The organism is Salinimonas profundi, assembly GCF_014750655.1.
In the GTDB taxonomy this organism is placed as follows: domain Bacteria; phylum Pseudomonadota; class Gammaproteobacteria; order Enterobacterales; family Alteromonadaceae; genus Alteromonas; species Alteromonas profundi_A.
Genome location: NZ_JABBXD010000009.1, coordinates 57,672 through 115,342 on the forward strand (window position 1 = coordinate 57,672; position 57,671 = coordinate 115,342).

At 49.0% G+C, this 57,671-nt stretch carries 53 protein-coding genes (2 of these 53 cut by a window edge); 24 read left to right on the plus strand and 29 right to left on the minus strand.

All coding sequences use genetic code 11. The annotated features are described in order from the left end of the window. The 3 genes in view from araA to HHX48_RS14365 are tightly spaced (at most 30 nt apart) and all read right to left on the minus strand, a layout consistent with a single transcriptional unit that may run on beyond the window. A protein-coding gene (araA, locus tag HHX48_RS14355; protein WP_191026123.1) for an L-arabinose isomerase crosses the window boundary here: on the minus strand, nucleotides 1-593 show its beginning. 907 nt of this gene lie to the left of the window's left edge; only the first 593 of its 1,500 coding nucleotides appear in the window; it begins with the start codon at nucleotides 591-593; its stop codon lies beyond the left edge, outside the window. Nucleotides 594-623: 30 nt separating this feature from the next. Beyond that, entirely contained in the window at nucleotides 624-1,316 is a 693-nt protein-coding gene (locus HHX48_RS14360; protein WP_191026124.1) for an L-ribulose-5-phosphate 4-epimerase, read from the minus strand. Further along, nucleotides 1,313-2,971: a ribulokinase gene (locus HHX48_RS14365; protein ID WP_191026125.1), complete on the minus strand. Its 1,659-nt coding sequence runs from the start codon at nucleotides 2,969-2,971 to the stop codon at nucleotides 1,313-1,315. Before HHX48_RS14365 ends, HHX48_RS14360 begins: the two co-directional genes overlap by 4 nt. 217 nt (nucleotides 2,972-3,188) lie before the next feature. Between HHX48_RS14365 and tal the strand changes: the two genes are divergently transcribed. After that, on the plus strand, nucleotides 3,189-4,139 hold the full coding sequence (gene tal / locus HHX48_RS14370) for a transaldolase (RefSeq protein WP_191026126.1): 951 nt from the start codon (nucleotides 3,189-3,191) through the stop codon (nucleotides 4,137-4,139). A 71-nt stretch (nucleotides 4,140-4,210) separates the two neighbouring features. Here tal and tkt read toward each other — a convergent pair whose 3' ends face one another. Then, complete coding sequence (tkt, locus tag HHX48_RS14375; RefSeq protein ID WP_191026127.1) at nucleotides 4,211-6,202, minus strand: transketolase; 1,992 nt, start codon at nucleotides 6,200-6,202, stop codon at nucleotides 4,211-4,213. 396 nt (nucleotides 6,203-6,598) lie between these two features. Between tkt and HHX48_RS14380 the strand changes: the two genes are divergently transcribed. The 8 genes from HHX48_RS14380 (at nucleotide 6,599) to HHX48_RS14415 (ending at nucleotide 15,463) form a co-directional block, all read left to right on the plus strand. Further along, nucleotides 6,599-7,129 (plus strand): hypothetical protein, encoded by a 531-nt coding sequence (locus tag HHX48_RS14380; protein WP_191026128.1) that lies wholly within the window; start codon nucleotides 6,599-6,601, stop codon nucleotides 7,127-7,129. A 21-nt stretch (nucleotides 7,130-7,150) separates the two neighbouring features. Then, entirely contained in the window at nucleotides 7,151-8,434 is a 1,284-nt protein-coding gene (locus HHX48_RS14385; RefSeq protein WP_317983510.1) for a hypothetical protein, read from the plus strand. A 15-nt stretch (nucleotides 8,435-8,449) separates the two neighbouring features. Then, nucleotides 8,450-9,886 carry a tetratricopeptide repeat protein gene (locus HHX48_RS14390; protein ID WP_191026129.1) on the plus strand — a complete coding sequence of 479 codons (1,437 nt, stop codon included), beginning with the start codon at nucleotides 8,450-8,452 and terminating at the stop codon, nucleotides 9,884-9,886. Next, nucleotides 9,873-11,909 (plus strand): PEGA domain-containing protein, encoded by a 2,037-nt coding sequence (locus HHX48_RS14395; RefSeq protein ID WP_223858416.1) that lies wholly within the window; start codon nucleotides 9,873-9,875, stop codon nucleotides 11,907-11,909. Before HHX48_RS14390 ends, HHX48_RS14395 begins: the two co-directional genes overlap by 14 nt. A gap of 139 nt (nucleotides 11,910-12,048) precedes the next feature. Then, entirely contained in the window at nucleotides 12,049-12,819 is a 771-nt protein-coding gene (locus HHX48_RS14400) for a MotA/TolQ/ExbB proton channel family protein (protein WP_191026130.1), read from the plus strand. A 6-nt stretch (nucleotides 12,820-12,825) separates the two neighbouring features. After that, nucleotides 12,826-13,884, plus strand: coding sequence for a vWA domain-containing protein (locus tag HHX48_RS14405; protein WP_191026131.1), 1,059 nt, complete (start codon nucleotides 12,826-12,828; stop codon nucleotides 13,882-13,884). Next, nucleotides 13,884-14,837: a VWA domain-containing protein gene (locus HHX48_RS14410; protein WP_191026132.1), complete on the plus strand. Its 954-nt coding sequence runs from the start codon at nucleotides 13,884-13,886 to the stop codon at nucleotides 14,835-14,837. The genes HHX48_RS14405 and HHX48_RS14410 overlap by 1 nt, the downstream gene beginning before the upstream one ends. Before the next feature lie 119 nt (nucleotides 14,838-14,956). Further along, complete coding sequence (locus HHX48_RS14415; protein ID WP_191026133.1) at nucleotides 14,957-15,463, plus strand: hypothetical protein; 507 nt, start codon at nucleotides 14,957-14,959, stop codon at nucleotides 15,461-15,463. A 46-nt stretch (nucleotides 15,464-15,509) separates the two neighbouring features. Here the strand turns inward: HHX48_RS14415 and fghA are convergent, their stop codons facing one another. Both fghA and HHX48_RS14425 read right to left on the minus strand, forming a co-directional pair. Continuing rightward, a complete protein-coding gene (gene fghA, locus HHX48_RS14420; protein WP_191026134.1) occupies nucleotides 15,510-16,352 on the minus strand; it encodes an S-formylglutathione hydrolase in 843 nt (280 codons plus the stop codon). Continuing rightward, complete coding sequence (locus HHX48_RS14425; RefSeq protein WP_223858418.1) at nucleotides 16,352-17,494, minus strand: S-(hydroxymethyl)glutathione dehydrogenase/class III alcohol dehydrogenase; 1,143 nt, start codon at nucleotides 17,492-17,494, stop codon at nucleotides 16,352-16,354. Before HHX48_RS14425 ends, fghA begins: the two co-directional genes overlap by 1 nt. Nucleotides 17,495-17,598: 104 nt before the next feature. Between HHX48_RS14425 and HHX48_RS14430 the strand changes: the two genes are divergently transcribed. From HHX48_RS14430 to HHX48_RS14440, 3 genes are read left to right on the plus strand one after another with little or no spacing between them, the layout of a single operon-like run. Beyond that, nucleotides 17,599-18,498, plus strand: a complete 900-nt coding sequence (locus tag HHX48_RS14430) for an acyltransferase (protein WP_191026135.1) — start codon at nucleotides 17,599-17,601, stop codon at nucleotides 18,496-18,498. Nucleotides 18,499-18,504: 6 nt separating this feature from the next. Continuing rightward, nucleotides 18,505-19,398, plus strand: coding sequence for an acyltransferase (locus tag HHX48_RS14435; protein ID WP_191026136.1), 894 nt, complete (start codon nucleotides 18,505-18,507; stop codon nucleotides 19,396-19,398). Between the two features lies 1 nt (nucleotide 19,399). Then, on the plus strand, nucleotides 19,400-20,728 hold the full coding sequence (locus tag HHX48_RS14440; RefSeq protein ID WP_191026137.1) for a mechanosensitive ion channel family protein: 1,329 nt from the start codon (nucleotides 19,400-19,402) through the stop codon (nucleotides 20,726-20,728). A gap of 18 nt (nucleotides 20,729-20,746) precedes the next feature. On the opposite strand, the gene HHX48_RS14445 is transcribed toward HHX48_RS14440, so the two are convergent. Beyond that, nucleotides 20,747-20,938 (minus strand): hypothetical protein, encoded by a 192-nt coding sequence (locus HHX48_RS14445; protein ID WP_191026138.1) that lies wholly within the window; start codon nucleotides 20,936-20,938, stop codon nucleotides 20,747-20,749. Between the two features lie 334 nt (nucleotides 20,939-21,272). Here HHX48_RS14445 and HHX48_RS14450 point away from each other — a divergent pair, with 334 nt between their 5' ends. After that, nucleotides 21,273-22,064, plus strand: coding sequence for a DUF2884 family protein (locus HHX48_RS14450; protein WP_191026139.1), 792 nt, complete (start codon nucleotides 21,273-21,275; stop codon nucleotides 22,062-22,064). A 48-nt stretch (nucleotides 22,065-22,112) separates the two neighbouring features. Continuing rightward, nucleotides 22,113-22,922, plus strand: coding sequence for an NAD-dependent epimerase/dehydratase family protein (locus tag HHX48_RS14455; protein WP_191026140.1), 810 nt, complete (start codon nucleotides 22,113-22,115; stop codon nucleotides 22,920-22,922). Here the strand turns inward: HHX48_RS14455 and HHX48_RS14460 are convergent, their stop codons facing one another. The 3 genes from HHX48_RS14460 to HHX48_RS14470 form a co-directional block, all read right to left on the minus strand. Next, nucleotides 22,923-24,362, minus strand: coding sequence for a sodium-dependent transporter (locus HHX48_RS14460; RefSeq protein WP_191026141.1), 1,440 nt, complete (start codon nucleotides 24,360-24,362; stop codon nucleotides 22,923-22,925). A 189-nt stretch (nucleotides 24,363-24,551) separates the two neighbouring features. After that, nucleotides 24,552-25,286, minus strand: a complete 735-nt coding sequence (locus HHX48_RS14465; protein ID WP_191026142.1) for an SDR family NAD(P)-dependent oxidoreductase — start codon at nucleotides 25,284-25,286, stop codon at nucleotides 24,552-24,554. After that, nucleotides 25,279-25,662, minus strand: a complete 384-nt coding sequence (locus tag HHX48_RS14470) for a thiol-disulfide oxidoreductase DCC family protein (protein WP_191026143.1) — start codon at nucleotides 25,660-25,662, stop codon at nucleotides 25,279-25,281. The genes HHX48_RS14465 and HHX48_RS14470 overlap by 8 nt, the downstream gene beginning before the upstream one ends. Before the next feature lie 119 nt (nucleotides 25,663-25,781). Between HHX48_RS14470 and msrA the strand changes: the two genes are divergently transcribed. After that, nucleotides 25,782-26,321, plus strand: coding sequence for a peptide-methionine (S)-S-oxide reductase MsrA (msrA, locus tag HHX48_RS14475; RefSeq protein ID WP_191026144.1), 540 nt, complete (start codon nucleotides 25,782-25,784; stop codon nucleotides 26,319-26,321). Between the two features lie 4 nt (nucleotides 26,322-26,325). On the opposite strand, the gene HHX48_RS14480 is transcribed toward msrA, so the two are convergent. Then, a complete protein-coding gene (locus HHX48_RS14480; RefSeq protein ID WP_191026145.1) occupies nucleotides 26,326-27,480 on the minus strand; it encodes a hypothetical protein in 1,155 nt (384 codons plus the stop codon). A 240-nt stretch (nucleotides 27,481-27,720) separates the two neighbouring features. On the opposite strand from HHX48_RS14480, the gene HHX48_RS14485 reads away from it, so the two are divergent. The 5 genes from HHX48_RS14485 (at nucleotide 27,721) to HHX48_RS14505 (ending at nucleotide 32,655) form a co-directional block, all read left to right on the plus strand. After that, nucleotides 27,721-29,580, plus strand: a complete 1,860-nt coding sequence (locus tag HHX48_RS14485) for a DUF7800 domain-containing protein (RefSeq protein WP_450098944.1) — start codon at nucleotides 27,721-27,723, stop codon at nucleotides 29,578-29,580. A gap of 18 nt (nucleotides 29,581-29,598) precedes the next feature. Further along, nucleotides 29,599-30,138 carry a flavodoxin FldB gene (fldB, locus tag HHX48_RS14490; RefSeq protein ID WP_191026147.1) on the plus strand — a complete coding sequence of 180 codons (540 nt, stop codon included), beginning with the start codon at nucleotides 29,599-29,601 and terminating at the stop codon, nucleotides 30,136-30,138. Continuing rightward, nucleotides 30,138-30,926, plus strand: coding sequence for a CLCA_X family protein (locus tag HHX48_RS14495; protein ID WP_191026148.1), 789 nt, complete (start codon nucleotides 30,138-30,140; stop codon nucleotides 30,924-30,926). The genes fldB and HHX48_RS14495 overlap by 1 nt, the downstream gene beginning before the upstream one ends. Before the next feature lie 139 nt (nucleotides 30,927-31,065). Then, nucleotides 31,066-31,473 (plus strand): ExbD/TolR family protein, encoded by a 408-nt coding sequence (locus tag HHX48_RS14500; RefSeq protein ID WP_191026149.1) that lies wholly within the window; start codon nucleotides 31,066-31,068, stop codon nucleotides 31,471-31,473. A gap of 171 nt (nucleotides 31,474-31,644) precedes the next feature. Continuing rightward, nucleotides 31,645-32,655: a choice-of-anchor A family protein gene (locus HHX48_RS14505; protein ID WP_191026150.1), complete on the plus strand. Its 1,011-nt coding sequence runs from the start codon at nucleotides 31,645-31,647 to the stop codon at nucleotides 32,653-32,655. A gap of 7 nt (nucleotides 32,656-32,662) precedes the next feature. Here HHX48_RS14505 and HHX48_RS14510 read toward each other — a convergent pair whose 3' ends face one another. The 8 genes from HHX48_RS14510 to HHX48_RS14545 all read right to left on the minus strand — a co-directional run bounded on the left by HHX48_RS14510 (nucleotide 32,663) and on the right by HHX48_RS14545 (nucleotide 43,007). Next, nucleotides 32,663-35,011, minus strand: coding sequence for a cellulose synthase subunit BcsC-related outer membrane protein (locus HHX48_RS14510; protein WP_191026151.1), 2,349 nt, complete (start codon nucleotides 35,009-35,011; stop codon nucleotides 32,663-32,665). Further along, nucleotides 35,011-36,036, minus strand: a complete 1,026-nt coding sequence (locus HHX48_RS14515) for a glycosyl hydrolase family 8 (RefSeq protein ID WP_191026152.1) — start codon at nucleotides 36,034-36,036, stop codon at nucleotides 35,011-35,013. The genes HHX48_RS14510 and HHX48_RS14515 overlap by 1 nt, the downstream gene beginning before the upstream one ends. Beyond that, entirely contained in the window at nucleotides 36,036-38,303 is a 2,268-nt protein-coding gene (locus tag HHX48_RS14520; protein WP_191026153.1) for a cellulose biosynthesis cyclic di-GMP-binding regulatory protein BcsB, read from the minus strand. Before HHX48_RS14520 ends, HHX48_RS14515 begins: the two co-directional genes overlap by 1 nt. A gap of 2 nt (nucleotides 38,304-38,305) precedes the next feature. Then, the gene (gene bcsA, locus HHX48_RS14525) at nucleotides 38,306-40,510 is read right to left on the minus strand and encodes a UDP-forming cellulose synthase catalytic subunit (protein WP_223858420.1); all 2,205 of its coding nucleotides are present in this window, start codon (nucleotides 40,508-40,510) and stop codon (nucleotides 38,306-38,308) included. Nucleotide 40,511: 1 nt separating this feature from the next. After that, nucleotides 40,512-40,997, minus strand: coding sequence for a hypothetical protein (locus tag HHX48_RS14530; protein ID WP_191026154.1), 486 nt, complete (start codon nucleotides 40,995-40,997; stop codon nucleotides 40,512-40,514). A gap of 118 nt (nucleotides 40,998-41,115) precedes the next feature. Beyond that, the gene (locus HHX48_RS14535; protein WP_191026155.1) at nucleotides 41,116-41,622 is read right to left on the minus strand and encodes a YgjV family protein; all 507 of its coding nucleotides are present in this window, start codon (nucleotides 41,620-41,622) and stop codon (nucleotides 41,116-41,118) included. 27 nt (nucleotides 41,623-41,649) lie between these two features. Further along, a complete protein-coding gene (locus HHX48_RS14540; protein ID WP_191026156.1) occupies nucleotides 41,650-42,375 on the minus strand; it encodes a tRNA1(Val) (adenine(37)-N6)-methyltransferase in 726 nt (241 codons plus the stop codon). Continuing rightward, nucleotides 42,375-43,007: an NAD(P)H-binding protein gene (locus tag HHX48_RS14545; RefSeq protein ID WP_191026157.1), complete on the minus strand. Its 633-nt coding sequence runs from the start codon at nucleotides 43,005-43,007 to the stop codon at nucleotides 42,375-42,377. Before HHX48_RS14545 ends, HHX48_RS14540 begins: the two co-directional genes overlap by 1 nt. A gap of 57 nt (nucleotides 43,008-43,064) precedes the next feature. Here HHX48_RS14545 and HHX48_RS14550 point away from each other — a divergent pair, with 57 nt between their 5' ends. Together HHX48_RS14550 and HHX48_RS14555 are read left to right on the plus strand one after the other, a co-directional pair. Then, nucleotides 43,065-45,272, plus strand: a complete 2,208-nt coding sequence (locus tag HHX48_RS14550) for a S9 family peptidase (protein ID WP_191026158.1) — start codon at nucleotides 43,065-43,067, stop codon at nucleotides 45,270-45,272. A gap of 230 nt (nucleotides 45,273-45,502) precedes the next feature. Beyond that, nucleotides 45,503-47,353: a S8 family serine peptidase gene (locus HHX48_RS14555; RefSeq protein ID WP_191026159.1), complete on the plus strand. Its 1,851-nt coding sequence runs from the start codon at nucleotides 45,503-45,505 to the stop codon at nucleotides 47,351-47,353. Between the two features lie 46 nt (nucleotides 47,354-47,399). Here HHX48_RS14555 and HHX48_RS14560 read toward each other — a convergent pair whose 3' ends face one another. Beyond that, complete coding sequence (locus HHX48_RS14560; RefSeq protein ID WP_191026160.1) at nucleotides 47,400-47,774, minus strand: PH domain-containing protein; 375 nt, start codon at nucleotides 47,772-47,774, stop codon at nucleotides 47,400-47,402. 202 nt (nucleotides 47,775-47,976) lie between these two features. Here HHX48_RS14560 and HHX48_RS14565 point away from each other — a divergent pair, with 202 nt between their 5' ends. Both HHX48_RS14565 and HHX48_RS14570 read left to right on the plus strand, forming a co-directional pair. Next, on the plus strand, nucleotides 47,977-49,002 hold the full coding sequence (locus HHX48_RS14565; RefSeq protein ID WP_191026161.1) for a serine/threonine dehydratase: 1,026 nt from the start codon (nucleotides 47,977-47,979) through the stop codon (nucleotides 49,000-49,002). Continuing rightward, complete coding sequence (locus tag HHX48_RS14570) at nucleotides 48,986-50,635, plus strand: amidohydrolase (RefSeq protein WP_191026162.1); 1,650 nt, start codon at nucleotides 48,986-48,988, stop codon at nucleotides 50,633-50,635. Before HHX48_RS14565 ends, HHX48_RS14570 begins: the two co-directional genes overlap by 17 nt. Nucleotides 50,636-50,638: 3 nt before the next feature. On the opposite strand, the gene HHX48_RS14575 is transcribed toward HHX48_RS14570, so the two are convergent. The 9 genes from HHX48_RS14575 to nqrE all read right to left on the minus strand — a co-directional run. Next, nucleotides 50,639-51,757, minus strand: coding sequence for an MBL fold metallo-hydrolase (locus tag HHX48_RS14575; RefSeq protein WP_191026163.1), 1,119 nt, complete (start codon nucleotides 51,755-51,757; stop codon nucleotides 50,639-50,641). A 36-nt stretch (nucleotides 51,758-51,793) separates the two neighbouring features. After that, complete coding sequence (locus HHX48_RS14580) at nucleotides 51,794-52,651, minus strand: MBL fold metallo-hydrolase (protein WP_191026164.1); 858 nt, start codon at nucleotides 52,649-52,651, stop codon at nucleotides 51,794-51,796. A 250-nt stretch (nucleotides 52,652-52,901) separates the two neighbouring features. Next, a complete protein-coding gene (locus tag HHX48_RS14585; RefSeq protein ID WP_191026165.1) occupies nucleotides 52,902-53,132 on the minus strand; it encodes a DUF1653 domain-containing protein in 231 nt (76 codons plus the stop codon). Further along, a complete protein-coding gene (gene dinB, locus HHX48_RS14590) occupies nucleotides 53,133-54,209 on the minus strand; it encodes a DNA polymerase IV (protein WP_191026166.1) in 1,077 nt (358 codons plus the stop codon). Between the two features lie 131 nt (nucleotides 54,210-54,340). Further along, nucleotides 54,341-54,844, minus strand: a complete 504-nt coding sequence (locus HHX48_RS14595) for a GAF domain-containing protein (protein WP_223858421.1) — start codon at nucleotides 54,842-54,844, stop codon at nucleotides 54,341-54,343. Nucleotides 54,845-55,069: 225 nt separating this feature from the next. After that, complete coding sequence (gene nqrM, locus HHX48_RS14600) at nucleotides 55,070-55,303, minus strand: (Na+)-NQR maturation NqrM (RefSeq protein WP_139755218.1); 234 nt, start codon at nucleotides 55,301-55,303, stop codon at nucleotides 55,070-55,072. A 21-nt stretch (nucleotides 55,304-55,324) separates the two neighbouring features. After that, nucleotides 55,325-56,323, minus strand: a complete 999-nt coding sequence (locus HHX48_RS14605) for an FAD:protein FMN transferase (protein ID WP_191026217.1) — start codon at nucleotides 56,321-56,323, stop codon at nucleotides 55,325-55,327. Between the two features lie 85 nt (nucleotides 56,324-56,408). Next, nucleotides 56,409-57,638, minus strand: a complete 1,230-nt coding sequence (gene nqrF, locus HHX48_RS14610) for an NADH:ubiquinone reductase (Na(+)-transporting) subunit F (RefSeq protein ID WP_191026167.1) — start codon at nucleotides 57,636-57,638, stop codon at nucleotides 56,409-56,411. A 19-nt stretch (nucleotides 57,639-57,657) separates the two neighbouring features. Then, nucleotides 57,658-57,671, minus strand: the end of a protein-coding gene (gene nqrE / locus HHX48_RS14615; RefSeq protein ID WP_191026168.1) for an NADH:ubiquinone reductase (Na(+)-transporting) subunit E. It continues 595 nt past the right edge of the window; only the last 14 of its 609 coding nucleotides appear in the window; the start codon falls outside the window, past its right edge; its stop codon occupies nucleotides 57,658-57,660.

A 57,671-nucleotide genomic window follows, 5' to 3' on the forward strand; every position in this document is an offset into this window, starting at 1 on the left:
TGCGCTGCCACCTTATCGCCTTCGGTTACCGCTACCTGACGCATGTTATCGCCAAAGCGCGCTACTTTCAGAGTCTGGCTCTCATGCCAGCCAATTGCCGCCCGGCACCAGTCATCAATCTGGGCCAGCACATCTGAACGCTCCCAATGCCCGACAACCACTTTACGCTCTTTACGCATGCGGGTGCCGATAAAGCCAAACTCACGGTCGCCGTGAGCGCTTTGGTGCGTGTTCATGTAATTCATGTTGATAGAATCCCATGGCAGCGCAGCATTAAATTGCGTGTGCAGGTGCATCCACGGCTTATTAAGTTCGTTAAGCCCTGCAATCCACATTTTGGCTGGCGAGAATGTGTGCATCCACAAAATCAGGCCCACACAGTTCTTATCAGCATTTGCCTGCTGACAGACTGCATAAATTTCATCAGGCGATTTAACAATGGGTTTAAAGACAATGTTGACCGGCAGTTTGCTAGTGCCATTCAGGCCTTTGACAATGCCTTCACTGTCGCTGGCTACATTTTCCAATACTTTCGGGCCGTACAGGTGCTGTGAGCCTGTGACAAACCAAACTTCTTTCGTCATCGTCGTCATAAGTAAATCCTCTTCAATTCTGCACGGTGCTTAGCTTTGCCCGTAATAGGCGTCTTTACCGTGTTTACGTAAATAATGTTTGTCCATCACAGCTTGCTTGAGCACAGCTGCGTGCGGATCCAACGTTCTTGTCAGGTACGCCATCCGGGCAATTTCTTCCAGTAATGCTGCGTGGTAAACCGATTGCGCAGCATCGTTACCCCATGTGAAAGGTGCATGGCCGGCTACGATGACCATGGGAGCGGCTTTTGGATCACGCTCTGCATAGGCATCGGTTATCTGCACCCCGGTTTCTTCTTCGTAATCCCCGTTTACCTGTTCATCCGTTAAATCGCGCGTGCAGGTGATTTCGCCGTGAACATAATCGGCGTGGGTAGTCCCCAAACAGGGAATGCTCTGACGTGCCTGCGCCCATGCTGTGGCATAGGTGCTGTGGGTGTGGGTAACACCGCCGATACTGTCAAAGGCTCGATATAAGTGCGTATGCGTTTTAGTATCAGAAGACGGGCGCATCTTGCCTTCCACCACCGTGTTTTCCAGATCGACGATCACGATGTCTTCCGGCTTCATGTCTTCGTAGGCAACGCCACTTGGCTTTATTGCCACCACGCCCTTGTCGCGGTCTATCTGCGACACATTGCCAAAGGTATAGATCACCAGGTTTCTGCGCTGAAGCTCCATATTGGCTTCAAATACTTCACGCTTTAATTCTTTGTAACTCATGGATTACCTCCATCGACAAATTGCCCCAGTTGCGTGTACTTGTGATAAAGCACATCATAAACAGCCGCTCGCTTCGCATCTGGCGTATATTGTTTGGCCACAGGCGATGCCATTACCTGTTGAGCCGCTTCCACCGTATCGAACTCCCCGGCCGCAACTGCAGCCATAATTGCAGCGCCCAAAGCACAACTTTGCTCGCTTTCAAGCACATCAATGGGGCAATTCCAGACATCCGCACAGGTTTGCATGACATAGTCTGACTTTTTGGAAATACCACCAATGGTTACCACTGAGCTAATCGGCACGCCCTGTTGCTCAAACCGTTCGGTAATCGCGCGGGCACCAAATGCGGTAGCTTCGACCAGCGCCTTAAACAGCTGAGGTGCGTCGGCGCCCATCTTTATTCCGGCCATTGCCATAGCAACACTTTGATCAGCATCAGGTGTGCGACGTCCATTGACCCAGTCAAGCGCAACGATGTCGCTTTCTTTAACCGGCAACAAGGATGCTGCATCAGACAAACGGACCAGGGCAGACTCTTCAATTTTTTCCACCAGCTCACGCTGACCTGATTCAGTCAGTTCGCTCATTAATTGGCGGGTGGGCCATAGCACCACATCTTTAAACCAGGCATAAAGATCCCCAAAGGCAGACTGCCCGGCTTCAAGTCCAATCATGTCTGGCACCACTGAACCATCTACCTGACCACAGATGCCTTTAACACAGGTATCGCCTAGCTGAGACTTGGAGGTCACGGTGATATCACAGGTCGAGGTGCCCATCACTTTGGTCAACACGCCTTGTCTGACATTGGCTGCTACCGCGCCCATATGGCAATCAAAAGCACCATATCCAATCGCAATGCCTTCAGGTAACCCAAGTTTTTCCGCCCATTCAGCGGTCAGTTCGCCGGCTTTTTCGTGGCTGGATTTCGTTTCAGCGTTGATGTGGTCCACCATGCCGTCCAGCAGCGGATCGATACCAGTGAAAAAATCATTAGGCGGGAAGCCGCCCCACTGCTCATTCCACATCATTTTGTGACCACTGGCACAGCGGCCGAAAGTCATTTGTGAAGGATGGGTTTTTCCACACATCAGTGCAGTCATCCAGTCACAATGTTCAACCCACGCATAGGTGGCCGCTTTAACGTCAGCATCGTTTCTGAAAATATGCAGCGCTTTGGCCCAATACCACTCAGAGGAATAAATGCCACCCATGTAAGCCAGATAGTTGATATCGTTACTGTTGGCCGCTTCGGTGATTTCTTTAGCTTCTTTGAGCGCGGTATGATCTTTCCACAACACAAACATGGCGTTCGGGTTTTCAGCAAACGCGTCCGTCAGCGCAAGAGGCGTACCGCTGTCATTTATCGCAACGGGCGTGGAACCTGTAGTGTCGAAACTCATGCCAATAACATTATCGGCCGTACCGGCTGGCACTTTTTCCCAGAGTCCACGAACAACAGCAATAAGACTGTCGATATAATCCTGCGGATGCTGACGATACTGATCTTCTGCAGGTACACAGTAGCGCCCCTGCGACCAGCGCGGATAGTTTATTTGATGACTGGCTAGTTCGGCGCCGGTGCTCACGTCCACCAGAAGTGCACGTACTGAGTCCGAACCATAATCCAATCCCAGCGAATAGCGAGACATAGAGACCCTTTTCGATGAACTGTTAACAAAATTAGTCACAACATTTATTTGTATGATAATATCAACAATACCGAATTGTAAAGGTAATATAAAAAGATTATTAACAGGATGCGCTGGCTTTTGCTCCGTATCCGGCAAGCCTGCCTGCAGTTCGTCGTTTTGGGGCACTTAAGTAAGTAGCCTGTCATTTAACCCTGACACGTTTTATGGAATGCGTATGCCAACACAGTTAGAACAGTTAAAAACCATGACTACCGTAGTTGCAGATACCGGTGATTTTAATGCGATTGAGCATTATCAGCCGCAAGACGCTACGACGAATCCTTCTTTACTATTAAAAGCGATGCAGTCAGAGGCTTTCCGGCCGCTGGGTGTAGAAGCGATGGACTGGGCGCGTCAGCAAAACCCTGCCGATGAGGTGGTCGCGCTGGCAGCAGATAAACTGGCGGTGATGATTGGATGTAAATTACTGGAGCAGGTACCAGGCCTGGTCTCAACGGAAGTCGATGCACGCTTGTCATTTGATACCATGGCGACGGTTGAAAAAGCCCTCACGCTCATTGCATTGTATGAAGAGGCTGGCGTGGATACCTCCCGGGTTCTGATTAAAATTGCTGCAACATGGGAAGGCATTCAGGCTGCGCACATTCTCGAATCCAAAGGTATACGCTGCAACGTCACACTGGTGTTTTCCTTTGCCCAGGCCCGCGCCAGTGCTGAGGCGGGTGCCTACCTCATCTCACCTTTTGTAGGTCGTATCCTGGACTGGTATAAAGCCAATGTGCCGGATCAGGACTACAACGGTGCCAATGACCCGGGTGTGGTTTCAGTAAAAACCATCTATAACTACTTTAAAGAACATGATTTCCAGACGATTGTGATGGGTGCCAGTTTCAGAAATACCAGCGAAATACAGGAACTGGCCGGGTGCGACCGCCTGACCATCGGTCCGGCTCTGCTAGAAGAACTGGCGCAGTCTGAAGCGGCACTTGAACAGAAATTGTTTGCAGCCAAACAGGTTTCACCACGCGACCCGGTACTCAGTGAACAGACTTTCCGCTGGCAGATGAATCAGGACAAAATGGCCAGTGACAAACTGGGTGAAGGGATCCGTCAGTTTGCCGTTGATCAGGAAAAACTGGAAGATTTACTCAACGCACTTGGTTAACTGCGCTTCTCAACAAATACAAAAAACCCGGCATGCGCCGGGTTTTTTATTCATCAAAAATCGTTGCAACGCTACTTAAGTAACGCTTTGGCTTTTGTTACCACATTCTCAGTCGTAAACCCAAAGTGCTCCATCAGTACTGCACCGGGTGCGGACTCTCCAAAGGTTGTCATCCCGACGATGTCGCCGTTGCTACCAACATACTTGTACCAGAAGTCGCTGTGCGCAGCCTCAATAGCAAGCTTAGGAATATCGGCTGGCAGTACACTGTCGCGGTACGCTTTGTCCTGCTGGTCAAAATAAGAAGTTGAAGGCATAGACACCACCCGCACGGCAATCCCCTCTTCTTCCAACTGCTGTGCCGCATTCATCGCCAAATTCACTTCCGAACCGGTTGCGATAAGAATCAGTTTTGCGTCATCCGTCTCTTTCAGGATGTAGCCACCTTTGGCGATATTCTCGACCTGAGACGCATCACGCGCTATTGACTGTGTACCCTGACGAGTGAAGACCAGCGCGCTGGGTCCACTTTTTATCAACGCCTGACGCCACGCCTGCGCAGTTTCCGTTGCATCGCAAGGACGCCATGTTGATAAGTTAGGGGTCATGCGCAGATTAGCTAATTGCTCAACAGGCTGGTGCGTCGGACCATCTTCACCCTGGCCGATAGAATCATGGGTATACACAAAAATATCTTTGGCTTTCATCAGAGATGCCATTCGCACCGCATTTCGTGCGTATTCCATGAACATCAGGAAGGTGGCACCAAACGGTACAAAACCACCATGCAGCGCAATACCATTCATGATCGCGCTCATACCGAATTCGCGGACGCCATAGTAAATATAGTTACCGGCGGGATCGTCCTGTAATCCTTTTACTTCAGGCCACAGCGTCAGATTTGATCCAGCCAGATCTGCTGAACCACCCAGCAATTCAGGCAACTGCGAAGCAAAATAGCCAATCGCATTTTGTGAGGCTTTGCGTGTGGCCATGTCTGACATCTCCTGCTGACAAGCCTGCACATATTCAGCTGATGTTTGCGCAAAGTTTTCCGGTAACGCCCGATCAATGACCCGACGCTTAAATTCTCTGGCTTCTTCCGGATAAGCATTCTCATAGTCAGAAAACAGCACGTTCCAGTCTTTCTCGCGTTGTGCACCCGCCTCTTTTGCATCCCACTGCGCATAGACATCATCAGGAATGCTGAATGCTTCGTCCTTCCAATTTAGAAATTCACGCATCAGAGTGACTTCATCAGCACCTAATGGCGCGCCATGGCTTGAGTGACTGCCGCCTTTGTTCGGTGAGCCAAAACCAATGACCGTTTTACAGCTGATCAGGGTCGGTTTATCAGACTGACTTTTTGCCTTTTCGATGGCGGCGGCAATAGCGTCACTGTCATGACCATCTACATCAGCGATAACCTGCCAGCCATATGATTCAAACCGTTTAGCGGTATCGTCGGTAAACCATCCCTCAACTTCACCATCAATAGAAATACCATTATCGTCATAAAAGGCGATAAGTTTGCCCAGACCCAGGGTACCCGCCAAAGAACAGGACTCATGGGAAATCCCCTCCATCAGGCAGCCATCACCTAAAAAGCAGTAGGTGAAATGGTCCACCAGCGCATAATCGGGTTTGTTGAACTGAGCGGCCAGTGTTTTTTCTGCTATCGCCATGCCCACTGCATTAGCAATACCCGCGCCCAGCGGGCCCGTGGTAGTTTCTACTCCGGGGGTATAGCCGTATTCGGGATGCCCCGGTGTTTTTGAGTGTAGCTGACGAAAGTTACTCAACTCTTCGATAGGCAGGTCGTAACCGGACAGATGTAGCAAGGCATATTGCAGCATCGAGCCGTGACCGTTGGATAACACAAATCGGTCCCGGTTTGGCCATTCCGGGTTGGACGGATTATGGCTCAGATGTTGCTGCCACAGTACTGTGGCGATATCAGCCATTCCCATTGGTGCGCCAGGATGCCCTGACTTTGCTTTTTCCACCGCATCAGCGGCTAACACGCGAATCGCGGCAGCGGACTTAGAACCGGTATATTTCATGAAACCTCACAAACGTAGTATTGTATTATAATTAATTGAGCCAGAATTCCCCGCTCTATTCAAGTACCCTGTGCGTAAAATGTAAGAAAAGTGTGAACGATTGTCTTTATCTTACAGTCAAAAAATCATCGTCGCAGATGAAGAAGCCCGTTGATTTATAACTTTTATTCTATTGATAGCTCGTGTATAAATTACGCAGTTACGGGAACGTAAAAACACATAATTAATACCCGTACCGCTTTATGGATGAAGCCTTTGTATACACTTGTTCAGGTTTGGTTAAGCCGTTTGAAGGCACGCTATTCACAAATCGCCCGTTGGCCAGTTAACCAACCGGTATTGTTTTTAATGTTTTCGCCCCTACCGGTGGCGGAATCTGACAGAAACAGGAAAAAAATGATGCAAGTGTTTTCCCGACATCTCGCTTTACTTCTTACTCTGGGTGCAGCCATCGCATCCCTCCCCGCGTTTTCAACCGATGCTGAGCCTATTTATTACAGCGATTGTGCCTATATCGAGTTTGAGGATATTGATAACGCTCAAATGACCCGGGAAGAACAGTTAGCCGCGATGGACGCCGATTTCGAAGAAAGCCTGAACGCCAGTGAGGAATGTATGTCAGAGGCACTGGATAGCGGCGCACAGAAACTTGCGGATGCGGGTGCTGGTTCAGAGACCGGTGATCAGCAGAGCGAGTCTGCTGATAATAGTGTTGCTGCACAGGCCTCTGCAGCCACTGAATACCAGACAACGCAATCGCAACAACAGCATACCACCACCGACCAAACCCGCTCTCACGCCGGCGGCCAGGGGCAGCAAGGCAGTTCTGCGGTCTGTGATGCAGTCAAACAAGGCCTGGAAGCAGCAACCACAGACAGTGAAAAAGCTCACTTTCAGTCATTAATGAACGAATACGGATGTAGTTAACAGTTTATGGGAGATACTCACGTGACGCTGAATAAAAAACTCAAAGGAATGACACGTAAACTTGGTGTGGCGCTGGCCACCGCAACCATTGCTCTGGCTGGTTGCCAGAGCACACAAACCAATGTCACCAGCGTTGGCCCGACACTGGGCGGTCCGCAATCAGGTGGTGAGCTGGGCAATGCAAAGCGAAAATACAATTATTCATCCAATATTTTCCTGGATGTTGCCATTCCCGTTTTTGATCCGGGTATTCCGACCGACAAATATGGCAATATCGATGATGAAGAAGTGGTTGAGCAGGATATCTGGCCGCAGGTCCGGCGCTTAGAGGCAAATCGCTTTGCCATCAATACCAAAAAAGCCCTGCAGGAGACTAACGCTTTCGGCTCAATCAATGTAACACCTGATGCCAATGCCAGCGCCGATATCTATGTGCTGGGCAAAATCAATTACTCTGATACCGAGACCGTTGAAATTGGTATTCGCATCATGGATGCGGCCAACCGGGTATGGGATGAAGAAGAATTTGAATACCGGGTCAGTGAAGGCTTCTACCGCGATGCATTTCGTAAAGGCGGCAACCCTTACGAACCCATATTTAATCAAATCGCGGCCCATATCTATGACGTGCTAATGAAAAAGTCAGAAAGCGACAAACGTGAGATTGAGCAAATTGCAGACTTACGTTATGCCGCGATGTACTCGCCAGAAGCATTCAGCCCGTATCTGGAAAAAGAGAAAAGCTGGGGCTCCTCTCAGGCGCATTTTGAGTTAAAAGGTGCGCCATCAGCCCAGGACCCAATGTATCAGCGCATTCAGCGAATCCAGGCAAAAGATAACCAGTTTGTTGATTCCCTGCAGGATAGCTACGAAACGTTCTATGCCGAAACGCATGATGTGTATCGTACTTATCAAAAAGAAACCCTGCCTATTGCAGCGGATATCCGCCGTAAAAAAGAAGAACGGACGCAGGCGCAGGCGATAGCCGGAATTGGCCTGGTAGCGGCAGTACTGCTGGGCAAAAATTCAGGCTCAACAGCCGGTCAGGTAGGGGCAGCTGTGGCTGGTGTTGCAGCAGCGGTCTCGCTGGCTGATGCGGTCAAAACTAATAAGGAAATTCAGGGCGTCCGGGATATTCTTGAAGAGAAAGGTGAAAACCTGGATATCAAAGTTACTCCGCAAGTGGTTGAATTTAAAGACCAGAGTATTGAGTTAACCGGGACGGCAGCAGAGCAGCATACCCAGCTTCGTCAGCGCCTGTACGAAATCTATCAGCTTGAAGCAACGCCTGATCAGCAGTTGTAACGACAGGTAAATAACGTGAGCAGTATAGACAAGGATATCGATCAGGATAAAAAGCATCACAAATCTACGCTGATAAAGCTTGTAGCGGTGACCATTGCAACAGCAGTGATTGCCGTAGCACTTTACCTGCTCGTGCCGCTATTGTCAGACAAGCCTGATGCTTCCGCTTCCACCGACAGTGACATGACCACGGATGGTCAACCGACACAGCAAGCTGAAGGGTTGAGTGATGAGGAAAAACGCGCACTACAGGAGCGTTTGAGTCTGACAAAAGCACAGCTTTCAGCCATAAGTGACGCTAAACGTAACTGGCAGCCTGAGACGGTTGAATCTCTGAGCAACAATTTGCAGGATGTTTACGCTCAGTATGGGCAAAGCCGCTTTAGCGCAGCGTCAGACGCACTTGATAAGATTGATGCGTCGCTGCTGCAGTTTAATACTGCGTATGAACAAGCTTTCGATTCTGCCCTGGAAACAGCCCGCCTTGCCTACAAGAACGGCCATATCCATGATGCGCGCTCAGCCGTGACTACGGCGCTTGAAGTAAAACCCGAAGACGATAAGGCGCTGGCATTAAAAGCCCGCATTGATGTTTTTGATAAGGTCCAGGCGCTTTATGAACAGGCCAGGGTTGGCAAAGTAGAAAACAATCTGCAAAAACAGTATCGGGCGCTACAGGAGATTGTCTCGCTGGACCCTGAACAGTTGAATGCCAAACAGGCACTTGCACAGGTTGAACGCCAGATGGGTGAGGCCGCGTTCAGTACGCTTTTGGCTCAGGCCTTAAAAGCGGTGGAAGCAAAAGATTATGACCGGGCCAGACAGCTGTTAACCCAGGCGTCGAAACGCAAACCAGACAATGCGCAGATAGCGACCTTAACCGCCAGAATCGAACAGGAGCAGCATGCGGCTGGGCAGGCTGACGCTGAAGCGCAGATTCGGATATTTGCGCAGGCCGATGAGTGGAAGACGGTAAGCATTCTCGCTGAAAAAAGCATACAGTCCTATCCGCAAAGTCAGGTATTGCAACTAGCCAGAACGAACGCTGACAAGGTGCTGGCGGCGCGTCAGAGCATAGCGCAATATTTAGCGCGTCCTGAACGTTTGGCGGATCCGCGGATCCGCGAAAATGCACAGCGCACTATCGAACAGGCCACAGAGATATCTGTATTAAGCCCGTCGTTAAAAACATCCGTCGGTGAGCTGGAATCTGCGCTGTCAGCTTTTAACGCGCCGCTACCGGTGACGGTGTATTCAGACAACAAAACCTACATAAAAGTCATGGGCGTTGGGGTGGTGGGCCAGGTGGATGAAAAGCAAATTTCACTAAAGCCCGGCACCTATCGCTTTGAAGGTAGTCGTGAGGGCTTTCGTTCAAAGATCATTTCGGTAACCGTCAGTGCGAGCACGTCTCCTCTGTCAGTTCGCCTGGTTTGTGATGAGAAAATCTGATGATGAATGTATATTCGGACAAGAAGGAAGTATGCCGGTGAGTCGTATAGATGCATCCATTAAATCCGACCGGAATAAAAACCGGGTTGTGGTTCTGACCAGTGTTTGCCTGTTGGTCGCAGCATTGGGGAGCTATCTGATATGGCTGTTTTTGATAAAAGGCTACACGTTTACCGTGACGCCAGAGCGTGCAGCGCAAAGCCCACAGTTTCAGGTACATAGCGGCAGCGGCTTTTTTATAGAAAATAAGCTGTATGTACTTGGGTTGCCCGCGTCGGTGACTGTCAGCGCGCCCAAGTTTGCAGCGAAAACCGTAAACATTGATGACGACTCCCCTTCTACTATCAACGTCGAATTATCACCACTGCCAGCCACGGTGACCCTTTCGACCAATACCAACAACAACGACATTCAGTGGTTTGTTAATCAAAAGCCGCACGCGACGGCCAAACAGCTTACTCTGACTGTGCCTGCCGGAACCTACACAGTCACTGCCAGGCATCCGGCTTATGAAAGCGCCTCAGTAGATATCAAGGCAGATATTGCCGAAACCATCGAAAAAACCCTCTCTCTGACACCTGTTTCAGGTTCCGTGGATATCAACTCACAACCCTCAGGGGCCAGTGTGCAGATAGATGGTGAAACAGTGGGGAAAACGCCTTTAACCCTGCCTCAGTCCGGTGGCAGTCATAAGATCACCGTCTCGCTAAGCGGTTACGAACCAATAACCGATGAAATCATGATTACCGCGGATGCCAACGCGGTGAGCCGGGACTACCGTTTAATTCCTGAACAGGCGATATTAAACGTACAAACATCCCCCTCACAGGGCTTACTGACCATTGACGGCAATCCGGTTTCCGGCCGCGAAGTGAGCGTAGAGGCAAATACAGAACACACTGTCAGCTACAGCGCCCCCGGTTTTGCGGCCCAAAAGCAATCGGTTAATCTTCCCCCCGGCCAAACCTCCTCTCTACGTTTCAATCTGTCTCCGGTCAATGGCGAGGTGGTTATTAAAGCCAATTTACCCGCTGAGGTATTTATTGATGGTAAGAAGGCGGGCAGCACACCATTAACGACACAACTGCAGACGCTTACCCACACCATTGAGATTAGAAAGCCCGGCTATCGTACAGTCAGCAAATCAGTCACACCCTCAGCCAATAAACTCACATCCGTCAATGCCGAGCTGCTGACCGAATTTGATGCACGACGCCGTGAGGGACAGCCGCTGTTTGCACAAACCATCGGCATCGAGTTTGAAACGCTTAAGCCAGATACATTTGTCATGGGCTCGGCACCGAATGAAGCTGGACGCCAGCGAAATGAACATCAGTATCCGGTGACGTTTACCCGCGCTTTCTGGCTGTCCAAACACGAGATTACCGAAGCCCAGTACGCTCGCTTTAAAGGGAGTAATGACAGCTCAAAAAAACCGGTATCCGATGTGAGCTGGCTGGACGCGGCCAGATTTACCAACTGGCTGAGTGAACAGGAAGGCCTTGCACCATTTTATATCATTGAAAAAGGCGGGCTGCGCGGTATTGACCCGGCATCCACAGGGTATCGATTGCCCACCGAAGCTGAGTGGGAGTATGCCGCCAAGAAGCACCGTCGTGCAGCAACCACCAAATATGTCTGGGGCAGTCAGGACAGGCTGCGCGATAAGCAGGGCAATTTTGCTGATGCCTCGCTAAAGGGTAAGCAAACGTTCACCTTAAAAGATTATAACGACGGCTTTGAAGGAAAGGCGCCGGTAGGAAGCTTTGACCCCGAACGCGGCGGCTTGTTTGATTTGGATGGTAATGTGAGAGAATGGGTTCATGATTTTTATACCCTGTCGCCACCTGATAATGGTGCCGCGAAAGAAGACTACCTGGGCAGTGCGCCAAGTTCGTCCCACGTTGTAAAAGGGGGCTCATTCAAAACAGGCAGGCTGAAACGTCTGCGTGCCAGCATGCGTACCGGAGAGTCAGACGCACAGGACGATATTGGCTTTCGGATTGCTCGGTACCTGAATTAAAGGAAGTGCCATGAAAAAGAAAATACTCATCGCTGCAATTCTTATTGCCATCACAGGAACCGCTGCGGCGTACTTTGTTTCACTGGACGCACCGCAGGATTTCCCCACCAACATTTAAATGCATACTACGGCCGTAATTATGACTAAAAACAATAATGCATCTATGAACCCTAACCTTGTCACCAGTATCATCGTGCTGGTTGCAAGCTTTACGCTGGTTCATCTGTTTTACGCGAGCGTGGTACGCCCGGCTGCTGAGTCGATTCTGGCCACACAGGGGACGTCTTCGCTGAGTTCCATCTGGGTCATTCTTAAAGACCTGGAACAGCAAATATGCCTCTCACTCATGTTCTTTTGCATCTTTTTAATGCTGTTCAAATTGTGGCGCCTGGTGGATGAAGAACCGCTTTATACCCGCGACTTTTTAAAAGATCATGATAAGTCACAACCGCTGAATGTTGATGAAGCCCTCACTGAACTGAACGCCTCGTCTTATAGTGAGAATCCGGCAATGGCCACCTGGATAAACTGTATCCGACGCTTTCGTAACACCCGCAATGTGCAGCATGCGGCCGATGCCATTGAGTCGTCTGTCGATAACCTTTCTGCGCAACTTGAAAGCGGCAATAACATGATTCGTTATATCATTTGGGCGATTCCGTCCATTGGCTTTGTGGGCACGGTGCGGGGGATCGGACAGGCGCTGGCTCAGGCAGACGCTGCGCTGGCTGGTGATATTTCAGGTATGACTGCCTCACTGGGCGTCGCGTTTAACTCCACGCTGGTGGCATTATTTATCTCCCTGATACTGATGTTTTTTATGCATCTGCTTAATGCCCGGCAGGACGCCATGGTGCTGCGCACCCAGGAATCCTGTGAAAAGCACTTGCTGTCGCACCTGCATAACTAGGCCGTTATGAAATATAAGCGGCGTACCGAAGATGGCTTTAACCTGTCCTTCCTGGATGTAATGGCATGCGGGTTAGGCGCTGTCATTCTGATATTCATTCTGGTGGACTTTAACGCTTTCAGCGACACCGCAGCACCTGAAAAGAAGAAGCTGGAGTCTGAACTGGCCGCAGCGCAGGATGCGCAGGTTCAACTGCAAAAATCCATTGATGAAATCAATGATAAAATCGCCATGGAAGCGGGCAAACAGGATGCATCACAGCAAAATCAGAATGAAACCACCCAGCAACAGAAAAAGCTGCTGCAGGATATTTCCTCTCAGTTAGCGGTGGTTGCTGATTTAGAGAACCAGTTAGCAGCCGTTGCCAGTATCCCTACACCGGATGCCAATATCGCGATGAGCGGCACCGGTGAACAAAACTACATCACAGGTATGCGGGTTGAAGGCAAACATATTGGTATTCTGATTGATAAAAGTGCTTCAATGATGGGCGATAATCTCATTGAGGTACTGAGTAAGCTGGCTTTACCCGATAACAAAAAAGTCGCCAGTGCTAAATGGCGCCGGACGCGACGGGTCGCCAACTGGCTGCTGGCCCGTTTGCCGCCGACCTCAAAAGTCTCTGTGGTGGCGTTTTCCGACACGGCGTCGGTTCTGGGTATGCGACCGGTTAACACCGCCGGAGCCAGCGGTTCGCTCAAAGCGATTGCTAAACAGATTGGCGAGATTGTGCCTGACGGCGGGACGAACCTACAGGACGGGCTGGCAACCATGATGAGCGCAAATCCCGATCTTACGGATCTTTATCTGATAACAGATGGCTTACCAACACTGGGGGAGGGCCTGCCGCTTAAATGCAAAAACTTCATCAGTAGCAAAAAATCAATTTCATCAGACTGTCGGCAGCTACTATTTCTGGAAACCGTCAAGCGAGGCCCCCGTGGCGTCACCGTCAATGTGATTTTACTGCCCATCGAAGGTGACCCTTTCGCGCCCTCTCTATACTGGAGCTGGACCAACAGTAATGGCGGTACATTCTTATCCCCTGCTCCGGAGTGGCCCTGATGCGACGTATAAAACGGCCTCCCATTGAAGTATTCAATCTGTCCTTTCTGGATATTATCTCCTGCGCATTCGGCGCGGTCATCATGCTTGTATTGCTGGCGAAGAATGGCGAGCAGGATACTGAGCAGGGTTCTGCTGATTTGTCGGTACTGATTGAAAATGTGCTGGCTGCCCAGCAGTCGGTGGAATCACTAAAGGGCGCGCTATCTGACAAGCAACAGGAACTGGCCGCGGCACAGGCGCAGTCAGCTTCGGTGACCGAGCAACAGAAAAACCTGGAAACTTCTATTCCCCGTGCGCAGCAAACGCTGGCTCAGCTCCAGGACAAAGCAAAATCGCTACGCGAGGAAATCCGTCAGGCCAATGCGCGTCTAAACGTTGAAAACAGCGCGCAGGAACCTGACGAAGAAGTTGGCGGCATCCCCACCGATGCAGATTATGTTGTTTTTGTGATTGATAACTCCGGCTCAATGTCATCGGGTAGCAGCTGGATGAAGGTCACCCAGGTCGTCAAAGACATTATAAAATCTCACCCGCAAATGAAGGGATTTCAGATAATGGCAGCGGATGGTACGCATATGTACTCATCGCAGCGCGGAAAGTGGCTTAGCGACAGTCAGTCGATGCGAGACAAAGCGATTTCACGTCTTGCCGGTTTCAGAGGCGGGGCAAGTGCCCCTGAAGTGGGTATCAATGACGCGCTGGATTTGTACGGAAGCACCCAGGGCAAAGTCAGTCTTTATGTATTTGGTGACGACTATCGTCCCGCTGACCTGGACAGTGTAGTATCACAAATAACCAGTAAAAATGCCGACCAGAGCGGGCGCGCAAAAGTGCGAATACATGGGATCGGGTTCAACCGGCCCAGAAACGGGAACGCCCAGCAGTTCGCTGCCTTTATGCAGGCCGTAGCCAAACGCAACCGGGGAGCCTTTGTCGGGTTGTATTTTTAGCGCTGGCTTATAGAGGTACATGCAAATTATCGCATAGTACATACTACCATCGGATCCGCGTTGCACTGATCCTGCGAACAACGATAGCATACGGGTGTATCTGATCAGCGAACATCATTATGACTGAACTAGAAAGTGCTATTAGCGACCGTGAAAAAGCAATACGGCTGATTCTTGCGGTTATCCTTATCAGCTTCGGACTCATTGCAGCAATGGGTGTATCGACCTACAACAATTTTGATGCTGTCTATGCGCAGCGACTGAGCGCCTACCCCACGGTGAGTGCGATCGCTACGTTACCCAATGTTGCCGCTATGGTGTGTTTGATTCTGGTGAATGTAGCAGCAGTCTCAAAACTGCGCAGAGCCAACCAGGCGCTAACGCTTAAGGCGTACTCGCTGTTAATGGATTCAGGTTTCAGCGAGCAGGATCCCCAGCAGCAGGTCATGAAACAACGGTTTCTGAGTGCGGCAGGTCTGCCTTCAGACTACTCCCTCAATCGTTTGGCCAAAATGAAGACCTTTCACTTTATGAATGTGGCCAGCCCGGTAAGTCGCGCCATACAAAAACAACGCGCATCCTGGATTGCCGTGAGCAGAAAAATCGAAAAGCGTGCGGCACAGTGACCGATACAGTTGAGAGTAAAAAAGGCGGCCATAGCCGCCTTTTTGATTAAATCAGCCCTAAGTGACTGGCGTGAAATTGCAGATGGTCATCGATAAATGACGCAATAAAGAAGTAGCTGTGATCGTACCCCTCGTGCATATTTAACGTAAGTTGTGTATCAGATTGCTGCGCGGCATTAACCAGCGCTTCAGGCTTAAGCTGCTCATTTAAAAACTGATCGGCATGCCCCTGTTCCACCAGCAACGGAACGTAATGTTGCTTTTGAGCCAGTAAGCAGGCGGCATCATATTCTTTCCACAGCTCCCTGTCTTCGCCCAGATACTGGCTGAACGCTTTCTCGCCCCACGGGCACTGCGTGGGGTTAGCAACCGGACTAAACGCAGAGACTGACACATAACGCTCTGGTGCTCTTAAGCCAATTACCAGCGCACCATGTCCGCCCATAGAGTGTCCACTGATAGCCCGCTCACCGGTGACCGGAAAAGAGGATTCAATAAGCTCGGGAAGCTCTTTGGTGACATAATCATACATCTGATAATGGGTTTTCCACGGCGCCTGGGTGGCATTCACGTAGAAGCCGGCGCCAAGCCCCATGTCGTAAGCGCCGTCACTGTCATCTGGTACATCATCGCCCCGCGGGCTGGTATCCGGCGCTACGATCGCCATGCCTAATTCTGCCGCCAGCTTCATTGCACCGGCCTTTTGCATGAAGTTTTCATCTGTACAGGTGAGACCCGACAACCAGTACAGCACCGGCACCGGATTATCTTCAGACGCAAACGGCGGCAGAAAGATAGCAAACGTCATCTCACAGTTTACCGTCGAAGCAGCATGCTTATAGCGGCAGTGTCTGCCACCGAATGCCCGGTTTTCAGCAATCAACTCCATTAGCTGGCCTCCGTTTTATCAAAGTAAACCACCGAACGAATACTTTTTCCTTCGTGCATTAAATCAAACGCATCATTGATATCAACCAGTTGCATTTTGTGCGTGATAAAAGTTTTCAGCGGAATTTCACCGTTCAGGTACTGCTCTACCATACCGGGAAGTTCCGAGCGGCCCTTCACACCACCAAAAGCAGAACCGCGCCAGACCCGACCGGTCACTAACTGAAACGGGCGCGTGGAGATTTCCTGACCGGCACCTGCTACGCCAATGATCACCGACTCGCCCCAGCCTTTGTGACAACATTCCAGCGCCGAACGCATGACATCAACATTACCAATACACTCAAAGGAATAGTCCACACCGCCGTCAGTCAGCTCAACAATGACTTCCTGAATTGGCTTATCATATTTTTTAGGGTTAATAACGTCTGTGGCGCCCAGTTGTTTTGCTAAATCAAACTTATCTTCATTGATATCAATGGCAATGATGCGACCCGCTTTAGCCATGGTTGCACCGATAATGGCTGATAAGCCGATACCACCCAGCCCGAAAATGGCAATGGTTGCGCCCTCTTCTACCTTGGCAGTATTAAGCACAGCGCCAATACCGGTAGTCACACCACACCCAAGCAGACAAACTTCGTCCAGCGGAGCTTCTTTATTCACCTTGGCCAGGGAGATTTCAGGCAGTACCGTGTATTCACTGAACGTTGATGTGCCCATGTAGTGGTAAATGGTTTGTCCGTCTTTAGAAAAGCGCGTGGTGCCATCAGGCATCAGACCTTTGCCCTGTGTCTCACGAATTTTACCGCACAGATTGGTTTTACCTGATTTACAGAACTTACATTCGCCACATTCGGGGGTATACAGTGGAATAACGTGGTCGCCGGGCTCAACAGAAGTCACTCCCTCGCCCACTGACTCGACAATGCCGCCCCCTTCATGTCCCATGATTGACGGGAATGTTCCTTCCGGATCGTCGCCAGACAGAGTAAAGGCATCGGTATGGCACACACCGCTTGCCAATACTTTAATTCTTACTTCCCCGGCTTTAGGTGGTGCCACTTCAATTTCTTCAATCGACAACGGTTTGCCTGCTTCCCAGGCGACCGCAGCGTTACATTTTATAGGTTGACCTTCCATCGTTCTCTCCGGTGTTCGTTAATTTATCTATTACCAGTAAACGGTCTATCGGCTTTTGGTTCAAGTTCGTTTACACTAAGCGCCAAATATAAAAGGTGAATGTCATGCTTAAAAACCTTTGCCATCATTTACTTGGCGTAGTTTCGGTTACAATTTATTTTATCAACACGGTCATCTGGGCCACACCCATTATTTTGTTATCCGTGTGCAAACTTATTCCCGTCCAACCGTGGCGAACGTTCATTACCTATTTTCTTGATAGCTGCGCCACCGCCTGGATCGGCGTCAATAATTTAAATCAGCGTGTGTTGAGTAATACCACCTGGCACGTCAACGGCCTTAATCAACTGACACCGCGGGACTGGTACCTGGTCATGGCCAATCACCAGTCATGGGTAGACATTCTGGTGCTTCAGCGTATCTTCAACCGTCGCATTCCGTTTCTGAAGTTTTTTCTGAAAAAAGAGCTTATCTGGGTGCCGATCCTTGGTCTGGCATGGTGGGCGCTGGATTTTCCGTTTATGCGCCGGTACACCAAAGCGTTTCTGGCGAAAAATCCGCACATGAAAGGCAAAGATATGGAAACCACCCGCCGGGCCTGTGAAAAGTTTCAGCATAAGCCGGTCAGTATTATGAATTTTGTTGAGGGCACCCGATTTACCACCGCTAAACATGACGCGCAAGACTCGCCGTTTGTACATCTACTTAAGCCGCGGGCTGGTGGTATTGCCTTTGTGCTCTCAGCAATGGGTGGCCAGTTGCATAAATTGATTGATGTCACTATTGATTATCCCAACGGCGTTCCTTCATTCTGGGATTTTGTTAGTGGTAAAGTCAAAGATATACGGGTTGAGGTGATGGTTACACCCATCAAAGATATTATCGACGGTGGCTTTTTCAGTGATACCTATTTTTCTGATCCCGAGCAGCGTGAGCGCTTTCAGCAATGGCTGAACAGCCGCTGGACCGAAAAAGACCAGTTACTGACCACGTTAAGATCGTAAAGCGCCATGTTAAGAGTAGTACTTGCCCCTTTAATATTTCTCATCCACACCCCTTTGCAGATTGCTAATTTAGCGTTGTGGGCATCGCTTATTATCGGGCTGGGGTTCATCAAACTGATTATCCCCATCAAGGGTTTTCGTCGGATGCTGGCCAGCGTGATGCATTTTTGTATGTTCGCATTTGGAAAAATCAGCGTGGCAATGATTTGTCTTTTTAACCCGATAAAAATTGAAAGACAATTCAGTGCCCCCGTGTCTTTGCAAAGCTGGTATCTGATTGTGGCAAATCACCTCAGTTATCTGGATATTATCTTACTTATTGAGCTTGCTGCTGGCCGTATTCCGGCACCGAAATTTTTTCTTAAAAAAGAGCTTATCTGGCTTCCGTTTGTCGGCCTTGGTGCCTGGGCACTGGACATGCCATTTATGCGGCGTTATTCACGGGCGTTTGTGGCTAAAAATCCGCACCTGGCAGGTAAAGATATTGAAACTACCAAGCGCTATTGTCAGCGCTTTACTGAGACGCCCACCACAGTAATTAATTTTGTGGAAGGCACCCGGTTCACGCCCGCTAAACACGCAGCCAAAAAAAGTGACTATGTTGCACTGCTGCCGCCAAAGGCAGGCGGTATCGCTTTTACCATGGCTACGATGGGTGATCTATTTACCAATATTCTTGATATTTCACTGCTGTACCCGGATAACCGCAAGCATCCGATGATGGCTATGTTAAGTGGTCAAATGCGGCGCATTATTGTGGATGTCAACGTACTGGAGCTACCACCACAGTCTAAAGGCGATTATTTCCGGGACGAGCAATTCAGAACCGGCTTTCAACACTGGCTGAATGCGTTATGGCGGTCCAAAGACCAGCGTATCAGACACTTTTTGGAGAAATAGTTTGGATTTTAGTGAATCAGCCAGAGAGCTATTCCTTACCATAGTACATAAACTGCTGCCGACGGTAACCCCTGACGACGCGCTTTTTAACGTGATTGCGGTGGGTACTATTTTCGTTACCGCTGCGGTCATCTACGTACCCATTCGTGTACTTTTTCGTCTCTATATAGAACGTCTGGTTAAACGCACCCGCAGCGGCTGGGATGATGCGCTACTCAACCACGGCTTTTTTCGCCGGCTGGTACATCTTGTACCTGCATTGGTCATCTTCCTGCTCACCCCGGTGCTTATCCAACAGGATGGCTTACTTTACGGGGTCGTCATCAAGGTGTCATTGCTTTACATGATGGCTGTCGCCCTGCTCACGATTTTTGCGGTGTTATCCACACTCGAAGACATGTATAACGCCTCTTATCTGGCCAACCGGACACCCATCACCGGTTTTATTCAGGTGGCCAAGTTAATCTTTACCATTATTGTTTTGTTGTTATGCATCTCAATCATCATTGAGCGCAACCCACTGTTTATATTATCCGGTGTCACCGCCCTGGCGGCGGTACTGTTACTGATTTTCAGAGATACCATTCTGGGTTTTGTCGCTGGTATACAGATAGCAGCAAACCGAATGTTCAAAAACGGGGACTGGATCCAAATCACCAAATTTGAAGTGGATGGGGAGATCCGGGAAATTGGCCTGACCAACGTTAAGGTGCAAAACTGGGATATGACAATATCTACTCTGCCCACCTACTCGCTAACTAATGAGGCGGTAAAAAACTGGCGTGGGATGCAGGAATCGGGCGGACGTCGCATTAAGCGTGCTATTCATATCGACATACATTCTATACGTCTGTGCGATAAGGCGATGCTCGACCGCTTTTCAAAAATTCGCCGACTGACAGACTACATAGATGGAAAATTAACGGAGCTTCGTGAATATCATCAGGATGAAAAAATCGACGAGACGGACTTGCTCAATAGTCGTAAACTGACCAATATCGGGACGTTTCGCGCCTATCTCTCCAAATATCTGACCCAACATCCGAAGATAAACCAGACGATGTCGGTCATGGTGCGCCAGCTTCCTCCCAACGAACTTGGAATTCCCCTTGAGCTGTATTGCTTTTCTACTGAGAAAACATGGGTCGAATTTGAAGCTGTGCAGGCTGACATTTTTGACCACGTGATGGCCATGCTGGATGTGTTCGATTTACGTGCTTATCAGCGTGACAGCCATTTACTGGCCTGGAATGCTAATCGCGCAATGCCAGCTAAGCAATATGAAACGATGCCAGCATTGGCATCCCAAAGCAGCGACGCTGATACCTGAGCGTCGCCTGACAGCGTATCAGGCCAGTGCGTAGCTCATGAGCAGGCATACCACCAGGCCTGATACACCAAAAAAGCCATATTCTATTTTGTGCTGCATGCCCCTGGCCCCGGTATCACTTCCCATAAAGCCCATAATTATGCTGGTCATACCGAGTACAAACGCCAGCAAACCAATGCCAAAACCCAGGGCGCCCATCCATTCACTCATCGTTTAAGCCTTATAAGTACCTCAGCACGCATTCACTCAGTAATAGGATTACTGCACTACTGCGCGCTGCTAAGATGTTCAATTTGATGCTTTATTATGCATCATCAGACATCATTTTAGTAATTTTGATTAAACATTTTTCTGTTTTATTGCGCTGGCTCAAAAAGCCATAATTTAGCGAAATAAACCAAACAATCGTTACAGACAGTGCGGTGCTTTCGCACAAAAAACGTATACTATTGATTATTAAAAATAAAAACTACTGGCACATCCTGTGCTGTAGCTAGTCAGTTATCGTATTAATTAAACCTCAGATTTGTAAAAAGGAAATGCAATGAAATTACGCGCGTTAGCTCTGGCTGTATCGACACTACTGACCACGTCTGTCATGGCGCATGACAATGAATGTGACGTAAACCTGCAGGGAAATCTTGAATACAATAAGAAAATGATCACGGTTGAGATGGAAAATGGCAGTGTCATGACCATCACACCGGATAATTTTCTGACGATAGATGGTGAAGCCGTTTCCCTGAACGATGATCAGCAGCAACATGTTGAAGATTACCGCACTGCAATAGATGAGGCGGTACCGATGACAGTTAGCCTGGTCTCGGACAGCATTGATTTGGCCGGTACCGCAGTAGGCGAAGTCTTCGGAGAATTGCTTGGGCCTGATGATGAGCTGGTGCGTGATTTTCAGGGCACGCTAAAAGAAATGCGTGGTGAAATGGAGCAACATTTTTACACCAAAGACGGCAGTATTCGTGTGACTGGCAACGACTTTGAGGACGACGGCTGGTTCGACAGTGCCTGGGAAGATAAGTTTGAAGACCGTATTGAGGATATGGTGAGCGAAGCGACCGGTAAGCTGCTGGTGGCCATTGGCTCACAAATTGTTAGTGGTGATGGCGATATGGATGAGTTTGCTGACCGGATGGAAAACTTCGGCGAAAATCTTGAGGAGCGCCTCGAGAGCCAGGCCGAATCCATTGAGCACCGGGCTGAAGATCTGTGCGACGTCCTTCGCGACGCCGATGTGGCAGAAAGCAAAATGCAAAAATCCATTCCGGGGCTGGATGAGCTGGATTTAATCAACATTGAGCGCCATAGCAATCGTATGTAAGAGTCTGTGCTAGGATAGGTGTCACGATTCTTTCAGGCGCTTATTTGAATGACAGCACTTACACTTTGTGGTTGTGGCTGGCTGGGAAAACAGCTGGCTGCAACGGCCTCCACCACCGATATTATCGGCACAACACAACGTGCAGACAATGTGTCCGCGTTACGCCAGTTAGGTGTCACGCCGTTTACCTTTCAGCTTGGCGATGACGTATCGCAGCTCACACAAGCCGCAAAACACAGTACCGTGGTGTTAAATATTCCGCCGGGTGCGCGCAAAAAGCCGCTCGATCCTGAATTTGTTCCGCAGATGTGCGCGCTCATCGACGAGTTTTTTGCCAACGACGCGTCAGCACTGATATTTATCAGCACAACCGCCGTTTACGGCGATAGCGAAAACACAGTGACAGAGAAAACGCCTGTTGCACCAACGACGCCATCAGGCAAAGCGCATGTTGAAATCGAACAGCATCTGCTCAGGCAGTATTCTCATAAAGCGGCAGTGTTCAGATTAGCAGGACTGGTCGGCGCCGATCGTCATCCGGTTAATTTTCTGGCGGGCAGACAGCTTGATAAGGGCGAACAGGTGGTTAATCTTGTGCACGGCGAAGATGTTTGCTCGGCAATACATCAGTGGCTATCCAACCCTGAGTTTGGAATCACCTATCATTTATGCAGTCTGGAACACCCCAAACGAGGGGATTATTATCCGGCCTGCGCACGACAGCGGTCGCTGGCAGAGCCTGAATTTAATGAGGGGTATGAAATGCTCAGCCCAGCAGGTAAACGTATAGATGCAACCGCAAGCTGGCAACGTCTGGGGCTGACGCCAACGTATGCCAGCCCCTATGACATGATTTAACTAGAACGCCGCCGAGATGCTGGCGTAAAGCGAAATATCAAAGTATTTCAGAAGCACCGTATTAATGAAAATGACCAGCAGTATGACCGGTATAAACGTGCCCAGCGAAATATCGACATATCGCTCGAACAGACTTCCCTTATAGTTTGGTGCCCCCTCATGAAGCGCTTCGTTAAAGTTGTGGCGCTTCCAGCGGTAGATAACAAAGATACAAATCAAAAATCCATTGAGCGGCAATATGGTGTCGTAAAACACATCATAGATGACGTCAAAAAAGGATTTTGACGCGCCTGCGTAACTGGTAAATGAGGTAAAGAAATCTACAAAACCAAATGACAAAGCGCAAAAACAGCCCAGAATCACCAACAACACGCCCAGAATCCCCAGCGCTTTTTTACGGCTTACGCCCTTTTCATCCATCAGTGCCGCCACCGGAACTTCGAAGATAGAGACCAGAGAGGTAATCGCGGCAAAGAACACCAGCAAAAAGAATATGCTGGCTACAATCGAAGCCCCCAGGTAACCGATACTGGTCTGTAATGCCAGGAAGATTTTTGGCAGGAAGGTGAAAATCATGCCAATGGAAGAATCACTTAATTCAGCAGGATTAGTATCCGGATTAAACGAGAAGATGGCAGGCAAAATCATCAGACCGGCAGTAAATGCCACAGCCGTATCGGTAATCGCCACCAGCTTTGCCGAATTAGGGACATCAGCCTCTTTGGCGATATAACTTCCATAGGTAATCATGATGCCCATACCCAGCGACAGCGAGAAAAACGCCTGGGCCAGCGCACCGTTGATAACCGAGGCGGTAATTTTGCTAAAATCAGGAATCAAATAAAACTCGACACCCGCCATCGCGTTATCGCGGGTCAGCACGAAAATAACCAATAGCAAAAGCATAATGAACAGCGACGGCATCAGCAGCTTCGCGGCCTTTTCAATGCCCTCTTTGACACCACCCTGCAGAATTAAATAAACCACAGTCGCCACACCGGCCATGTAGAGAAAAATTTTCGGGGAATTAATGAAATTACCAAAGGTATCAGGATTTGCCAGAACATCGAGGTCGCCGGTGACAGCCTCAAACAGGTAGCCAAAGATCCACACGGTGATGACGAGATAGAACACCGCAATCATAAACGGTGTAAGAATGGACAGCCATCCGGCTATTTTCCAGCCAGGCTTATCACCACTCAGCTGATTGTAACTGCCCAGCGGGTCTTTTCTAGCGTGACGACCAACGGTCATCTCAGCCAACATGACCGGTAAACATATAGCAAAAACAAATATGGCGTACATTAATAAGAATGCACCGCCGCCGTTTTTCGCTGCTCCTACCGGAAACCCTACAAGATTACCAATGCCAACGGCCGATCCTGCTGCAGCAAGAATAAAACCGAGGCGCGATCCGAACTGTTCTCTGGCGCCGCTCATATACAGCTTCCCCTCAACGTTTGTTATTTGTTGTTTTGGTCGCCTGACTTATTATTTTATTGTACAGGGCCCACAGCCTCGGTGTCAGTGCACCTCTTGCTCGGGTCCTCAGTCAGACGGTTCAAAATGGTAACAGCAGTCAATACAAAAGTCTTGAGTTATAGCGCATTCAGACAAGGGATAAGCGTATCACCAGGTTACCACTTCGTGTTCCCAGTCCAGGAAGTAAGGACTCTGGTCAGCACGAAGCTCTGGCAGGAGCGCTAAAAGCTGTGAAACGATGAATTCGGGCGTAAACAACTTTTCAGGTTTTACGTTACGCTGGAAGGGTTCGGATAACCCGGTATCAACGGTGCCGGGGTGATAACTAAGCAGTGTTGTCGACTTTGCTCTGCGGCCGTACTCTACCGCTGCGGTTTTCAGCAGCATGTTCAGTGCAGCTTTAGATGCCCGATACCCGTACCAGCCGCCTAAACGATTATCACTGATACTACCCACCCGGGCACTGAAACAGACAATCTGGCTGGGCTGGTCGCTCATGCGGTCCACCAGATGCTTCAGCCATAATGCGGGGACCACACTGTTGACATGAAAATAACGCAGTAGCTGGCCGTTGCTGAGATCTTCCAATCGCTTTTCCGGTGCTATCTGCAAGCCGTCTACTTCACCGTGCAGTATTCCTACCGTACTGATTGCCAGCCGCACTTTTTGATCGCTGGCATCCAGTGATTTGCAAAATTCGTGAATAGCTTTTTCATCGTCAGTGCGAATATTCATACACCTGACGTTGTCTGAAAATGATGCGGTTTGCGACTTACGCGACAGGGCATAAATTATGTTATCAGGGTAGCGTTCTGACAACTGATGCACTAACTCCTGCCCTATTCCTCCGGACGCGCCGATGACTATAATGACATCACTCATGCTTACCTCCGCACTCAGGGCCGCGTTTCTGGCCGGTTAGCCAATAGGAAATTTTGTAACGATGTTTGGCGAAGGCCAGGTAGGCTTTATCGGCCACGTGACGGACCACCGGCCATCTAAGTGGCGCATAGAGCCAGCCTTTGCCGACTTTTTTCCATGCTGCATGAGTAGCATCAAGGCCCTCAAGAAACGTCCCGTCAGGCAATTTCACGTGAATGCGGTTATTCAGGTCATCCCAGTTCAAATCCGGGTACCGTGTAGCAAAATCTTCTTGCTGGATATCCTCGTACGTAATCTGGTTATCGTCATCATGTTTGCGCAGGTGACGCATTTCAGCACGGCATAAAGGACAGTGCCCGTCGTAAAAAATAATCATATCCGGCACGATTTTCGAGAAATTGAACCATGTTATACGAATTAATTATTTGCCCGGATGACTTGTGAAGGATTAGCTTAGCCTCCACGTTATGCGTAGAGAAAACAGGAGGGACAAAAATGGCAAATATTCAACAGGCAACCTTAGGCGGCGGCTGTTTTTGGTGTATTGAGTCAGCGTTCAACAGTGTTGAGGGTGTAGAGAGCGCACTGTCAGGCTATGCCGGCGGTGAGACCGACGATCCTACCTACAAATCGGTATGCTCCGGTACCACTGGCCATGCCGAAGTTGTGCGGGTAACGTACGATGCTGATAAGCTAAGTTATCGTGAAGTATTAGAAATCTTTTTTGCACTGCACGATCCGACTCAGATAAACCGTCAGGGCAACGATGTGGGACCACAGTATCGCAGCGTGATTTTTTACCATGACGATGCGCAAAAACAGCAGGCAGAAGCCATTATTGATGAAATCAATCATGAGGAAATCTGGCCTGACCCGGTGGTGACGGAAGTTGTTGAGCTTAACAACTATCATCAGGCAGAGGATTATCATCAGGACTATTTCAAAAATAATCCTCAAAACCAATATTGCGCGATGGTGGTAGCACCCAAGCTGGCAAAATTTAAAAAAACGTTTGCCGAAAAACTGCGCAAATAGCAGGTTACTGCCTGGCCGGCTCGCCGAACCAGTCGGCCTTCAACGGCGTTGAAAACAGCAGTGGTGCCATTGCTTCATATCGATTCTGATTGCTTTGGCACTGCACATTTTTCATGTAGTTAACCTTCCAGGGATCGTTGATCAGCCAAAGCGTTCCTTCCATCACGGTAATTCCCTCTATAGAGGCATTGTCCATCACCTCATCTGCCTCACACTCCTGGCTACCTGTTTCAGCGTAGAATCGCATGGGTACTCTGCGCGGCGCTTTCTTGCCACTCGGATCAAGGATCCATAACACATCATCGTTACGCGCCATGGCCAGTAAATAGCCTTTGTTGTGTGCCTCGTGATGATAGTATTCCAATGCATTAAAAGGGTGGTTACCGTTTTTCCACTGCGGCATCCGGATGTCCGGCTCGTTCACTGCGATAAAATCTGTGGTTTCCCAAAAGCCGTCATTCATTGTAACGCTGAAAATACGCGGCATGCCCCTGGCATCCTTTTCCAGTGCAAGATAGAGGGTGTTATCAGGGCCCAGCGCCATGCCCTCAATACCATCATTGGGAAAATCGCCCACTTTCATTTCGCGACTAAATTGCAACGGCCGCACCCGCGACATGTACAAATCCCCTTCGCTGGTACGCTCTATTCGCACCAACAGAGTCGGATAATCGGTAGAACCGGTATCTTTATATCGCTGCTGGCAGCGCGCTGAGAGCGCCCCGGTGCGAGTAGCATCTTCGGTGACGGTATAAAAAAGATTCGGATCCTGTGGATCGGCGACCAGAGCTTCAAGATCGGGCTCATCAGCCAGATAATTAGAAAAGCAGCTTCGTCGTACCTGAGTCCCGATACGCATTTCTTCTTTTTTTGCCATCAGCGTAGCACTGGCAGGGTCTATTACGTGAAGTCTGCGCTGCTGGTCGGCCTGAGCGCTGCCATCGGAAATCGACACCAATTTGCCCTGCCAGACCGATAAACCCGATGTTTGAGGATCCTGCATAATTTGCCCGTCAGCTTCACGAATCCAGCGCCCCTTTGCTGAAACTCTGTTATCGCCAGACGACTGTACAACGGTCTGTGCATTATCGATGTCAGGCTCGGAACACGCAGAAAGAACAAAAAGGCAGGCAAGAATAACTAATGCGCGAATCTTCATAAAAACCTTAAAAAACTGAACCGCTGGAAAACTGTGATCATCGCTTTTTTCTTCAGAACACACAAGTCAGTCACACAAATGTCATGAATCTACACCGCCTGCCGTCCTTTCTTATTGAAATTTAGTAACAATATTAACGTTATTGTCAGGTGACAGCACTGCTGTTCTGACGGTAAGCTTTCCAACACAATTTTATATGGTATTCAGGAGCCTGCTATCAGCGACACGAGTCTTCCCTGCATTGTGGCCGGACCCATTTTGCGCCAAGTGACTGAACGGTCAGTGACGGTGTGGATGATCACAACCCATGACCAGCCAGCGGACCTGACGGTTTCAGCCGAGGCGCCACTAAGTGGCCGGACTGAATCGCAGATAGTTCAGGTTGGCAGCAATGCTTTCGTACAATTGATAACCCTTGCTCTGGAAACTGACCTTACACCGGGTGAGCTCTATCGGTACCGCATCAACTTTGCTGATGAACAGATAAATGCCAGGTGGGACCAAGAGCGAACCGCATTACTGTACACTGATGATGAACAACTGAACTTTCGCTTTGACACTGAATTATCCGATGTACTGCACGGATCCTGCCGCAAACCCCACCATCCGGTGGATGATGCCCTGCTGCGGGTTGACCAGCTTATTGAACAGGAAAGACAGGGGCAAACTAAGCGCCCGGATATGCTCCTGATGACAGGGGATCAGGTCTATTGTGACGATGTGGCCGGCCCGATGCTTCAGGCCATCGAGCAGGTCGTCGACAAGCTTGGACTGTTTCACGAAGATCTTGACGGCGCCGTGATCGACAATACGTCACAACTGTCTGGTCACGAATTCAACTTTTATCAACGCGAAAACATTTTACCTCAGATAGAACTAAACACAGCACTGTCGAAATTGTTTTTCGGGGCAAAGAAAAAACCGGTTTTCACCTCAGTTAATGCACATAACCATCTGATTTCTTTATCAGAAGTCATCGCAATGTATATTCTGGTGTGGTCGGATGTACTGTGGCGTGATGTTAGTTTTGATAAAGATCGCGTACCTGATGCCTATCAGGACCAGTTTGCACAGGAGCAGGAGCAGATAGAAAAATTCGCTGCCGGCCTGCCACGGGTCAGACGCGCGCTGGCACATCTGCCGGTGTATATGATCTTTGATGATCATGATGTCACTGACGACTGGAATCTTACGCGCGGCTGGGAAGAACAGGTCTATGGTAATCCACTTTCTAAAAGAATGGTGGGTAATGCGTTGATTGGTTACTGGCTTTGCCAGGGCTGGGGGAATCAGCCTGCTGCGTTTGATGATATTGTCAGTAAGGCGGCTGAGCAGTTCACAGCAAATGGACTGATGGAACATGATGCATTTATCGACACCTTGTTTGAGTTTGAGCAGTGGCATTACACGCTGGCGACTTCACCGCCGGTGTGTGTTCTGGATACCCGCACCCGGCGCTGGCGCTCAGAATCCAGCCTGGATAAACCTTCCGGCTTGATGGACTGGGAAGCATTATGTGAATTTCAGCAGGAAATCATCGGTAAACAGTCTGTGATTGTGGTGTCAGCCGCCCCGATCTATGGGGTGAAATTTATAGAAGCCATTCAAAAGGTCTTTACGTTTTTCGGCAAAGCGCTGACAGTGGACGCTGAAAACTGGATGGCCCATAAAGGCACCGCCAATGTTATCCTGAATATTTTCAGGCATTATAAAACGCCACCGTCCTTTATTATTCTTTCAGGCGATGTGCATTATTCGTTTGTGTACGATGTCCGTTTGCGATTCCGGCGAAACAGTCCGCATATCACCCAGTTTACCTGCAGTGGCCTGAAAAATACGTTTCCTGACAAATTATTGAAGAAGTTAGAAACACTGAACCGGTGGCTGTATAGCCGCCACTCGCCGCTGAATGTATTTACCCGGCGCAGAAAGATGTCGGTCCGGGCACGGGAAATTGATACCAAAGGAGCTGATACATTGCTCAATCACAGCGCGGTGGGGCAGCTTATTCTCAACCAGGATGATGAACCCGCGGTATGCAGGGCTTTGTGCGCAGACCAAGACACGATAGAATTTCCGCCACACCATGACGATGATTAAATTAAATAAGGTATCACAATGAGCGAACCTGCCCTTTCCATCGGCTTATTTTACGGGTCGACTACCTGTTACACAGAGATGGCAGCGGAGAAAATACAGGCACAACTTAATTCGCTTTTCGATGAGCAGATTGTCAGTATTCACAACATTCAGGATGTAAATCTTAAACATTGTGAAGACTACGATATCATCATTTTTGGCATATCCACCTGGGATTTTGGCGAACTACAGGAAGACTGGGAATCTCATTGGGAGGATGTGTATAAACTGGCATTGCAGGATAAAATTGTCGCGCTGTATGGCTTAGGTGATCAAATCGGCTACGCTGACTGGTTTCAGGATGCACTGGGCATGTTGCATGACGCGATTGCGCCAAGTGGGTGTAATATCATTGGCTACTGGCCGAATCAGGGCTACGACTTTGCCGAGTCAAAAGCGCTCACAGCAGACAAAAGTCAGTTTGTGGGACTGAGTCTGGATGATGAGAATCAATATGATCTGACAGATGAGCGCATTCACAACTGGTGCCACCAGCTACTTGAGGAAATGGGTCAGTAGTGCACCAGCCAGGCCGACTTCATCGTGAATATTTTCGCAACGGGCCTTCACACCGCGATGGTGCTGATGTCAGTTTTAATGACATTCGTAAGCTGTTTAACTTTTCCAGCATCACCATAGGGCGCTGGGTTACCGCCGCTGAGCAACAACTGGCCGCGAATCTGTTTTTTGATGCACTGTATGACCTTGCTGATATTCTGCAGGTCCGGGAGCCGGTTATTTCGTTAAACGGCACGCTGGCGCTGGCCTTTGGCAGTGGCGGGCAAAAACACAGCAGTGCACACTATAACAGCCAGAAGCGGCAACTGGCGTTGGCTAAGAATGCCGGCGGTGGCGCGCTCGCCCACGAATGGTTTCATGCATTTGATCACTATATCGCAGGCAAAGTATTTCCCGGCCTGGATCACGGCCATTTTGCCTCTCAGGCGTGGGTGGACGATGCCCCCCATACCGCACACCCACTGAATAATCAGTTGTGTGCCTGCTTTGAAACCCTGTTTTTAGATCCCCACGGATCGCCCAGTGCCTATCTTAAACGATCTATAGAAGCTGATCGTGCGTTAAAAATGTATTATTATGCTATGCCGCAGGAGATGGCAGCACGCGCGTTTGAAGCCTGCATCCAGGATCAGCAAATTAAAAACGCCTTTCTGGTGCAGGGCACAAAAATGTCCACTGAGGCTAGACTTGGCATTTATCCTCATGGTAATTTGCGAGCTGAGGCGAACCAGCGCTTAATGACATACTTTTATCAGCTGGGAATGGCGACAGCCAGAAAGCCTACCTGACGGCGCGAAGATAACAAAAAGTGGCTGCAGGCCAGGAACGAGTGTTAAACAGACACACAAGTTTTGACAAAAAGGTTAAAATCTTTGGTCACAAGCAGTATACTAGTGTGTTCAAACTGTAGAGAAGAAAGAATACAAGATGAAAAGAAAAAAGCATACATCTGCTGAGGACGAGGCTCAGGTTGACATGACGCCCATGTTGGACATTGTGTTCATCATGTTGATCTTCTTCATTGTTACCACGTCTTTCGTTAAAGAGAAGAGCCTTGATGTTAACCGTCCTGAAGACAATCAGTCGAATAACAACAAGCCTTCTAAGTCGCTTTCAATTCGTATTGACGAAACTGGTCAGATTCTGATGGGTGGCCGTCAGGTTGACGTTCGCCGCGTTGTTGCTAACGCGCAAACCTTTCTGGCTGAAAATAACACTGATACAGCGGCTATTCAGGCCCATGAAGATACCGAGGAAGGTATCGTAGTTGAAGTGATGAACCAGGTTAAAATAGCAGGCATAGACAAAGTGTCTGTATTGGTTAAGAAAGACTAACCCCGTCTTTTAGTTAAATAAGCGAAAAAGCGCAGCATTGGCTGCGCTTTTTTTTTGGTCAGTATGCAGGTTCATCTAGTATTTCATCAGCTTAACGCTTAAAATCAAAGCAGTTTATATTTTAAACACTCTTACAATTACGACGAAAACATTGAGTGTCACGGAGCAGTTATGAAAGCAGTTAAGCAAGGGATTATCTCTGCCACACTTATACTAACCTCAATTCCAGCTGTGGCGGGCCCGTTTTACATTGGTCAGGCCGCCGATTTCAACGCCTATATCATGGAAGATATGCAGGGTACTCACTCTGATGTCGAAGGCCGTCTTGCTGTTGGCGGAAACCTTACGCTCGATAATTATGGTTTGGGCCTGCAGCTTAACAATCAGGGCAGCAAACCGGTTCTCGTCGGTGGCGGTGATGCAAAAATGCGTAATTCGCGCGTGTATAACGGCGATGCGGTTGCCGCGGGCAATATTGATATTGATGAAACCGTCGGGCTCTACAACGATCCTGACACGCACAATACCAATGCGTTCTATCAGGAAGATAGCTTTGATTTTGCTGCAACCAACGCAGAGGTCCTGTTCAAGTCCTCATTATGGGGCGCTTACAGCACTAACGCAGAGGTAGAACTTGGTATTAACGATGCAAACGAGCTATGGGGACTGAATTTCAGCGGCACAAACGATATCAATGTGTTTTCAATCGATGCGCAAACCCTATCGTCTCCGAATAAGAAAATCACCATTGATATCCCTGATACCAGTTACGCCATTATCAATGTGATGGGTGAGGCTGTAGAGCTATTTAATACAGGCTTCCACCTGCCGGATGACCAGAAATTCCCTGACAATGACTCTAATGGCGAGCAAGAAGATCGCCATGCGGGATTATATAACGAACGGGTATTATTCAACTTTGTTGATGCGACATCGCTGGTGATGAATGGCATTGGCTTCAAGGGCAGTATTCTTGCGCCGTTAGCTGATGTTACCTTTTCAGATGGGCACATAGATGGCAATTTGATTGTTAAGAGCCTGCGTTCTGCAGACAACGAAAATACCGGTCAGATTAACAACTATGGTTTTGCCGGATTTACCTCAGTGAGCGAGCCTGCCACCGGTTTGATCCTGGCGTTTGCCGCCCTCTTTTTGGTGCGCCGCAGCAAACGAGCAGGCTGATAAAACGTTAGAAAACATATCCTGATACAGCGGCATCATTTAATAACAGGGTGTCGCTGGTCACGCCTGCGGCATGCCCCGCATGCCAGCGAAGTTCCAATCCCGCCCAAACTGCCTGATATTCTACGGCATATGCTTTTTGTACGTAGCCAGCCACCAGCCAGTGGGGCGACACTTTGTACTGCCCTTCAAGGGTAAACTGACCGGCCAGACCGCTACTGGTCGAAGCGGGAATAGTGGTACTGGCAGTATATGAAAGTGATGCAGGAAAGCGCTCTGCACGCTGTTCGCGGATCCAATTATAGCCTGCGTTCACCGAAGCTTTTACCTGCCAGTGCGCACCTTCGTTTGTCAGCAGTTCGGTATGTATTCCTGTGGACCACAGATCCTGGGGACTGAAATATCCACCATGACCGCGGGTAAAACCGGAACGGTTTTTCGCAAACCCTTCCCAGCTTACAAACGGACCGATACGCCAGTAATCAATTCTGTCAGATGCCGCATCAGCAATATCGTAACTCAGATCCAGCCGCACACCGCTATGCTGATTACTGGTGGTAAAGGTGCCTTCATAAGTATCTGCGACACCACTTACCGACAGCGCAGTATTATCGGCAAGCAATCTGGAATAAAGCCCCCGCACCCCACGCTTATGCACACCGCCGAATGCCTCATCACTATATTCAAAAAAGGCAGAGCCCATACTTAACAGGCTATCTTCGACACGCAATTTATAAACATTAATGGCGCTCACTGCACGGTCAGAAAACCAGGTACCGGACAACTGCCCCGTGGGTTTGGCCTCAACGGGCTGTGAAAAAAGCGCATAGTTGAGCTCGCCGTAAAGGGTTAGTGCCCTGGCCTCGTACTGAATACTGCTATGCAGACCGGTATCCTCGAACCCCGTGATCCCTCCAAAAACATCCGATACCTGTCCATCACCGAACCAGCTGTCTGCAGCAGGCGCCCCGCTGTAAAGCTGCTCATAATCCAACCTTATATCCCAACGCAGTCGGTCAATGACGTCGGTGATCCCAATGTTGCCGCGTAAAATATCAAAATTCCCCAACCCTTGCGCACCGGAGCGCTGGCGACCACTGCTACCGGCGTACACAGATAGCCCATAATCGTGTGGTGTGGCATTAGCGTCATCGTCATCCATTGCTGCCAGCAGAAATTGCTTTCGCTGCCAGGCTTGTTGATGATGCGTTGCCTCGAGCAGCGTTTTGACTGCGGAAAAGCGTTGCATCAGCGAGTCGTGTTCACTCTCTGGCGCCGCCGACAATAACGCATAAGCGAAATCCTGATTATCGGGCTGCGACGTCAACAACGCTTTAAAAGACGCTACCGCTTGTGCATGTTGCCCACTTTTTAATTGTGCCCACGCCCGAAGCTCTGTTTCTCCCGGGGTGAGTGCTCGGATTTGCTCAATGCTGTTGGCTGCGTTAAGACTTTGCTCAAATGCATTACGCTGATAACGTTCTGATTGCTGCAGTGACCAGTAACTGGCGCAATGCTCCCGCAGGGATTGATGCTGGTCTTGTGAACAGGCAATTTCTGCCGCTTTGTCAGTCTTGCCGAGTCGTGAAAGTGCCAGCACCTGGCCTTTGGTAAAATTACTGAGTGTAAAATAAGTCAGAGCCTGGTCGAATTTCTGCGCATTATAAAATTCCCAGCCCGCATTTGTTATTTGCTCATTCAGGGGAATATCTGAATAGCTTTCTCGTATTTTTTTTATCCGGGGGATATCGCCTTTACGCAAAGCTGCATCAAGCAGACCGGTGACAGCCAGAGTACGTCCCTGCATGTTTGAATCTGACGGCGATAACCGTTGCGCACGGGCAAACTCACTGACCGCTGAAAAATAGCGTTGCTGCAACAGAAATGTCCAGCCCAGTAAGGCGTGAAAATCTGCATTTTTTGCTTCGTTTGCTTCTGCCACTGCGCGCTGTAAAAAGCTGGTATCGACCTGCTTTCGCTGCGCTTCGCTCATCGACGCCAGCTGAGAAAACAGGGTTGCTGCAGGCTTGACTGATGTGTCATTGTCAGCGACCACTGCATCGGTGTTCGGTTTGCTTTGCAAGGCGGCCAACGCCTCAACAAGTGCCTTTGAAGGCTGCCAGTCCGGATGTTCTGCCTGCAAACGAGCAAAGGCCTGATTTGCATAGTTCACTTCTTGCTGGCTAATGTGGTACCACACGCCAGTAGTGTCAGGCGCATCCACGGGTGTTACCTGCGGTGCGTTGGTCACCTCTTTTGGACCAACATTGTCATGCTGATAGTCAGTGACCACCTGGGCGCCGGTTGATGTGCTCAGAAACCCGACAAACACGGTCGTCGCATATCTTTTTATCATTAACGCTGAGTATCCAGCAAAGCCAGTTCACTGAGCATTATCAGGCTGGCAGAATAATAGTCCTGCTCGTTACCCAAAGCATAAGCAGGGCGTCTCGGTGCCTGACCAGCACGGTACGCCACTACACCAGCAACGGCCTGCATACCAGCCGACCACTCATATTGCGCTGTTTCTCCGGTCTTTACATCTACCGTTGCAGGCACTGACGCCTGATCGTAAAACGCTAAAAACGGGGATAATACCCCGGCATCAAAGTCGTTTTGCCACACCAGATATAACGGGATCCGGCAAGCATTGTAGCCATATAATGTGTGCTGCGAATTATCGGGGGTTAACTTACTTTGCGAAAAGGTCATCCAGTCTGTAGGTAGCTTGTGCTCGCCCCACCGGGCCTGACGAACCAGCCTTTCACCCTGCGCCTGCAATGATTGCCAGATGGGTTGTCCTGTTAATGTATAAAAATCATTAAAGGCCGGAAATACCCAGTAGCTCAGATTAAGCTCCACATGTTCGCTGTGCAGAAAGCCCTTCTCACCGGGTAACAGCAGAAGTGTGTTGTGTCGCTTTACTACCAGCTTATCTTCAATAGCATTGAGAATCGTAATGGCCCGCTGGCGATAGGTCTGGCTGTCCCATACCTGAGCGGCTCGAAGCAGCGCCCACGCAATCAGAATATCACCGTCAGTGGCGTTATTCGGGTCATCCACACAGGCTGCGTTATGTTCAGGACATGGCCGGTAACGCCAGCTGAACAAACCATCATCTCGCTGCAACGTCTGCTGGGTCCAACGCCACATCTCATCGAAGCGCATTTTATCACCCGCTGCTGCCGCAAACAGCATGCCGTAGCCCTGCCCTTCACTGTGTGAGACATCATCATTGCCCGTATCAACAATTCTGCCTCGTTCGTAAAAGCGTTCGGCAAATACTTCCCAGTCTTTGCTAAATGGCGTCTGCTGTTTTTCGCTACAACCGAAAGACAAGAGCATCACAGTTAAGGCAAAGACAGAAATAAGCTTTTTCATTACCACTGCTCCGTCATCGCTTTATTTCTGCGGCGCAATAACAAAACAGCAATGAATGTACTGATAATAACAATCAATGCAACGACCACCAGCCAGTACCAGGGATTATTAGATAGCCACATACGTAACGATAGCCAGCTATTTCCTGCTTCACCTATTTCAAACTGCTCTGCCACCTGCATAGCCAGTAGCGGCTCCTGCGCATCCTGCCAGCTGAAAAAGTCCCCGGCCAATTGCCCCCAAAGACTCAGGCTTACCAGTTCATTAATACGGGCAGCCATCAGCTCTGGCGTTTGGGTGGCGATGATGTAGACATTGCCGGTGTTCTCAGCGGCCGGGTTTTTCTCTGCAATCAATACCGCCATGTTTTCCAGCCCGCTTTGCTGGGTAGTTGCGCCTTTCGTAAGAAGCGGTGCATGATTTTTATCATCTGCCACCTTGCGAATACGGTTGTGTAATTCGTTTTGTAGCCGGTAAGGCCAGCGCTTCGTAGCAGTCAGAGATGTCGAATAATCCGTTGCGAATCTTTCCGGTAAGGCGTCAGGTGTACTTAGGATTATTGCGTTATCAGTCAGGTTCTCCTGAAGACCTTGCTCGATGCTGATGGCAGGCAGTGGTACACCGGCAACCTGCGCTAATTTCGCCGCCAAAGTGAGCGCTGCACCGGTCATGCCTTTGTCATTCACGTAAATAGAAACAGGCATAGTGTTATCGCCTCTGGCAAACGGGAAAGCCGTATCTCTGAATAACGCCAAATCCGGTTGCGTGGCCACCTGTCCGGCTTCTGGCAATGCAATAGCCGAGCTGTTTCTGAGCTGAAAAATCAGGTGAGAGCCGCTGATATCATCACAGGCCTGACCGGTAACGGGCGCCCTCATCACGACGTCGAAATCGATGCGGTTTATGCCGCCGCGCAGGTGCCGCGCGGGAATTTCCAGCTCATAATTGCGAAAAAACTCGCCATTGGGATTCGCCAGCGTTAAACCGTGAACCAGCTCTCCGTTAACCAGTATATTCATCATTGAGCCGGGCCCGAATGCAGCGCCATAACCAAAATCCAGATTAAGTGAAACGCTGGCATTTTCAGGGACATAAAAATCTGCCGGCAAATAAAAAGTAAGCGGTTGAGAAAAACTGTCCTCACCGCGCATCACGATATCGCTGTGGCCGATCTGCGCAAACGTATATTCCTGACCAGGGCGAAGTGACCGGTCAGAAACCGTTACCAGACTGCTATCATTTACCCGCATTGCAAGTGCGGCTCCCGGATTCAGCGCATCATCCATCACCCCCAGTGTCAGTGCTGCCTGCCTGACCTGCTCTGCTGTTTCGCCAGTTACAATTAATCGGGTAGCCTTAGCTACAATTGTTGATTGCCCACTGTTTACGGCGGGCGTCTGATCCATCGCAATGAACGGACCAGAAATACGCTGATATAACGCTTTACTGAGAAACGGCTCCAGCGCTGTATTTGTGCCGATTAACACATGAAGCTGATGGGGCTTAGCATCAGATATATACCAGCTACTTTCACGATAGCGCTGTTTTAATGCGTCATTCCATTGTTCGTTTTCTGAGAGGTCAGGAAATGAGACCTGTTTGTCTGCCTGCTGATAAGAAACGCTCAGCGGTTTGTACTGATTGCGCAATGCCAGTGCCTGCGCCACGCCGGGTAAACTGTGTGTGAAAACATCCTTGTCATCGTCTTCAACAGTCACCAGAGTGACAGTTTGCTGGGCCCCGATGCCCGGAGAAAAATAGCCTGATAAGTCCTGTAAAACCGGCACTGTCTGCGCACTCTCAGTTTTAACTGACAGCATTGAATTATAAAGGTTTATTTCACTCCATAATTCAGGCGCCCCACCATCCACACACTGATTGGCATAATGCTGACTGACTGCGAATGTTAGATTGTTGAAGCCGGCTCGCCACAGGCTGGCCGGAATATTAACCTGTGAGTTGATAGCAGGCCGCTCTGGATCCAAATGAATTTGGCCGATGGTGGCATTGTTGAACCGGACATTTAGAATTGACCGGGACTTAATTAATGCTTTGGAGTTAACCGCATCAATACTGATAGTGGCACTTTGTACCGTCTGACCAGCGGCCAGGGGCACTGATAACGTTGCGGTCGCCTGCTTACCCTGCAAGCGTAACGTACTGTCTCCGGGGTAAAAAGAAGAGAGCCGCGCCTCTGAAGTTTGTTGCGCGTGCGCTGTAAAGGCCAATAGTAGGGCTACCAGAGCGCCTGTCAGAATTGTTTTCATTTTTATTCCTTAACTGCTTTTTCCTGGGCCCATATACGCTTTAACTGCATCCAGCCATGCTGGAGCACCGGTCTGAAACTTACATTCAATACATGTGTAAAGCCGTACCAATAGGAAACAGGCCGCATACGGCGACGCTGAAAACTTTGCCAGCGACGGCTGTCGCCCATGGTATAGGCAATAATATCGTCCCATATTTTATCTGATTCGCGAATAAAGCGGAATCGAACCATGCCGGTAGACGGGTCGTAGAACAATAGCTTACAGGGTAACACCACATTGCGTCCGGCTGACGCAGACCAGCTGATCAGCGACACATGTTCAGGCAGCTGCTGCCATTTCGCCTGTAACCTCACACGCGCTCCGCCCAGCGACATGTCGCTGACCTGTCCGACCCAGGCGCGGCCATCCTCCCCCTGTAATGTCACCTCATCACTGGCCGGAAGCCGGGACTGCTCACGCACCTGGCGTCGCTCAATTAACACGCCCAGCACACTGACAAGCAGGACCAGGTTAAATACATTCCAGAACAGCACCACAATAGTAAGGTCGCGGGTCAGAGTATCGCTAACCAGTTTTTCCAGACCCGCCACCGTTCCCGCCAGAGTCAGCGCAATTAAGGCATAAAACACACCGGATAACGGCGAGATAAAACTTTTTTCCAGACTCTTTCCTTTTGGCGTCACAATAAAAGAAGGGGCGGTACGATTGCGAAACACCTTGAGCAGGGCGCGAAAAGTAAACACACATTGCAGGATTTCGTACAGCTCAGAAACAAGTGGCCAGCGTGTTCGCCCGAATAAGAGTGTTGAAAGCTGATAGGTTGCAATAACATGCGGCAGGGTAAAAGCGATGATTTCAATTAATGACGCCCGGTATATCTGTAAACCAAACACCAGATAAGCCAGCGGCATAAATAAAAAAACAATGCGGGCAAAGGGAAACAGCCAGAATAAAATTGAGCTTAGGTAGCCAAAGCGCTGAAACCACGACAAGCCCTGCGCATTATGCGGCTTTTTCAGCAGCAGAATTTGCGTCATACCCTGTGCCCAGCGCATTCTTTGCTGAATAAAAGCATCCAGGGTTTCGGGCGCCAGACCACTTACCATCGGTCGGTTCACATACACTGACTCATAACCCAGGGCATGCAGGTCAAAGGCAGTTTCAGCATCCTCTGTGACCGACTGACCAGACAAGCCTTCTACCTGTGCCAGATGTGAACGGCGCAGTACCGCTGCAGAGCCGCAAAAAAACGAGGCATTCCAGAAATCCAGTCCACGCTGAATGGTCCCGTAAAACATATCATTTTCAGAAGGCATCCGCGTGAAGGCAGAAAAATAGTTTCGCTCGACCGGATCAGGATTGGCCATAAAATGCGGCGTTTGGACCAGAAAGGTTTTTGGATTGGATATCATCCATGGCACGGTGTAGTTAAGAAAATCAGCAGTAGGCACGTGATCAGCATCAAGAATGACCACCAGGTCACCTTGTGTTTCGCCCAGTGCATGATTAACGTTGCCCGCTTTTGCCCGTTCGTTTTTATCCCGGCTGATATAGCCGGCGCCCACACGACGACACAGTGCTTTAAGCGCTTTCGCCCGATGAATTGCTGCCTGCGCGGCCACTTCGTCGTTCTGAGTGCGCTTTTGCAGTGTGCCGCCGTCGTCCAACAGATAGACACGCAACTTATCTGCCGGATAATGCATTTGCCGCGCGGCACGCAGCGTCACTTCTACAATATCCTGAGGCTCATTATAAGAGGGAACCAAAATATCCACCGTGGGCAACGAGGCCGGGGGATATTCAGCGAGGGTCTTTTCCGGGCGCGTCAGTGGCGATACGTTAACCAGGCAGCTGATTATATGTGTGATACCAGCATAGATCTCTGCCAGAAAAAGCATCCACATAGCGATGAGTGAGATAACATCCGCCGTACCTAATGTATACAATCCGCGCCAGAGCAGATAGCGGACAGTAAGGGCAAGACCCACCAGCAGTGCGAACAGACGGAAGTAGTGGCGATAGCGATGAAAGTGTGTGGCTTCGCGCGCGCTGATATGAATTAACATGATCAGACTATAAGACGCCACAATTTGACCTGCCGAATCCATAGGGATTAGCAACGCGATACTTAATATTGTCAGACAGAACAGAAAGAAGACGTTAAAGCTAACAAAAGCACGCCTTCCTGCGTGGCTTTTTACCAAATCAGATGTCCGTAAATAACACCTTTGTCACTGCCGTGTACGTACTGCGATTAATAAGAACCAGCGCATCATCCTGGTATTCGACCTCATGATTGCTCTGATAAAACTTACGAGACAACTGATCGCGATGGCCACGGCACTCTTTGGAAAACCAGAGACATGCCGGTAACATGATGCAGCCCAACCCAATGATACTGACTTCTGCAATAAACACCCACGGCAAAACAACAGGCGCTGTGTAGAGTGAAAAACCTAACGTTAACGCGGCTAACACTATAAGGGTGAGGGAAAATGCGCGCAAGCGATTCGCCCTTTGCAGAGCAATTTCAGCCTTTAGTAGTAGTTGGAGTCGATGATTCCAGCGCCTTTCAAGCGCTTTACTGGTTGTCTGTCCATCATGCAGGCGCACACGCTCCCGCCTGAATAATGGCGTAACATTACTGGGCTTAACAGGTTGTGAGGAAGAAGAAGTGCCGTCCAGTTGCATTACGATAAACCTTAAATCGATCTATCGTAAGGGTAGGCAAGTCGGCGCTGCTCATAAATTACGCAAACGATACTCAGTTATAAATTTTAATACCTTTACACTGAATATCGCGTTCAGATTATTTGTCTTCCCGGTACAATTTGAGCACGATACTGGTGAGGTTACTGAGATTGAAAATCGTCCCGAAGACGCTTCCAACCAGTACAGCATATATCAGCCCAAGCGTCTCTGCCAATAAAAACCATTGGCGAATACGTTTAACATCTTCAATGACAATTGAGCCTACAGTAAAGATGAGCGACGAGGTGTAGGCAATAAAGATGACCGCATCGTGTTCAAGAACAAACCACTCAATAAGAAGAAAAATAATATTAAGCGCTACAAACAGATACAAGATAAACGTGCTGCGATATTTCAGTGCAACTATATTTCGGATACTGGCGATAAGGCACCCTACCCCGGCCGCCATGGCATCCAGCATAAAGAAATGTATGCTGACACATAACAAAGCGACCGCCGAAATAGCGCGGTAATGGTTCACCTCATTTTGTCGATAGCCGATAAAATTAAAGATGACCGCCAGTGCACCAAATCCTTCAGCAATAACCGTAGTCACAGATTCCATGTAAATACTCTCTGGGTATTATCAGGGCTAAAAGGCCAGATAAAAATCTTTGCACAACGCTTTGTAGTGGTCTGTGTACGAATTTTTTTCATCTCTTATAATCAATGTTTCTTTTCGTCTGCGGCCATGTTGCTTTGAAAATTCAAACGCGGAGACGTGAGACCGCCCGCCTTGCTTATTAAATACGGTCAACTCCCGGTCAAGCTGCCAGTCATGCTGCGTTGCATGCGCAATTATTATGTCGCGTTGTGATGTTGGATACAGGCAAGCGAGCCGGGCTGTTGATGACGTAACGTTTGTAGCGTGCATGAACAAATCCTGCGAAGACAGACAGCCCTGATGGCGGGCAGCCTGGCGCGATGCGCTTTGCGCAAGATGAGCCGCATTGCCTACATTGGTATCGCTGAAGTACGGCGGGTTACAGATTATCGTATCAATTGGTTGTGAAGGTGTCAGCGCGGCAAGTCCACAGTGCCTGACCTGTATTCTGTCTGACCAGGGACTGTTATCGGCATTTATCCGGGTTTGCACAATGGCATCCTGTGCGATATCAATGGCGAGTACTTGCGCATCGTCAGCACTGCGCTGACACATCATTAACGATAAAATACCGGAGCCGCACCCCACATCCAAAATCTGCTGAGCCCCCTTTGACGTCGCCCAGCTACCCAAAATCAGACTGTCGGTATTGACCTTCATCGCACAAAGATCATGCGCAATAAAAAACTGCTTACACTGAAATCCTCTGGCCATCAGGTGAATCGTTGCAACTGAATCATTTTGGTCGCCACCTCAGAGGCATAGGCAGGCCGGTACTTTTTAAACCGGCCGACCAGGAGCTTTCTAAGCAGCGGAGCCAGTTTCTGCCCCACGTCTTCTAATAAGCGGGACTCGTTACGTTCGCCCAGCAGCAGCGAAGGTCTGACCGCCACAGCATGCTGTAATTGCGGCATGCGCATAATGGCGTTTTCCAGCTCCCCTTTTACACGCAGGTAAAATTGACGGCTATTGGCGTTGGCCCCTACCGATGAAATCCATACAAAGCTTTTAACTCGCTGCGCACGGGCAAGCTGGGCAGCAATATGCACATATTCAAAGTCAACTTTTCTGAACGCCGCACGGCTTCCAGCAGCTTTAATGGTGGTACCTAAACAACAGTAAACATGGTCAACGCTGAAGTATCCCTGATAGTCCTGGAAATCAGAAAAATCGATAACGATGGGCGACAATTTTTTTTCCGGATCGTCAAAGTAGCGCTCGGGCAAGGGGCGGCGCACCAGACAGACAATAGATTCGTAGCGATTGTCTGCCAGCAGTTTTTTGACCAGCGCCTGTCCGACCAAACCGGTAGCGCCCAAGACTAAAGCGGTTTTATTGCCACTCACGTTATGTCATCCTGTATTGCATCAGATAACCATCCACAGCGTAAAGCGTAGATAATAATGAAAAAAGCGTTAATGATTGGAGCCATTATGCTCAGCAGCGCCGTTTCGGCCAACACGCTCACCATTGAGCGAATTTTTGAGTCACCGTCCCTGGACGGTAACGCCCCCCGTGATCTTAAAGTATCTCCTGATGGACAGCGAGTAACTTTTTTGAAAGGTAAAGCATCTGACTACGACCAGCTGGATTTGTGGGAATACCATGTTGCGTCAGGAAAGACGCAGATGCTGTTCGATTCGCAGGAACTGTTACCCGGTGATCAGGCCTTATCCGACGAGGAAAAAGCGCGACGCGAGAGAATGCGCCTGTCAGGCTCAGGGATCGTGAGTTATGAATGGTCTGCAGACGGCACTGCGCTGTTATTTCCGTTAGGCGGCGACGTGTACTACCACCGTTTGGGTGAAAAGGGAGCCCGGCAGCTTCTTGATACCGACACTTTCGAAACGGATATTAAACTGTCTCCGAAAGGCACATATATCTCATTTATCCGCGACCAGAACCTGTTTATTAAGAATATTTCGACCGGTGAAGAACGCGCCATCACCAAAGAAGGCGACGGTAACATCAAAATGGGCATGGCCGAATTTGTCGCGCAGGAAGAAATGGGCAGGATGACAGGCTACTGGTGGGCCCCGGATGAAAGTTATATTGCGTTTGCCAAAGTCGATGAAAGCCCGGTTGAGGTGATCACCCGGTCAGAAATCTACGCAGACGATATTAAGATGATTGAGCAGCGTTATCCTAAGGCTGGTACTGCCAATGTGAATATCGAGCTGGCCATAGAAAATATAAAAACCAAAGAACGCCAGTGGGTCGATTTAGGCAAAGAGAAAGACATTTATCTGGCGCGCGGGAAATGGATGCCGGATAGTCAGACTTTTACCTATCAATGGCAAAGCCGAGACCAGCAAAAACTGGAACTTCGCGCTTACAATGTGCAATCTGAATCACAGAAAACGCTGTTAACTGAGACCAGCGATACCTGGGTGAATCTGCACGATGATTTGCACTTTTTAAAGCAGTGTAATCAGTTTATCTGGGCATCTGAGAAAGACGGCTTTAAACATCTGTACCTGTTTGGTCAGGATGGCAAGCTGGCTCGCCAGTTAACCAGTGGCAATTGGGTCGTGGAAAAAGTACGCGCCATCGATGAAGATAAAGGTGTTATCTATTTTACTGGTCGTAAAGATACGCCACTGGAAAGCCATTTATATTCCGTCACGCTTGATGGTGGCGAAATCACCCGTATTTCCGAGCGCGAGGGTTTTCACGAGATAAACTTTGCCGCTGACGGCTCTATTTATGTCGATGAGTTCTCGACAGCAAACCGGCCTCCCCAGGTCAGCTTGCATGATGCCAGCGGCAAGCAGATTACCTGGCTGGAGGAAAACAAGCTGGATAACGACCATCCGCTGACGCCCTATCTTGATAGCTGGAACAAGCCAGAATTTGGTACGATTACGACCCCTGATGATGCCACGCTGTATTATCGATTATATAAACCTGAAGACACCAGCACCAAGCGTCCGGCGATTGTATTTTTATACGGCGGTCCACATGCACAGGTCGTGACCAATAAATGGGGCGGTAATCGCGGCTTGCTGATGCAATACTGGGTTGATCAAGGCTACGTTGTTTTCTCCATTGATAATCGCGGCTCTAACTATCGTGGTAAGGGATTTGAAGATCCTATCTACAAAAAGATGGGGACGGTTGAGGTAGACGATCAGGTAGAAGGCGTTAAATTCTTGCGCTCACTGGATTACGTTGATCCGCAGCGTATCGGTGTTCACGGCCACAGTTATGGCGGCTATATGACACTCATGACAATGTTCAAAGCAGGTGAATATTTCAAGGCAGGCGTGTCGGGTGCGCCGGTGACCGACTGGCGTCTGTACGATACGCACTATACGGAACGTTACATGGGCAATCCCACAAAGGATGATGATGCTTATACTAACTCTTCCGTGTTTCCGTATGCTGACGGGTTAAAAGGTCCGCTTTTGATTTATCACGGAATGGCTGACGATAACGTGTTATTCACCCACAGTACCCGCTTGTATAAACACTTACAGGATATGGCTAAGCCCTTTGAAACCATGGATTATCCGGGTAAAAAGCACAGTATCCGCGGTAAGCAGACAGGCACGCATTTGTACAAGACAATCACGAACTTCTTTAACAGAAACTTACACCCAGAGAAATAAACATTTCTCTTTTTGTTAAAAAAAGGCAAAGGCATCACAACCTTTGCCTTTTTTTTGTTCTAAACAATGCACTTATCATTACATTAGCTTTTTTCTACTTGCAAAGCGATCAAGAACTCCTTTATGTTGGTTATGGGATTCACCCATCGAAGTCATTCGGAAACACACAATAAGATTGGTTTAAACCGACACCCGTTTGACGCAATTCAACAAGTGAAGAAGAAAAATATATGTTTAATAAAACAATCAAACCCACCCTTGCAGCATCATTAGTTGCGCTTAGTTTTTCAGCTCTGGCAAATAATAGTGAAAGCGAAAGCCGCTATATCATCCAGGTTGATAATAACGGTAAGGGTATAGTAAAAGCGCTGGCCAGGCAGGCCGGTGGAGACATCAAGGTTGATGCAGACGGCTTCATTGCAGCTTCATTTTCCGGCAAGTCTCTCGCTGAGGTAAAAGGATTATTAAACAACCCTCATGTTAAATTGGTAGAACAGGATCAGGTTCGTCGTCCTATGGCATTGTACAATGACGATGCTGGCGATCCGTCCACAACACAAATTACGCCTTACGCAGTTTATCAGGCGCAGGCTGATCAGGTGACGTTCAATCCAAGTGCAGGCATGAAAGTCTGTGTTATCGACTCTGGTCTGGACAGCTCTAACTCTGACTTTGTCTGGTCTGCCATTACCGGTGACAACGATCCGGGCACAGGCAACTGGTATGACAATGGTGGCCCTCATGGTACCCACGTTGCTGGTACCATCGGTGCAGCAGACAACGGCTATGGTGTAGTAGGTATGGCACCTGGCGTTGATATGCACATTATCAAAGTATTCAACGAAAGCGGCTGGGGATACTCTTCAGATCTGGCTTATGCAGCACAAAAATGTTCACAAGCCGGCGCAAATATCATCAACATGAGTCTTGGTGGCGGCGGTGCTAACAGCACTGAAGAAAATGCCTTCATCGACTTTGTTCAAAATGGTGGTTTTGTTGTTGCCGCAGCGGGTAACGATGGCAACAATGTTCGTTCGTATCCAGCCGGTTACCCTGCGGTAATGATGATTGGTGCCAACGATGCCGATGATAACATTGCAGATTTTTCTCAGTATCCAAGCTGTGAATCAGGCCGTGGCAAGAACGTCACTTCTGATGAGACTATCTGTGTGGAAGCAACCGCTGGCGGCGTAGATACACTATCTACTTATCCTGCAGGTGGCGCGACAATGGCTTCACTGACGGCAGATGGCGCAGGCGTTGCGGCGTCTTCGATGGAAAACAGCGGTGATGCATCAGGCAGCACGTACTTTATGGGTATCGGTGACAGCGTTGATGCCAATGCTGCCGGTAAAGTCTGTGTAATCGACCGTGGTAGCATCAGCTTCTACGATAAGGTAAATAACTGTGAAAGCTCAGGTGGTATCGGTGCGGTTGTGATCAACAACGAACCGGGCATGCTATACGGCACGCTGGGTGAAACCAATGATACAACTATTCCTGCAGTAGGTGCGGCGTTTGAAGATCGTGATGCGCTACTTGCTGCAAGCACGATGGATATCAGCATCGGCGCCAGCGACTACGGCTTCATGAGCGGTACGTCTATGGCTACACCAGCAGTAGCAGGTGTTGCGGCACTGGTATGGTCTAACCATCCTCAGTGTACCGGTGAAGACATCCGTGGCGCGCTTAAAGCGACAGCACGTGATGCGGGCGCTGCTGGTAAAGATGTTTACTTCGGTCACGGTATCGTTCAGGCTGCTGACGCAAGTGCTTATCTGACAGCGAATGGCTGTTCAGGTGGTTCTGGCGGCGGTACAGGTGAAGAGCCTACCGGTGGTGATCTGACACTGTCTGCAACAGGCTATAAGTCTAAAGGCACACAGCTTGTAGACCTTGCCTGGGGTGATGCAACAACCAGCAATGTTGATGTTTATCGCAACGGCGCGGTAATCACTACAACAGCAAACGATGGTGCATATACTGACACAATCAACACCAAAGGTGGTGGTACTTATCAGTATCAGGTGTGTGAAGCATCAAGCACTGTATGTTCTGCAACAGTCACCGTTACTTTTTAAATAAAAAGGTAATGACAAAAAGGCCAGCGTTACGCTGGCCTTTTTTTTATCTGAACAGCTGGTTTGCCAGAGTATGCTGAACCCCGGCAGCGGCTTTTTTGTTCAGCTCAATAGTCACCGGCCCATCCTGACCCGATACCCACACCCGAAGCTCTGAGTCCATGTCAAAATGCCCCGCGGTTTCAACACTGAACTGCGTGATAGATTTGTAAGGAATGGAGTGATAATTAACTTTACGCCCGCTTATCCCCTGTTTATCAATAAGCACAATCCGGCTGGTAGTAAAGACGATAAGGTCCCGCACTAACCTGTAGGCAGTTGAAACGGATTCGTTATCAGCCAGCATCGGCGCCAGTTGCTCTTGCACATCATCAATGCTGACTTCACTGGCATTCCCCATCAGCGCATCTAGTAATCCCATTGGTCCCTTCCTTTTATTGGCAAACAAAGCTACGAATTACTACGAAACATTTTCCATAAACAGTCACACCAGAATTAAAACGTAACGTGTGGCGGGATCAGCGTTGCGGCACGTTAAGTTTACCTGGTAAAGCGGTAAGTCATTCGCTGCGCGACCCGTACAGTGTTATGGTAGGGTTATTATCCATTTATATTTTTACTCTATGAATCAACCCACTTTTGACGATGTACTGAATGCCGCCAGGCGCATTCAGGGAAAAGTGCATAAAACGCCCTTGTTCGAATCAGCGCTTCTTAATAAATGGTTGGGACACCGAATTATTTTTAAAGCCGAATGTCTGCAGAAAATAGGCGCTTTTAAGTTGCGGGGCGCAGTGAATGTGCTGGCTCACCATGCTCAGTGCGGTACGCTGCCGCAACGTGTGGTTGCCAACAGTTCAGGCAATCACGCACAAGCCGTTGCCTATGCAGCATCACTTTATAATATCCCGGTGACTATCTTTGCAGCCAAAAGTATTTCCCCCATCAAGGCGGCGGCGACAAAAAGCTATGGCGCAGAACTGAAGCTGTATGATATCCGACCCGAGGCCGACGAGGCGGTCGCAGAAGCGTCGCAAGTACCCGGAACACTCTGGATACCTCCCTTTAATGACAAAGATGTGATTGCCGGACAGGGCACTGCTGCGCTTGAAGCGATTGAACAGGCTGGTACCGTAGATGCTGTTTTTGCGCCCTGCGGCGGTGGTGGACTGCTAAGCGGTAGTTTTCTGGCCACACGAGGAATGTTGCCCAACGCCAAGGTCATTGGTGCTGAGCCTGCTAATGCTAATGATGCCGCAAAGTCTTTGCAAAGTGGAATCATAGAAACACTTTCCGGCCCTGCCCAAACACTGGCAGATGGTGCCGCCACGCCCAGTGTCGGTGAGCATACCTTTGCTTTTTTGCAGGAACTTGATGATTTTTATGAAGTTGATGAAATTCAGATTGCCTACTGGACGCAATGGCTACAACATTTGTTAAAACTTCACATTGAGCCTACCAGCGCCATGACGATGGCAGCGGTTGCGGCATGGGCCGTCGAGAACAAGACACCTAAAACCGCGTTGGTTATGTTATCTGGCGGTAATATCAGCGCCACCAGTATGCAGAAAATTTGGCAACAGGATTACCTGTTACAGCCGCCCATGATATGTCCTGAGGAAGAACCACACCATGAGCAAACTCTATAAAAAACTGTCTTTAGCTGTAGCCTTAGTTATAGGTACATCCCCGGTATTGGCAGATACATTGTTGATAAAGAATGTAAAGGGATACACCCTTGATGAAAGCGGTGAAATAGTAAAATTTCAGGCTATGGCGGTGGACGACGGTAAGATTGCAGGTCTGAACCCTGATACAACACAGCAGTATGACCGCACTGTCGATGGCGGCGGGAAAACCCTGTTGCCCGGTATGATTGATGCGCATGGTCACTTACTGGGCCTGGGCAGTAACCTGCTGGAAGTTGATTTGCGGGATACCAGCAGTGTTCAGCAAGCAGTATCAAAAGTTGCTGAATATGCATTGGCAAATCCAGCCGGCGAATGGATCACAGGACGCGGCTGGAATCAGGAGTTGTGGTCAGATCGCGCCTATCCGCGAGCCAGTGATCTCGATACGAAAATTGATGATCGGCCGGTATGGCTTACCCGTGTCGATGGTCATGCAGGTTGGGCCAACAGCCGGGGCTTAGAACTGGCCGGCATCGACAAGGATACCCAGTCCCCGAAGGGTGGGCAGATTGTTAAGGATGAGCAAGGCAATCCTACAGGCGTACTGATAGATAACGCGATGGGTTTGCTCGATAAACATATTCCGGAAACTGGCAATGAGCAGCTGAATGCGCAGCTTGATGCTGCAGGTGAGCACTTACTATCTAACGGTGTGACAGCGATGCATGATGCCGGCATTCCCCATTCCGTTTATGACTTTTATTTACGACGCGCGGTTGAACAAACACTGCCAGTGCGTATTTATGCCATGATAAGCGCCACCGACGACCAGCTGGAAACGATGCTGGAAAATGGCCCAATCCGTGATGCTGATGACTTTTTATTTATTAACAGCGTCAAAGCCTACGGTGACGGCGCGCTGGGCAGCCGTGGTGCTGCGCTGCTTGAACCTTATAGCGATGCGCCCCATCAAAAAGGGTTAATGGTAACCCAGCCTGAAGACTTTCCTGATCTGTTCAATCAGGTCATCAATGCTGGCTTTCAGCTAAACTTTCACGCCATCGGCGACCGCGCGAACCGACTGGCGCTTGACCAGTTCGAGGCCACGTTCAAAAAGCATGGCGGACAATCTTTGCGAAATCGTATCGAGCATGCTCAGGTCGTTGCCCCGTCAGATTTAGCGCGCTTTTCTTCACTGCAGGTACTGCCGTCAATGCAGCCTACCCATGCCACCAGTGATAAAAATATGGCTGAAGACCGTATCGGGGAAGACCGCATGGAGGGCGCTTATGCCTGGCAATCATTGCTTAAATCAGGAATTGCCGTGCCTTTGGGTTCTGATTTTCCGGTCGAACTGGCCAACCCGTTTTATGGGATCCATGCCGCTGTTACCCGACAGGATCGCGATAACAACCCGGTAAAAGGCTGGTATGCACATGAGGCATTAAGTCTTAAACAGGCATTTAAAGGCTTCACGCTGGATGCCGCTTATGCTGCGCATATGGAAGATAGTCTGGGTACGCTGACGCCAGGCAAGTGGGCAGATTTCATCATCGTTGATCAGGATATCTTTTCTGTTAAGCCTGAAGCGCTATGGAAAACGTCTGTAGAGCAAACCTGGGTGGCCGGAGAGAAGGTCTTTGAGAAGTAAGAATCACCGATAGCGGGGCTGCATAACCTCGCGCCACCATTTATCAAAGCTGGCCGGTTGCGCCACATTGATGATTTGACCGAAACGTGGGGTGAGCAGCCTTACCTGGGCTTTGCTCGCCTCCCTTGTAATCTGCTCCAGAGGTTCAAACCAGAGGTGAAAGGCCAGGTCGAATGTACTGTTGTGCACTGGCACCAGATACGTAGTCTTAATATCCAGCGCAGCCTGCACCGTCTGTGCGGGTGTCATATGTACATCCGGCCAGTATGGTGCGTAGGCGCCGTTTTCTATAAATGCCATATCGAACGGTCCGTAGCGGTGACCAATTTCCTTAAAACCGTCAAAGTACCCCGAATCTCCACTGATGAACAGGCGCCTGTCATTAGTATTAATCACCCAGGCCCCCCACAACGATTTATTGCGATCAGTTAATCCCCGACCTGAAAAATGTTGCGTTGGTGTCAGTATCACTTCCCCGTCGTCCACGGTATTTGCATCCCACCAGCCCAGCTCCGTTACTCTGTCAGCGCTGATCCCCCAGGAAACCAGCTCTGCGCGCACACCAAGGGGCACGACATATTGCAGATTGTCATTATCAAGCTGGCGTATGGCCGCTTCATCGAGATGATCGTAGTGATTATGGGATAGCAAAATTCGCGAAATCGGCGGTAACGCTTGCAATGATATAGGTGGAGGATGAAAACGCTTGGGGCCCATAAAAGAAAATGGCGACGCGCGTTGTGCAAATATCGGGTCCACCAGCCAGTATTCCTTACCCACTTTCAGCAAAAGCCCCGAGTGACCGAGCTTAACGACATACACACCGTTATCAGGCAGTCGCGCTAACTGCTCACGCGTGAGAGTCTGCACAGGAATTGCGGCTTCAGGACGGGCTGCCTCACGCTTCTGGGTAAAGCGACGATAGAGAATACTGAAAAATTTAAAAGGTGAATCTTCAGCCCGCCGAGGCTGATTTATAAACTTACCGTCGTCATAATAATCAACGTTGTAAGCTTGCTGCGATACGGTAACCAGCGTCTGATTGATAGCAAACGCGGCTACGAGCAAAACGCAGATAACCAGCACCACCGCGATACTGACTTTTTTGAGAATATTCAGCATTCAATCACATCAAATGTTAGAAACATTGCAAATTGACTAGCCGTTGTACAGCGTACGTATCCATTTTTCTTCATTAATGAAGCCCCAGCTCCATGATGAAAACTCATCCCCCAGACCGACCTCAATAATCTCATCAACCGTCAGGCCATCTTCTTTGTGTTTGTTAACGATTTCCAGCGTACGTTCAATCATCGTCAAAAACGCTTCATAATCCGCCTTATTCGCAAGCGGACCATGTCCGGGGATAATGACTGTGTCTTCATCAATTTTCTCCAGCAGGGACTTTACTGACGAAATATAGCCGTCTACCGAGCCACCGGATTTCAAGTCAATGAAAGGAAACCGTTCATTAAAAAATAAATCACCTGTATGAAGTACATCTGGTTCTTCAAACCAAATGACAGAATCACCATCAGTATGCCCGTTTTCCAGGTGCCAGATGTGAAGGGTCTCATTGTTGAAGTGAATCTTTATGCCATCCTGGTAGGTGATCACAGGCAATGCAGCCTGTTCTGACTTATCATCCTTCGCCAGTCGCACCCGGACATTTTCGTGTGCCAGGATGGTACTTTGTTTGTTGGAATGAAACCACGCGTTGGCGCCAGTGTGATCCCCATGAAAGTGAGTATTAACAATGAACTGCGGTTTATCAGAGCCGAGCTTACCCAACGCCGCGGTGATTTTTTCTGCTAGGGGTTCGAACTGATCATCAATGATTAACACACCATCATCGCCGGCAGAAACACCAATATTGCCCCCCTGCCCTGTGAGCATGTGTACGGAGCCTTTCAACGCTTTGGTTTGGATAGTTACATCGGCGAACCGGTCCTGAGCGATAGCCAGTCCACTGACAGAAAGTGTGGCGGCACATATCGCTGTTGCTAATTTATTCATGGTTCTGGCTACTCTGTTCAGTGAAATCTAGTAACCTTTATGTGCAGAAACTTTGAACAGATCAGTTTGTTATACCAATCGTCAACACAGATTTGCGTGCCTGGCGCAAACACAGTGCGGCGTTTGACAGTTCAGCTCATCAGCGTATTGATTAGAGAAAAGCCGACACTATAGCGCGCTTCTTTATCATCCTGTCTTTTTAGCCGTACGCCTTCGTTCCGTGTCGCTTATGCAGCATTCCAAATGGGTATCAGCTTTCCTCTAGCGGCTTTACGTAAGAAAAGCGCGGCATGCGCTCACCATTTACTTCAACGGTCTCACAGAACATGCTCAGCGGTCTTACCCAGAGTGACTTCTCTCCATATTCAGGACGATAGACAACATACAGGCTTTCGTCTTCAGAATGGCGGGCGACCTCATAAACGCGATAGTATTGCCCTTTATAGTGCAGGTAAATTCCAGGTTTTATCGTTGGTTCCATTTATTCATCCAGTGGTAATATCAATTGCTCGACGGGGGTTGCCTCTGCAAGTCCGATATGCAGGCCAACCAGTCTGATGCCTCTGTTACCGGCGCGTTGATAAGCCTGCTGAAGCAAGTCGTCAAAAAATGTCTCATCCAGCTTATGATGCCGGTTTTCTACAGTAGTAAGCTGAAAGTCGCTGAACTTTAGTTTCACGCCCTGTGTGCGGATACGAATAGGATTGCCCCTGGTATGCTTCGCTTCATGGTTTTTCACCCGTTCGTGAAGCTTTTCCAAAAGCCTGGGCAACATTTCTCTGCATTCCTCCAGCGTATGAATATCTTCATGCAACGTACGCTCCACTCCGATAGACTTGCGCTTCCGGGTCACATTCACGGGACGTTCATCCACGCCGTGCGCACGATCCCACAACACAGAGCCGAATTTACCCAGCTCTTTTTGGATGCGTTCAAACGGATACTTTCGTACATCCTCACAGGTGCTCAGTCCCATTCGATGTAACTTTTGCAGGGTGACCTTGCCTACGCCCGGAATTTTCCCTAATGGCATCGTCTTAACAAAGTCATCAAGCTTATCCGGTGTGATCACACAGATACCATCAGGCTTATTCTCGTCGCTGGCCACCTTTGCCACAAACTTGCATGAAGCTACCCCTGCTGACGCGGTCAGGCCTAACTCATTATGTATTCGTTTACGAATCGTTTCGGCAATCAGCGTAGCGCTGCCATTGCAGTGGGCAGACCCGGAAACGTCAAGATACGCTTCGTCTAAAGAAAGGGGCTCTATCAAATCGGTATAATCAGAGAAGATAGCGCGTATTCGTTGGGATTCCTGCACATACACGTCCATTCTTCCCTTTACCAAAACCAAATCGGGGCACAAACGCATGGCGTAAGCGGTAGCCATAGCAGAGCGCACACCATACTTGCGTGCAGGATAGTTACAGGTGGAAATCACTCCACGACGATCAGAACTGCCGCCTATTGCGATAGGCACATTGCGAAGCGCCGGATTATCCCGCATCTCAACGGCGGCATAGAAACAGTCCATGTCGACATGAATGATTTTACGCAATTGGGCATACCAACCTGTATGAATAGACAGGTATTGTACAATGGCTGATGCGGGTTTGCATCCTTCGTCAGATTAAATATTGATTTGAAGACAGGCATGCGCAATTGCTTTTGCGAAGCGACTAGGCTGAATCAGCGTCCGCCAAACTCAGGATTAGCGATCATTTCAAGCTCGACAATCCGGGCATACTGCTTAAGACGCTTTATCTGCGCTTCCGAATAGTGTTTTACCTCATCATGTATAAGGCAAAATGTCCCGATTTCATAGCCATCCGGCGAGTGCAGAATCATTCCTGCATACGAGCGGATAAAAGGCTCTCCCCTGACCAGCTTATTATTTTTAAACCGAAAGTCTGCATGAGTATCAGGGACAATTAGATATTCTTCTTCTGCAATAGCATAAGTACAAAATGACACATTACGAGGCGTTTCATTGACAGTAAGCCCCTGACGCGACTTAAACCATTGACGATCTTCTGCTACCAGGCTAATTAAACAGGTTTTGCACGCAAACTCTTGCTGTGCCTGATGTGTTATCACGTCAAAACGGGCTTCTGGAGGGGTATCCAGAATATTTAGCTTTCGTAACGCCTCAATGCGTTCAGCCTCGTTACTCATTTGCGGAATATCAGACATGTGTCCACTCTATTAAAAATGAAACCTGATGGAATTAGCATATACGTAACGTGAATAAAAAAGTGTTCACGTCATACACAGCTGCGCGCATTTCGTAAAGCCGCTAACGCTAGCATGCCGAAAATCAAACTTTAAATCTAAGATGGATAATGATTGTGACACAGGACAGATGCGCTGAAAATAGCTTGCAGAAATGAAAACAGCGGGTCACCCCGCCGTTTTGTTTTAAAGAATTTGATTATCTTTCCATTCCTTGAGCTTTCTCTCTCTGGCTTCCTGCTTTTCCTGTCGCGCTTTTTTGCGGTCACAGGGTTCAGGGCAATCGCACGCTTTTTCGATACCCAGTGCGCCAAGCCCACCGCAACTACCTGAAATCGTTTTTTTCTGAACCAGATAGCCTACCGCCATGGCAAGCACCATCGCCAGGAAAAAAACAAAAGCTAAAATGAAGGTACTCATGAATACACCTTTTACCTGATATTAATTTCGTATATCGACCACCTGCTCAAAGGCAGGTGATACAAACTCTTCGAATCCATCGTCTGTTTTTCTTATCAACAGCACGGCCAAGTCCTCTTTCTCAGAAAGCGTTTTGGCTTCATCCCACCCCATTACGATAAGGGCAGTAGCAAGGCCATCTGCTGTCATCGAGGAAGGTGATACCACTGTCACCGCCACGAGATTATGCGTTATCGGTTTGCCTGTTCGCGGATCGATAAGATGAGAATACCGTTTTCCGTTCTGCTCATAGTAGTTACGATAATCCCCCGAGGTGGCAATGGCGTTCTCACCTACTGACAGAATTTTTTGCACTGCGCGCTCTGACGTAACAGGCTTTTCTATAGCAACCAGCCATTCATCACCATTGCCGCGATGTCCTCTTAACCGCATCTCACCACCAATCTCGACCAGAAAATTAGTGATTTTCTGCTGCTCCAGCAGCTCAGCCACCTGGTCAACCCCGTAGCCCTTTGCAATGGTTGATAAGTCGACATAAACCATAGGATGAGATTTAACGAGTGCGTTGTCTGTTGTGCTTATTTTATCAAGACCGACATACTCTCGTACATCGTTTATTTGTTGTTCAGTTGGAACGGTTTCAGGGCGCTTATTGGGTCCGAAGCCCCACAAATTGACCAGTGGCCCCACCGTAATATCCAGTACTCCATGACTCATTTCGCCTAAACGCAATGCTTCGTTGACCACGGTTAATGTTTCCGCCGAGACCGGATAAGGCTTGGTATAACGATTCTGATTAAATCGCGAAAGCTCTGAGCCCGTGTCGTAGGTAGACATCAATGCGTTTATTTCATTCAGTCTTTCATCGATTTTTTTCTTAAGGTCCTGTTGTGGCTCGCCTCCTTTTGGTACCACGTACTTAACATTGTAAGTCGTCCCCATGGTTTCACCCTGCAAATGGACAACAGGCATCTTGTCGTCACTACAGGCGCTGAGCATGATGCTGACAGATACCAACATCGCCAAATACACTGATTTTAACACTACCACTTCCTTACATAAAAAAAGGGGCGTCGCCGCCCCTTTATTATTCTGTTAATTTGATTTAGCCACCGAAGTCATCAAGCATGATATTGTCATCCTCAACACCCAGGTCTTTAAGCATATTGATTACTGCAGCGTTCATCATAGGTGGTCCACACATGTAGAACTCACAATCTTCAGGCGCCGGATGGTCCTTCAGGTAGTTCTCAAGTAACACTTGGTGGATAAAGCCGGTATACCCTTCCCAGTTATCTTCCGGTTGCGGATCAGACAAGGCCACATGCCATTCAAAGTTGTCATTTTCTTCCGCCAGTTCGTCGAAATCTTCTGTGTAGAACATTTCACGAAGTGAACGTGCACCGTACCAAAAAGAGATCTTACGATCTGTTTTAATGCGGCGAAGCTGGTCAAAAATGTGTGAACGCATGGGTGCCATACCAGCACCACCACCCACAAAAATCATTTCGTTATCTGTTTCCTTGGCGAAGAATTCACCGAACGGACCAGAGATTGTGGCTTTATCACCCTCTTTCAGGCTCCAGATGTACGAAGACATCTTACCGGCTGGCAAGCTCAGGTTATTAGGCGGCGGCGTAGCGATACGCACGTTAAGCATAATAATCCCTTCTTCCTCTGGGTAGTTAGCCATTGAGTAGGCACGAATGACTTCTTCATCAACTTTGGATTCGATATCAAAGAAGCCAAAACGTTCCCAGTCGCCATGATATTCATCTGGAATATCATAGTCTTTATATTTAACGTGATGCGGTGGCGCCTCAATCTGAATATAACCACCGGCGCGGAACGGAACGCTCTCGCCGTTAGGAATTTTCAGTTTAAGTTCTTTGATGAAGGTAGCCTGGTTTTCATTCGAGATAACCTCACAGTCCCACTTCTTAATACCAAACACTTCTTCAGGTAGCTCTATCTCCATGTCCTGCTTAACAGCAACCTGGCACGACAAACGACAACCTTCACGCGCTTCACGCTTAGTGATGTGATCAAGTTCAGTAGGCAGAATCTCACCACCACCTGACTTAATATCTACACGACACTGGCCACATGAGCCACCACCGCCACAGGCAGATGATACGAAAATACCCGCTTCAGCAAGCGCACCCAGCAGTTTACCACCTGGCTGCGTTGTTATTGCTTTGTCAGGATCATCGTTGATCAGAATTTGAACATCACCCGTGGGTACCAATTTAGATTTGGCAAACATGATGATGAATACCAGCGCCAGTACGATGACAATAAACATGCCGACGCCAAGGAATACTTCAACACTCATTTCTATGCTCCTTAGCTAATTACAGCGCGATGC

Bases quoted from the DNA above. Each gene is read 5' to 3' on its own strand.
- HHX48_RS14360 (WP_191026124.1), bottom strand. From the start codon at position 1,316: ATGAGTTACAAAGAATTAAAGCGTGAAGTATTTGAAGCCAATATGGAG.
- HHX48_RS14365 (WP_191026125.1), bottom strand. From the start codon at position 2,971: ATGTCTCGCTATTCGCTGGGATTGGATTATGGTTCGGACTCAGTACGT.
- tal (WP_191026126.1), top strand. From the start codon at position 3,189: ATGCCAACACAGTTAGAACAGTTAAAAACCATGACTACCGTAGTTGCA.
- tkt (WP_191026127.1), bottom strand. From the start codon at position 6,202: ATGAAATATACCGGTTCTAAGTCCGCTGCCGCGATTCGCGTGTTAGCC.
- HHX48_RS14380 (WP_191026128.1), top strand. From the start codon at position 6,599: ATGATGCAAGTGTTTTCCCGACATCTCGCTTTACTTCTTACTCTGGGT.
- HHX48_RS14395 (WP_223858416.1), top strand. From the start codon at position 9,873: ATGAGAAAATCTGATGATGAATGTATATTCGGACAAGAAGGAAGTATG.
- HHX48_RS14400 (WP_191026130.1), top strand. From the start codon at position 12,049: ATGACTAAAAACAATAATGCATCTATGAACCCTAACCTTGTCACCAGT.
- HHX48_RS14405 (WP_191026131.1), top strand. From the start codon at position 12,826: ATGAAATATAAGCGGCGTACCGAAGATGGCTTTAACCTGTCCTTCCTG.
- HHX48_RS14410 (WP_191026132.1), top strand. From the start codon at position 13,884: ATGCGACGTATAAAACGGCCTCCCATTGAAGTATTCAATCTGTCCTTT.
- HHX48_RS14415 (WP_191026133.1), top strand. From the start codon at position 14,957: ATGACTGAACTAGAAAGTGCTATTAGCGACCGTGAAAAAGCAATACGG.
- fghA (WP_191026134.1), bottom strand. From the start codon at position 16,352: ATGGAGTTGATTGCTGAAAACCGGGCATTCGGTGGCAGACACTGCCGC.
- HHX48_RS14425 (WP_223858418.1), bottom strand. From the start codon at position 17,494: ATGGAAGGTCAACCTATAAAATGTAACGCTGCGGTCGCCTGGGAAGCA.
- HHX48_RS14430 (WP_191026135.1), top strand. From the start codon at position 17,599: ATGCTTAAAAACCTTTGCCATCATTTACTTGGCGTAGTTTCGGTTACA.
- HHX48_RS14435 (WP_191026136.1), top strand. From the start codon at position 18,505: ATGTTAAGAGTAGTACTTGCCCCTTTAATATTTCTCATCCACACCCCT.
- HHX48_RS14445 (WP_191026138.1), bottom strand. From the start codon at position 20,938: ATGAGTGAATGGATGGGCGCCCTGGGTTTTGGCATTGGTTTGCTGGCG.
- HHX48_RS14450 (WP_191026139.1), top strand. From the start codon at position 21,273: ATGAAATTACGCGCGTTAGCTCTGGCTGTATCGACACTACTGACCACG.
- HHX48_RS14455 (WP_191026140.1), top strand. From the start codon at position 22,113: ATGACAGCACTTACACTTTGTGGTTGTGGCTGGCTGGGAAAACAGCTG.
- HHX48_RS14460 (WP_191026141.1), bottom strand. From the start codon at position 24,362: ATGAGCGGCGCCAGAGAACAGTTCGGATCGCGCCTCGGTTTTATTCTT.
- HHX48_RS14465 (WP_191026142.1), bottom strand. From the start codon at position 25,286: ATGAGTGATGTCATTATAGTCATCGGCGCGTCCGGAGGAATAGGGCAG.
- HHX48_RS14470 (WP_191026143.1), bottom strand. From the start codon at position 25,662: ATGATTATTTTTTACGACGGGCACTGTCCTTTATGCCGTGCTGAAATG.
- msrA (WP_191026144.1), top strand. From the start codon at position 25,782: ATGGCAAATATTCAACAGGCAACCTTAGGCGGCGGCTGTTTTTGGTGT.
- HHX48_RS14480 (WP_191026145.1), bottom strand. From the start codon at position 27,480: ATGAAGATTCGCGCATTAGTTATTCTTGCCTGCCTTTTTGTTCTTTCT.
- fldB (WP_191026147.1), top strand. From the start codon at position 29,599: ATGAGCGAACCTGCCCTTTCCATCGGCTTATTTTACGGGTCGACTACC.
- HHX48_RS14500 (WP_191026149.1), top strand. From the start codon at position 31,066: ATGAAAAGAAAAAAGCATACATCTGCTGAGGACGAGGCTCAGGTTGAC.
- HHX48_RS14505 (WP_191026150.1), top strand. From the start codon at position 31,645: ATGAAAGCAGTTAAGCAAGGGATTATCTCTGCCACACTTATACTAACC.
- HHX48_RS14510 (WP_191026151.1), bottom strand. From the start codon at position 35,011: ATGATAAAAAGATATGCGACGACCGTGTTTGTCGGGTTTCTGAGCACA.
- HHX48_RS14515 (WP_191026152.1), bottom strand. From the start codon at position 36,036: ATGAAAAAGCTTATTTCTGTCTTTGCCTTAACTGTGATGCTCTTGTCT.
- HHX48_RS14520 (WP_191026153.1), bottom strand. From the start codon at position 38,303: ATGAAAACAATTCTGACAGGCGCTCTGGTAGCCCTACTATTGGCCTTT.
- HHX48_RS14530 (WP_191026154.1), bottom strand. From the start codon at position 40,997: ATGCAACTGGACGGCACTTCTTCTTCCTCACAACCTGTTAAGCCCAGT.
- HHX48_RS14535 (WP_191026155.1), bottom strand. From the start codon at position 41,622: ATGGAATCTGTGACTACGGTTATTGCTGAAGGATTTGGTGCACTGGCG.
- HHX48_RS14540 (WP_191026156.1), bottom strand. From the start codon at position 42,375: ATGGCCAGAGGATTTCAGTGTAAGCAGTTTTTTATTGCGCATGATCTT.
- HHX48_RS14550 (WP_191026158.1), top strand. From the start codon at position 43,065: ATGAAAAAAGCGTTAATGATTGGAGCCATTATGCTCAGCAGCGCCGTT.
- HHX48_RS14555 (WP_191026159.1), top strand. From the start codon at position 45,503: ATGTTTAATAAAACAATCAAACCCACCCTTGCAGCATCATTAGTTGCG.
- HHX48_RS14560 (WP_191026160.1), bottom strand. From the start codon at position 47,774: ATGGGATTACTAGATGCGCTGATGGGGAATGCCAGTGAAGTCAGCATT.
- HHX48_RS14565 (WP_191026161.1), top strand. From the start codon at position 47,977: ATGAATCAACCCACTTTTGACGATGTACTGAATGCCGCCAGGCGCATT.
- HHX48_RS14570 (WP_191026162.1), top strand. From the start codon at position 48,986: ATGAGCAAACTCTATAAAAAACTGTCTTTAGCTGTAGCCTTAGTTATA.
- HHX48_RS14575 (WP_191026163.1), bottom strand. From the start codon at position 51,757: ATGCTGAATATTCTCAAAAAAGTCAGTATCGCGGTGGTGCTGGTTATC.
- HHX48_RS14580 (WP_191026164.1), bottom strand. From the start codon at position 52,651: ATGAATAAATTAGCAACAGCGATATGTGCCGCCACACTTTCTGTCAGT.
- HHX48_RS14585 (WP_191026165.1), bottom strand. From the start codon at position 53,132: ATGGAACCAACGATAAAACCTGGAATTTACCTGCACTATAAAGGGCAA.
- HHX48_RS14595 (WP_223858421.1), bottom strand. From the start codon at position 54,844: ATGTCTGATATTCCGCAAATGAGTAACGAGGCTGAACGCATTGAGGCG.
- nqrM (WP_139755218.1), bottom strand. From the start codon at position 55,303: ATGAGTACCTTCATTTTAGCTTTTGTTTTTTTCCTGGCGATGGTGCTT.
- HHX48_RS14605 (WP_191026217.1), bottom strand. From the start codon at position 56,323: ATGTTGGTATCTGTCAGCATCATGCTCAGCGCCTGTAGTGACGACAAG.
- nqrF (WP_191026167.1), bottom strand. From the start codon at position 57,638: ATGAGTGTTGAAGTATTCCTTGGCGTCGGCATGTTTATTGTCATCGTA.